The 55,618-nt window shown below is 63.9% G+C and carries 56 protein-coding genes, 2 tRNA genes and 1 rRNA gene (1 of these 59 cut by a window edge); 34 read left to right on the forward strand and 25 right to left on the reverse strand.

The window, feature by feature from the left end:
- A 16S ribosomal RNA gene (locus tag MA07_RS19490) occupies positions 1-847 on the reverse strand; the annotation flags it as partial.
- 608 nt (positions 848-1,455) lie between these two features.
- On the opposite strand from MA07_RS19490, the gene MA07_RS19495 reads away from it, so the two are divergent.
- Positions 1,456-3,489, forward strand: coding sequence for a M23 family metallopeptidase (locus MA07_RS19495; protein ID WP_036355122.1), 2,034 nt, complete (start codon positions 1,456-1,458; stop codon positions 3,487-3,489).
- Between the two features lie 6 nt (positions 3,490-3,495).
- Complete coding sequence (locus MA07_RS19500) at positions 3,496-4,413, forward strand: AEC family transporter (protein ID WP_036355125.1); 918 nt, start codon at positions 3,496-3,498, stop codon at positions 4,411-4,413.
- Positions 4,414-4,416: 3 nt separating this feature from the next.
- Here the strand turns inward: MA07_RS19500 and gluQRS are convergent, their stop codons facing one another.
- On the reverse strand, positions 4,417-5,289 hold the full coding sequence (gene gluQRS, locus MA07_RS19505; protein ID WP_036355128.1) for a tRNA glutamyl-Q(34) synthetase GluQRS: 873 nt from the start codon (positions 5,287-5,289) through the stop codon (positions 4,417-4,419).
- Between the two features lie 34 nt (positions 5,290-5,323).
- Between gluQRS and MA07_RS19510 the strand changes: the two genes are divergently transcribed.
- Positions 5,324-5,968, forward strand: a complete 645-nt coding sequence (locus MA07_RS19510) for a DNA-3-methyladenine glycosylase (RefSeq protein WP_036355131.1) — start codon at positions 5,324-5,326, stop codon at positions 5,966-5,968.
- A gap of 58 nt (positions 5,969-6,026) precedes the next feature.
- A complete protein-coding gene (locus tag MA07_RS19515; protein ID WP_036355135.1) occupies positions 6,027-6,710 on the forward strand; it encodes an alpha/beta fold hydrolase in 684 nt (227 codons plus the stop codon).
- Here MA07_RS19515 and MA07_RS19520 read toward each other — a convergent pair.
- Positions 6,707-7,477 (reverse strand): aldolase/citrate lyase family protein, encoded by a 771-nt coding sequence (locus MA07_RS19520; RefSeq protein WP_036355137.1) that lies wholly within the window; start codon positions 7,475-7,477, stop codon positions 6,707-6,709. The genes MA07_RS19515 and MA07_RS19520 overlap by 4 nt on opposite strands.
- A 61-nt stretch (positions 7,478-7,538) precedes the next feature.
- The gene (locus MA07_RS19525) at positions 7,539-7,862 is read right to left on the reverse strand and encodes a DUF1476 domain-containing protein (RefSeq protein ID WP_036355141.1); all 324 of its coding nucleotides are present in this window, start codon (positions 7,860-7,862) and stop codon (positions 7,539-7,541) included.
- 240 nt (positions 7,863-8,102) lie between these two features.
- Between MA07_RS19525 and purC the strand changes: the two genes are divergently transcribed.
- The 9 genes from purC to MA07_RS19570 all read left to right on the forward strand — a co-directional run bounded on the left by purC (position 8,103) and on the right by MA07_RS19570 (position 15,081).
- Positions 8,103-8,909, forward strand: a complete 807-nt coding sequence (gene purC, locus MA07_RS19530) for a phosphoribosylaminoimidazolesuccinocarboxamide synthase (RefSeq protein WP_036355143.1) — start codon at positions 8,103-8,105, stop codon at positions 8,907-8,909.
- Between the two features lie 103 nt (positions 8,910-9,012).
- A complete protein-coding gene (locus MA07_RS19535) occupies positions 9,013-9,552 on the forward strand; it encodes a hypothetical protein (RefSeq protein WP_036355146.1) in 540 nt (179 codons plus the stop codon).
- A gap of 131 nt (positions 9,553-9,683) precedes the next feature.
- Positions 9,684-9,923, forward strand: coding sequence for a phosphoribosylformylglycinamidine synthase subunit PurS (gene purS, locus MA07_RS19540; protein WP_036355149.1), 240 nt, complete (start codon positions 9,684-9,686; stop codon positions 9,921-9,923).
- Between the two features lie 7 nt (positions 9,924-9,930).
- Entirely contained in the window at positions 9,931-10,629 is a 699-nt protein-coding gene (gene purQ / locus MA07_RS19545; RefSeq protein WP_036355153.1) for a phosphoribosylformylglycinamidine synthase subunit PurQ, read from the forward strand.
- Positions 10,630-10,816: 187 nt separating this feature from the next.
- Positions 10,817-13,027: a phosphoribosylformylglycinamidine synthase subunit PurL gene (gene purL, locus MA07_RS19550; protein WP_036355156.1), complete on the forward strand. Its 2,211-nt coding sequence runs from the start codon at positions 10,817-10,819 to the stop codon at positions 13,025-13,027.
- 26 nt (positions 13,028-13,053) lie between these two features.
- Entirely contained in the window at positions 13,054-13,290 is a 237-nt protein-coding gene (locus MA07_RS19555) for a BolA family transcriptional regulator (RefSeq protein ID WP_036355160.1), read from the forward strand.
- Between the two features lie 44 nt (positions 13,291-13,334).
- A complete protein-coding gene (gene grxD / locus MA07_RS19560; RefSeq protein WP_036355161.1) occupies positions 13,335-13,670 on the forward strand; it encodes a Grx4 family monothiol glutaredoxin in 336 nt (111 codons plus the stop codon).
- Between the two features lie 198 nt (positions 13,671-13,868).
- Entirely contained in the window at positions 13,869-14,183 is a 315-nt protein-coding gene (locus tag MA07_RS19565; protein ID WP_244445300.1) for a hypothetical protein, read from the forward strand.
- Between the two features lie 160 nt (positions 14,184-14,343).
- Complete coding sequence (locus tag MA07_RS19570; protein WP_036355164.1) at positions 14,344-15,081, forward strand: adenylate/guanylate cyclase domain-containing protein; 738 nt, start codon at positions 14,344-14,346, stop codon at positions 15,079-15,081.
- Here MA07_RS19570 and MA07_RS19575 read toward each other — a convergent pair.
- Positions 15,078-15,713, reverse strand: a complete 636-nt coding sequence (locus MA07_RS19575) for a TlpA family protein disulfide reductase (RefSeq protein ID WP_036355902.1) — start codon at positions 15,711-15,713, stop codon at positions 15,078-15,080. The two genes, MA07_RS19570 and MA07_RS19575, sit on opposite strands and share 4 nt — an antisense overlap.
- Positions 15,714-15,894: 181 nt before the next feature.
- Here MA07_RS19575 and MA07_RS19580 point away from each other — a divergent pair, with 181 nt between their 5' ends.
- Both MA07_RS19580 and lysA read left to right on the forward strand, forming a co-directional pair.
- Positions 15,895-16,137: a lipoprotein gene (locus MA07_RS19580; RefSeq protein WP_152568939.1), complete on the forward strand. Its 243-nt coding sequence runs from the start codon at positions 15,895-15,897 to the stop codon at positions 16,135-16,137.
- Positions 16,138-16,146: 9 nt separating this feature from the next.
- Positions 16,147-17,415, forward strand: coding sequence for a diaminopimelate decarboxylase (gene lysA / locus MA07_RS19585; protein WP_036355169.1), 1,269 nt, complete (start codon positions 16,147-16,149; stop codon positions 17,413-17,415).
- 132 nt (positions 17,416-17,547) lie between these two features.
- Here the strand turns inward: lysA and MA07_RS19590 are convergent, their stop codons facing one another.
- Positions 17,548-20,790: a hypothetical protein gene (locus tag MA07_RS19590; RefSeq protein ID WP_036355172.1), complete on the reverse strand. Its 3,243-nt coding sequence runs from the start codon at positions 20,788-20,790 to the stop codon at positions 17,548-17,550.
- Positions 20,791-21,147: 357 nt separating this feature from the next.
- A complete protein-coding gene (locus tag MA07_RS27990; RefSeq protein ID WP_052003345.1) occupies positions 21,148-23,133 on the reverse strand; it encodes an Ig-like domain-containing protein in 1,986 nt (661 codons plus the stop codon).
- A 257-nt stretch (positions 23,134-23,390) separates the two neighbouring features.
- Between MA07_RS27990 and MA07_RS19600 the strand changes: the two genes are divergently transcribed.
- From MA07_RS19600 to MA07_RS19635, 8 genes are all read left to right on the forward strand, one after another.
- Positions 23,391-25,988, forward strand: coding sequence for a TIGR02302 family protein (locus MA07_RS19600; RefSeq protein WP_036355175.1), 2,598 nt, complete (start codon positions 23,391-23,393; stop codon positions 25,986-25,988).
- A 75-nt stretch (positions 25,989-26,063) separates the two neighbouring features.
- Positions 26,064-26,255 (forward strand): twin transmembrane helix small protein, encoded by a 192-nt coding sequence (locus MA07_RS19605; protein ID WP_036355177.1) that lies wholly within the window; start codon positions 26,064-26,066, stop codon positions 26,253-26,255.
- Between the two features lie 319 nt (positions 26,256-26,574).
- The gene (locus tag MA07_RS19610) at positions 26,575-27,048 is read left to right on the forward strand and encodes an acyloxyacyl hydrolase (protein ID WP_244445301.1); all 474 of its coding nucleotides are present in this window, start codon (positions 26,575-26,577) and stop codon (positions 27,046-27,048) included.
- Between the two features lie 25 nt (positions 27,049-27,073).
- Entirely contained in the window at positions 27,074-27,649 is a 576-nt protein-coding gene (locus tag MA07_RS19615) for a cob(I)yrinic acid a,c-diamide adenosyltransferase (protein ID WP_036355179.1), read from the forward strand.
- Positions 27,650-27,663: 14 nt separating this feature from the next.
- On the forward strand, positions 27,664-28,371 hold the full coding sequence (locus MA07_RS19620) for a rhomboid family intramembrane serine protease (RefSeq protein ID WP_036355182.1): 708 nt from the start codon (positions 27,664-27,666) through the stop codon (positions 28,369-28,371).
- Between the two features lie 217 nt (positions 28,372-28,588).
- A complete protein-coding gene (locus MA07_RS19625; RefSeq protein WP_036355185.1) occupies positions 28,589-29,338 on the forward strand; it encodes an electron transfer flavoprotein subunit beta/FixA family protein in 750 nt (249 codons plus the stop codon).
- Between the two features lie 14 nt (positions 29,339-29,352).
- Entirely contained in the window at positions 29,353-30,297 is a 945-nt protein-coding gene (locus MA07_RS19630) for an electron transfer flavoprotein subunit alpha/FixB family protein (protein ID WP_036355188.1), read from the forward strand.
- Positions 30,298-30,370: 73 nt separating this feature from the next.
- Positions 30,371-31,252, forward strand: coding sequence for a 3-hydroxybutyryl-CoA dehydrogenase (locus tag MA07_RS19635; RefSeq protein WP_036355616.1), 882 nt, complete (start codon positions 30,371-30,373; stop codon positions 31,250-31,252).
- A gap of 46 nt (positions 31,253-31,298) precedes the next feature.
- Here MA07_RS19635 and MA07_RS19640 read toward each other — a convergent pair whose 3' ends face one another.
- Positions 31,299-31,817: a DedA family protein gene (locus MA07_RS19640; RefSeq protein ID WP_152568940.1), complete on the reverse strand. Its 519-nt coding sequence runs from the start codon at positions 31,815-31,817 to the stop codon at positions 31,299-31,301.
- 170 nt (positions 31,818-31,987) lie between these two features.
- Here MA07_RS19640 and MA07_RS19645 point away from each other — a divergent pair, with 170 nt between their 5' ends.
- Positions 31,988-32,557, forward strand: coding sequence for an HNH endonuclease (locus MA07_RS19645; RefSeq protein WP_036355619.1), 570 nt, complete (start codon positions 31,988-31,990; stop codon positions 32,555-32,557).
- A gap of 17 nt (positions 32,558-32,574) precedes the next feature.
- Here the strand turns inward: MA07_RS19645 and MA07_RS19650 are convergent, their stop codons facing one another.
- Positions 32,575-33,078, reverse strand: a complete 504-nt coding sequence (locus tag MA07_RS19650; protein ID WP_036355622.1) for a disulfide bond formation protein B — start codon at positions 33,076-33,078, stop codon at positions 32,575-32,577.
- A 58-nt stretch (positions 33,079-33,136) separates the two neighbouring features.
- Positions 33,137-33,718 (reverse strand): YqaA family protein, encoded by a 582-nt coding sequence (locus MA07_RS19655; RefSeq protein WP_036355624.1) that lies wholly within the window; start codon positions 33,716-33,718, stop codon positions 33,137-33,139.
- Positions 33,719-33,869: 151 nt separating this feature from the next.
- Between MA07_RS19655 and MA07_RS19660 the strand changes: the two genes are divergently transcribed.
- A tRNA-Leu gene (locus MA07_RS19660) sits at positions 33,870-33,954 on the forward strand.
- A gap of 269 nt (positions 33,955-34,223) precedes the next feature.
- On the forward strand, positions 34,224-34,418 hold the full coding sequence (locus MA07_RS19665; RefSeq protein ID WP_036355627.1) for a hypothetical protein: 195 nt from the start codon (positions 34,224-34,226) through the stop codon (positions 34,416-34,418).
- Between the two features lie 136 nt (positions 34,419-34,554).
- Here the strand turns inward: MA07_RS19665 and MA07_RS30960 are convergent, their stop codons facing one another.
- On the reverse strand, positions 34,555-34,812 hold the full coding sequence (locus MA07_RS30960; RefSeq protein WP_244445308.1) for a DUF1236 domain-containing protein: 258 nt from the start codon (positions 34,810-34,812) through the stop codon (positions 34,555-34,557).
- Between MA07_RS30960 and MA07_RS30965 the strand changes: the two genes are divergently transcribed.
- Positions 34,712-35,308, forward strand: coding sequence for a hypothetical protein (locus tag MA07_RS30965; RefSeq protein ID WP_244445311.1), 597 nt, complete (start codon positions 34,712-34,714; stop codon positions 35,306-35,308). The genes MA07_RS30960 and MA07_RS30965 overlap by 101 nt on opposite strands.
- A gap of 219 nt (positions 35,309-35,527) precedes the next feature.
- On the opposite strand, the gene MA07_RS19680 is transcribed toward MA07_RS30965, so the two are convergent.
- The 7 genes from MA07_RS19680 to MA07_RS19710 all read right to left on the reverse strand — a co-directional run bounded on the left by MA07_RS19680 (position 35,528) and on the right by MA07_RS19710 (position 41,855).
- Positions 35,528-36,076 (reverse strand): RNA pyrophosphohydrolase, encoded by a 549-nt coding sequence (locus MA07_RS19680; protein WP_036355633.1) that lies wholly within the window; start codon positions 36,074-36,076, stop codon positions 35,528-35,530.
- Between the two features lie 225 nt (positions 36,077-36,301).
- Entirely contained in the window at positions 36,302-37,624 is a 1,323-nt protein-coding gene (locus MA07_RS19685; protein WP_036355636.1) for a S41 family peptidase, read from the reverse strand.
- Positions 37,624-38,967 (reverse strand): peptidoglycan DD-metalloendopeptidase family protein, encoded by a 1,344-nt coding sequence (locus MA07_RS19690; protein ID WP_081929057.1) that lies wholly within the window; start codon positions 38,965-38,967, stop codon positions 37,624-37,626. The genes MA07_RS19685 and MA07_RS19690 overlap by 1 nt, the downstream gene beginning before the upstream one ends.
- Before the next feature lie 4 nt (positions 38,968-38,971).
- A complete protein-coding gene (gene rlmH / locus MA07_RS19695; RefSeq protein WP_036355639.1) occupies positions 38,972-39,466 on the reverse strand; it encodes a 23S rRNA (pseudouridine(1915)-N(3))-methyltransferase RlmH in 495 nt (164 codons plus the stop codon).
- Between the two features lie 15 nt (positions 39,467-39,481).
- Positions 39,482-39,862: a ribosome silencing factor gene (gene rsfS, locus MA07_RS19700; protein WP_081929058.1), complete on the reverse strand. Its 381-nt coding sequence runs from the start codon at positions 39,860-39,862 to the stop codon at positions 39,482-39,484.
- A gap of 98 nt (positions 39,863-39,960) precedes the next feature.
- A complete protein-coding gene (locus tag MA07_RS19705; RefSeq protein ID WP_081929059.1) occupies positions 39,961-40,617 on the reverse strand; it encodes a nicotinate-nucleotide adenylyltransferase in 657 nt (218 codons plus the stop codon).
- Positions 40,614-41,855 carry a glutamate-5-semialdehyde dehydrogenase gene (locus MA07_RS19710; protein ID WP_036355928.1) on the reverse strand — a complete coding sequence of 414 codons (1,242 nt, stop codon included), beginning with the start codon at positions 41,853-41,855 and terminating at the stop codon, positions 40,614-40,616. Before MA07_RS19710 ends, MA07_RS19705 begins: the two co-directional genes overlap by 4 nt.
- A gap of 187 nt (positions 41,856-42,042) precedes the next feature.
- On the opposite strand from MA07_RS19710, the gene MA07_RS19715 reads away from it, so the two are divergent.
- Positions 42,043-42,807, forward strand: a complete 765-nt coding sequence (locus MA07_RS19715; RefSeq protein ID WP_036355931.1) for a DUF72 domain-containing protein — start codon at positions 42,043-42,045, stop codon at positions 42,805-42,807.
- Here MA07_RS19715 and proB read toward each other — a convergent pair.
- The 5 genes from proB to rplU form a co-directional block, all read right to left on the reverse strand.
- Positions 42,777-43,892 carry a glutamate 5-kinase gene (proB, locus tag MA07_RS19720; RefSeq protein ID WP_036355642.1) on the reverse strand — a complete coding sequence of 372 codons (1,116 nt, stop codon included), beginning with the start codon at positions 43,890-43,892 and terminating at the stop codon, positions 42,777-42,779. The genes MA07_RS19715 and proB overlap by 31 nt on opposite strands.
- Positions 43,889-44,923, reverse strand: a complete 1,035-nt coding sequence (gene obgE, locus MA07_RS19725; protein ID WP_036355645.1) for a GTPase ObgE — start codon at positions 44,921-44,923, stop codon at positions 43,889-43,891. Before obgE ends, proB begins: the two co-directional genes overlap by 4 nt.
- A 146-nt stretch (positions 44,924-45,069) precedes the next feature.
- The gene (locus tag MA07_RS19730) at positions 45,070-45,720 is read right to left on the reverse strand and encodes a GNAT family N-acetyltransferase (RefSeq protein WP_036355648.1); all 651 of its coding nucleotides are present in this window, start codon (positions 45,718-45,720) and stop codon (positions 45,070-45,072) included.
- 179 nt (positions 45,721-45,899) lie between these two features.
- Complete coding sequence (gene rpmA, locus MA07_RS19735) at positions 45,900-46,166, reverse strand: 50S ribosomal protein L27 (RefSeq protein ID WP_036355650.1); 267 nt, start codon at positions 46,164-46,166, stop codon at positions 45,900-45,902.
- Between the two features lie 120 nt (positions 46,167-46,286).
- A complete protein-coding gene (rplU, locus tag MA07_RS19740; protein WP_036355934.1) occupies positions 46,287-46,598 on the reverse strand; it encodes a 50S ribosomal protein L21 in 312 nt (103 codons plus the stop codon).
- 263 nt (positions 46,599-46,861) lie between these two features.
- On the opposite strand from rplU, the gene MA07_RS19745 reads away from it, so the two are divergent.
- Both MA07_RS19745 and MA07_RS19755 read left to right on the forward strand, forming a co-directional pair.
- A tRNA-Ser gene (locus MA07_RS19745) sits at positions 46,862-46,951 on the forward strand.
- A 642-nt stretch (positions 46,952-47,593) separates the two neighbouring features.
- A complete protein-coding gene (locus MA07_RS19755; protein ID WP_052003348.1) occupies positions 47,594-47,998 on the forward strand; it encodes a hypothetical protein in 405 nt (134 codons plus the stop codon).
- A gap of 198 nt (positions 47,999-48,196) precedes the next feature.
- On the opposite strand, the gene MA07_RS19760 is transcribed toward MA07_RS19755, so the two are convergent.
- Positions 48,197-48,652: a BLUF domain-containing protein gene (locus tag MA07_RS19760; RefSeq protein WP_036355654.1), complete on the reverse strand. Its 456-nt coding sequence runs from the start codon at positions 48,650-48,652 to the stop codon at positions 48,197-48,199.
- Between the two features lie 167 nt (positions 48,653-48,819).
- Between MA07_RS19760 and MA07_RS19765 the strand changes: the two genes are divergently transcribed.
- The gene (locus MA07_RS19765; RefSeq protein WP_036355937.1) at positions 48,820-49,266 is read left to right on the forward strand and encodes a PAS sensor domain-containing protein; all 447 of its coding nucleotides are present in this window, start codon (positions 48,820-48,822) and stop codon (positions 49,264-49,266) included.
- Between the two features lie 508 nt (positions 49,267-49,774).
- On the opposite strand, the gene MA07_RS29090 is transcribed toward MA07_RS19765, so the two are convergent.
- The gene (locus MA07_RS29090; RefSeq protein WP_244445302.1) at positions 49,775-50,389 is read right to left on the reverse strand and encodes a hypothetical protein; all 615 of its coding nucleotides are present in this window, start codon (positions 50,387-50,389) and stop codon (positions 49,775-49,777) included.
- A gap of 302 nt (positions 50,390-50,691) precedes the next feature.
- Here MA07_RS29090 and MA07_RS29745 point away from each other — a divergent pair, with 302 nt between their 5' ends.
- The 3 genes from MA07_RS29745 to MA07_RS19780 all read left to right on the forward strand — a co-directional run.
- Positions 50,692-50,958, forward strand: a complete 267-nt coding sequence (locus MA07_RS29745; protein ID WP_152568942.1) for a hypothetical protein — start codon at positions 50,692-50,694, stop codon at positions 50,956-50,958.
- Positions 50,959-50,997: 39 nt separating this feature from the next.
- The gene (gene ppc, locus MA07_RS19775; protein WP_036355660.1) at positions 50,998-53,784 is read left to right on the forward strand and encodes a phosphoenolpyruvate carboxylase; all 2,787 of its coding nucleotides are present in this window, start codon (positions 50,998-51,000) and stop codon (positions 53,782-53,784) included.
- A 540-nt stretch (positions 53,785-54,324) separates the two neighbouring features.
- Positions 54,325-55,618: the 5' portion of an alpha-amylase family glycosyl hydrolase gene (locus tag MA07_RS19780; RefSeq protein WP_036355662.1), read on the forward strand. 299 nt of this gene lie beyond the right edge of the window; only the first 1,294 of its 1,593 coding nucleotides appear in the window; it begins with the start codon at positions 54,325-54,327; its stop codon lies beyond the right edge, outside the window.

The following is a 55,618-nucleotide window of genomic DNA, read 5'->3' on the forward strand; positions in this document are numbered from 1 at the left end:
AATCTTGCGACCGTACTCCCCAGGCGGAATGCTTAAAGCGTTAGCTGCGCCACTGAGCAGCAAGCTGCCCAACGGCTGGCATTCATCGTTTACGGCGTGGACTACCAGGGTATCTAATCCTGTTTGCTCCCCACGCTTTCGCGCCTCAGCGTCAGAACCGGACCAGTCAGCCGCCTTCGCCACTGGTGTTCTTGCGAATATCTACGAATTTCACCTCTACACTCGCAGTTCCACTAACCTCTTCCGGTCTCAAGCCATACAGTATCGAAGGCAATTCTGTGGTTGAGCCACAGGCTTTCACCCCCGACTTATAAAGCCGCCTACGCGCCCTTTACGCCCAGTGATTCCGAACAACGCTAGCCCCCTTCGTATTACCGCGGCTGCTGGCACGAAGTTAGCCGGGGCTTCTTCTGCGGGTACCGTCATTATCGTCCCCGCCGAAAGAGCTTTACAACCCTAAGGCCTTCATCACTCACGCGGCATGGCTGGATCAGGCTTGCGCCCATTGTCCAATATTCCCCACTGCTGCCTCCCGTAGGAGTTTGGGCCGTGTCTCAGTCCCAATGTGGCTGATCATCCTCTCAGACCAGCTACTGATCGTCGCCTTGGTGAGCCATTACCTCACCAACTAGCTAATCAGACGCGGGCCGATCCTTCAGCGATAAATCTTTCTGCTCTCGCACGTATCCGGTATTAGCCCAAGTTTCCCTGGGTTATTCCGAACTGAAGGGCACGTTCCCACGCGTTACTCACCCGTCTGCCACTCACCCCGAAGGATGCGTTCGACTTGCATGTGTTAAGCCTGCCGCCAGCGTTCGTTCTGAGCCAGGATCAAACTCTCAAGTTGAAGAATTTGATCTCGACTATAGTCACTACGCAAATTGACAGAGTACCTCCATACTCCAGCGTTTCCACTGAAGCGGTGTACTCACCAAAGCATAGAACTGGTCGATGTATCTTACAGCAGCTCGTAAAAGCTGCCCGCAAGGACACCGCCGCCTACGCTTCTCTTCCCCTCTCAACAATGTCAAAGAGCAAACACCTTGCGGTGCAATCGATAAAAGAGACTTCCGCAGAACAGACCTTGTTCCCGACCGAAGTCGGGCCCAACCAGCCCGGTCTCTGTGGAAGTTCTTGGCGCCAGCCACCAAGTGGCCGCCGTCGATGGGCGGTATATAGGCTGAACCCTTTTGGGCTGTCAACGGGCTTGTGAAAGTTTTTTGACAGTTCGGGAAAGCCACCGATCCGCAGGCCTGCCGCACAGGTTTTTCCAGCCCTTGCCTCACTGCGGACACAGAAAGACAGGAAGCAGAGCCGCGACGGGCCTGACTTCTTTAGGGAGTTGGCGTCCTGTACAAGCTTATCTATTGATCTGTGTGGTTGCCGTCTCTTGTGCTAGTTGACCTTCTAGCGTCTGTGACAGCAACCCACCCGCATCGACACTCGACAGGGATCATGAGCCATCTTCCCCCCGATGACAGCCATGCCAGAGGCGCCCGCAGGAATGCGCCGCATCTGTCGTCCGGCATCGATCTGGGCCATGAGCCGCCCCTGAACAGCAGCGGCAACACCGCCCCCGAGATCGACAAGTGGGAGGTCAATCTGCGCTGGCTTGGCGCCAGTGTTCTGACCGGAGTCACGGGCGCTGCCCTGATCGGTGCTTCCATCTATATCACCTTCGAGGGCGCGGCGATCTCGGCGCTGCCTCCCGAGCGCACAGCCCTCAATGGCCGCACCTCTTCAGCCAGGGATGAGGAGCGGGCGACGAACGTGGCCCGCAAGGCCGACCGGCTGAACATGACGGAGAATACGGTCTCCGCGCGCCAAAGCTTCAAGGCTCCGATGACGATCCGCAACGGCGAGCGCGAGGCCATCAAGGTTCGCCAGTTCGTGCGGGTCGCCACAAACCTGTCGCTCAGCTCCGGCACCTATGCGGCCGATATCCCGCCCTTCAATCCCCTGCGCCTGTTTGCGGAAGAGACGGAGGGACGGGTCGAGCCGGCCCCAGAGGTCGCCGATGCCGATGTCTCGGTTCTCCGGCGCGACCTTGCGCCGGTTGCCATCGAGGCGAGCGCCCCGTCGCTGACCGACAACGACGTCCTCGCAATCCTCGAAGAGGAACGCCGGGTCTTCAATGAGGCAGGCCGCCGAACTTCCGTGCCGATTCCCGCCCAGCAGATGCTGTCGAGGACGCTGCGGCCGCCGGAGGCCTTGGGCGATGCCCTCGGCTATGCACGGGTGATCGATGCACCCTTCAGCACCATCGAGGTTCGGGTTGTGCCGGAGAACGTGACCGACCTCCCGAAGATCGAACAGAAGGCCATGCCTCCTCTCATCGAGGAGCGCGACGTGGTTCTCCGCAAGGGCGAGACCCTCGAGACGGCTCTTCGCAGCTACGGGGGAACTCCGGAGCAGATCGCCGCCATCACCTCTGCCCTCTCGGCTCGGATGCGGGTGGAGGGCATGACCGAAGGCCAGCGGCTGCGCATCCTGATCGCCCCGGGGCCCCGCCTGGGAGACCCGCGGCAGATCGTGCGCGTGATCGCGTTCGGCGAGCGTGGCATCGAAGGAATTGCCGCAACCAACGACCGCGGCGTCTTCGTGTCAGTCACCCCTCCGGGGGATCCTGCGGCTCGCCGGATCGCGGACGTAGCCGGGGAGGAAGGCGAGGAGGACGCCCGCGGTGGCGTGCGCCTATACGAGAGCCTCTATGAGACGGCGCTCAAGAACGATCTTCCCCGGGAAACCGTGGACGAGCTCGTGCGCATCTTCGGCTACGACGTCGATTTCCAGCGCCGCGTCTCGCAAGGCGACTCCTTCGAGGTCTTCTTCGGCTCCGACGATGAGAACGGGGCGCCGGAGGTTCTCTACGCCTCGCTGACGGTGGGCGGGGAGCAACGCCGCGTCTACCGCTATCAGGGCGACGACGGCACCGTCGATTTCTTCGACGAGGCAGGCCGCTCCCTCAAGAAATTCCTTATCCGCAAACCCATCGCGGACGGCATCCTGCGCTCGGGCTTCGGCTCCCGCTTCCACCCGATCCTGGGCTATTCGCGACCCCATACCGGCGTCGACTGGGCCAACAGGGTCGGTACTCCCATCATCGCCGCCGGCAACGGCACCGTGCTCAAGGCGGAATGGGATTCCGGCTATGGCCGCCGGGTCGAGCTCCAGCACACCAACGGCTATGTGACCGCCTATTCGCACATGTCCAGCTTCGCCAAGGGCATTACGCCCGGCAAACGAGTGCAGCAGGGCCAAGTCATCGGTTACGTGGGCAATTCCGGCCTCTCGACGGGCCCGCACCTCCATTATGAAGTGATCATCAACGGCAGCTTCGTCGACCCGCTGAAGATCCGCCTGCCCCGCGGACGCGAGCTCGAGGGACGCGGTCTGGTGGAGTTCAAGCGTCAGCGCGAACAGGTCGACGAGCTGATGTCTCACAGCGTGGCCGCCGTCAGCCTCTCCCAGCGCGCCGAACTTCGATAAGCCCGAATGCTTGACCTGTTCGCGATTGTCCTGCCGGTCTTCGGCCTGATCGGCATCGGCTATGTCGCGCGCCAGACGGGCTTCGTCTCCGAGCGGGTCGGCGAAGGGCTGTCCGAGTTCGTCTTCACCCTCTCCCTCCCCTGCCTGATCTTCCGCACCCTGGTCCGTGCCGAGATCCCGGATGTTCAGCCCTGGGGGTACTGGATCTCGTATTTCGCCGGCGTGGCGGTGGTCTGGCTTCTGGCCACCGCCCTCGGCCGGCACTTCTTCGGCATCAAAGGCGTCGCCGGGGTCGTGGCCGGGTTCTCGGCCGGCCAGGCGAATACCGTGTTCGTCGGCATCCCGATGATCCTCAAGGCCTATGGCGACGAGGGCGCCGTGCCGCTCTTCCTTCTCATCGCCGTGCATCTTCCCGTCACCATGACCCTGGCGACGATCTTGGCCGAGGGACGGCAGGCCTCGCCCCTTCTCATTCTGCGTCGCCTCCTGACCCACCCGATCGTGGTTGGGATCCTGGCGGGATCCGCCTGCCGGCCGATTGCCGCCTATGTGCCGGCTCCCGCCTGGCAGGTGATGGACCTGCTCGCGAGCGCGGCCGTGCCCTGCGCCCTGATCTCCATGGGAATTGCGCTCCGCCGCTATGGCCTGCAAATGGGCTGGAAGCTGCCGACGCTGATCTCCTTCCTGAAACTCGTGGTGCATCCCCTGGTGGTGCTGCTGCTCGCCACGCAGGTTTTTCAGATGCCGCCGGTCTGGGCCGGGGTTGCGGTGCTCTTTGCCTCCTGCCCGTCCGGCATCAACGCCTATCTGTTTGCCGAGCGCTATGGAGAGGGCGTGGCCCTGGCCTCGAGCGCCGTGACGCTCTCGACCTTCCTGGCCCTGGGGAGCACCCTGGTCTGGCTCTACGTGCTGGGGGTTGGCTGAGTCCTAAAAACCTAGACGCTGCCGGATATCCCGGGGCGTGACGCCTGCAGCCCGGAGTTCCGCCAGAGACTGCGACTGGCGGCTCTTCGCCAGCTTGTCGCCCACGGGATCGAGCAGGAGTCCATGGTGGTAATAGAGAGGGGTCGGCAGCCCGAGCAGGACCTGCAGCAGGACGTGAAGATCGGTAGCGGCCTCGAGGTCCTGGCCGCGAACCACATGGGTGATGCCCTGGAGCGCATCGTCCACCACCACGGAGAGGTGATAGCTCGCGGGCGTATCCTTGCGGACGATCACCGCATCGCCCCAGCGCCAGGGGTTTGCCGCCACCCTCTCTTCATGGCCATCGCGGTCGAACCGGCAGTAGCCATGAGGTCCAGGCAGGAATTCCCTCAGAGCCTCCATGTCGAGCCGCCAGGCATGGGGCTCGCCGGCTGCGATGCGCTCTTCGATGTCGCCGGCCGATAGGCCTCGGCAGGTCCCGGGATAGAGCGGAGCGCCGTCCGGATCGCGGCGCCAGGATTGACCGGCCTCCGCTTCCCGGCGGGCAACCGCCTCCGCGATTTCCTTGCGGGAGCAGAAGCACGGATACACCACTCCCCTGCCCTGCAGTGTTCGAAAGGCGGCACGATAATCGTCGAAATGCTCCGACTGCCGCCGGACCGGCTCCTCCCATCGCAGCCCGAGCCAGGCGAGATCCTCATGGATCCCTTGCTCGAACTCGGGACGGCAGCGTGTGGTATCGATATCCTCGATGCGCAGAAGCAGGCGCCCGTCAAAGCGCTGGGCTAAACCGGCATTGAGCAGGGCCGAATAGGCATGGCCCAAGTGAAGCCGCCCGTTGGGGCTGGGTGCGAATCGGAAGACGGGCTTCGTCACGGGAGCCTGCGTGGGAAAGAAGGAGCGCGAAGGAATGGCCACCCTCCTCGAAACGGACCAGGTTCTCAAGAGGGGCCTCACTGCCCTTGCCAAAGTCGATCCGGTCATGGCGCGGCTGACCGCCGAGGGTGTTACGCCGCAGTTGCGCAAACGGCCGCCCGGTTTCGAGGGTCTCGCCTGGATCGTGGTGGGCCAGCAGGTCTCCACCGCGAGCGCCACGGCGATCTGGGGCCGCCTGCGGGCCATTCTCGAACCCGCGACCCCGGAGGTTTTTCTGAAGCTGTCCGACGAGGACTTGCGGGCGGCGGGCCTATCAGCCGGCAAGGTCCGGACCCTCCGGGCCGTGGCGACGGAGATCATCGAAGGGCGGCTACCCCTCGACAAGCTCCATGATGTTCCGGCCGACGAGGCTCATAGCCTCCTCACCCGGGTGAAGGGGATCGGCCCCTGGACCGCCGATGTCTATCTGCTCTTCTGTCTCGGGCATCCGGACGCCTTTCCGAGCGGAGACCTCGCCGTGCAGGAGGCAGCCCGCCTGGCCTATGGGCTGGAGACAAGGCCCGACGCCAAGACGCTTACAGTGATGGCCGAGCGCTGGCGGCCCTGGCGCGGGGTCGCCGCGAAGGTGCTCTGGGCCTATTACCGGGTGGCCAAGGCGCGGGAGGGAGCGCCGGCTTGACGGCCAGGCTTTTCCTCTCTGCAATCGATGCATTGTCCAATGATCGGGGATATGCCTCATGGTCAGCATCGACGGTCCACGCCTTGCCCCCAAATCGGGTGTGGCGAAGCAGCTCGTCGTCTTTCTTCACGGGCTGGGAGCGGACGGGAACGACCTGATCGAGCTTGGAGAACAGTGGCGCGGCTGGCTGCCGGATGCCGCTTTCGTTGCTCCCCATGCGCCCGGTCACTGCAGCAATGTGCCCATGGGCCGGGAGTGGTTCCCTCTCACCCTGACGGATCCGCGGGAGTTCTGGCGCGGCGTGACCTATGCGGGACCGGGTCTGGACGCCTTTCTGGATGAGGAACTGGTCCGCCATGACTTGCCGCCTTCGAAGCTCGCTCTTGTCGGCTTCAGCCAGGGCGCCATGATGGCGCTTCACGTCGGCCTGCGCCGCCCGACCCCTCCGGCTGCCATCGTGGGCTATTCGGGCCTTCTCGTGCTGGAGGATGGCGAAGGGCCGGAGGGCCTCATGCCCCTGGCCAGGACGGCTCCGCCCATCCTGCTGATCCACGGCGACCAGGACGACGTGGTGCCGGTGGAGATGTTCTTCTTCTCGAAGGAGGCGCTGAGTGCCGCGGAGATCCCCTGCCAGTGGCATCTGTCGGCAGGGCTCGCCCATGGGATCGATGGAGAGGGCCTCGGACAGGGAGGCCCTTTCCTTGCGCAATCCTTCGGCCTTCCCTGTCCTGCCGGAACTTAGGCGCGGGCCGCCGCCAGAGCCGCCTGGGCTCCGGCGCGAAGCATGGCCATGTCGCTGCCGATCGCGACCATATGGAAACCCTTGGCGGAGAGTTCGGCCGCCCGCGCGCCCGAGACCGCATAGATGGCCGCGATCTTGCCGGCGGCCTTCACCCGGGCAAGCGCATGGTCCAGGGCCTTGTCCACCTCGGCGCTGGTCGGGTCGACGCCTTTGCCGCCCGAGAGGGCGATCGACAGGTCGGAGGGGCCGATGAAGACTCCGTCGATCCCCGGCACCGCCAGAATATCGTCGATGATGGCAAGCGCCTCCCGGGTCTCCACCATGGCGAACGAAGCGGCAAGACCATTGGCCGTGCGAAGATATTCGCCCGGCTCAAGCCCCGTGAGGGCGAGCGCCCCGTAGGCGCCCCAGCTGCGCTCGCCCACGGGCGGAAATTTCGTGAAGGCGGCGAGGCGCCGGGCATCCTCGACCGTGTTGATCATGGGCGCGATGATGCCAGACGCACCGGCATCGAGATAGCGCGAGGCGGTTGCGAACTCTCCCACGGGAATGCGGACGATCGCCGGCTTTCCCGCTGCCGCAACCAGCGGAATGGCCTGGAGGGACGCGGCGAAATCGATGGAGCCGTGCTGGGTATCGAGCACCACGGCGTCGAAATCCTCCCGGGCCAGGGTCGCGGCGATGGACGCATCCGGCAGGCCGCACCAGGCCGTCAGAAGGGGTGTGCCGCCTTTCAGGCGCTCGGGGAACGATGGTTGGATCGGCATGGCGCCCTTTCGGCTGGTTCTTGGAGATCTTGAGGCGGGGCGGAGCAGGTGAGGAGGGCCATTACCGGCCCACCTTGACCTCCTCGATGGCCCGTCCGGTCAGCTCGTTGAGCTTGGCCTGGAGCTCGGCATCGCCCATCGTGCTGCCGGCGCCGTCGAGGTCCCGGCGCACCTTGCGCAGGACATCCGCGTCGCCAGCCTCCTCGAAATCGGCCAGAACGACGCTCTTGGCATAGGCCTCGGCCTCGTCCCCGCTCTTGCCGAGCCGCTCGGCGACCCAGAGCCCGAACAGCTTGTTGCGGCGGGCGGTCGCCTTGAAGCGCAGGTCCTCGTCATGGGCGAACTGCGTCTCGAAGGCATTCCTGCGGTCGTCGAAAGCGGTCATTCCGTTATTCTCCTTAAGCTTGAGGCCTTCATGCGATATAAGGGCGCACTCGCGCGGATGCCAGACGCTCCCCATCTTAAGATCATCGCTTTCATCGATCTGCCGACCTGCAGTTCTCCCCCGCGTTGTGCTTACCCGAGGGATCGGATAGGTTGCCCCTTCAAGCGGAGCGCCGGTAAAAAGCCGCGCTTAACGCCAGCCGCGGATCTAAAAAATGACTATCCCCAGGAGCCACGGCAAATGGATTTTCTCAAACCTCGGTACACGCCTATGAATCGTCGCCGTCGCATCTATGAGGGCAAGGCGAAGGTCCTCTATGAGGGCCCGGAACCCGGTACGCTCATCCAGCACTTCAAGGATGACGCGACCGCCTTTAATACCACCGCGAACACCAAGAAGCATGAAGTGATCGACGGCAAGGGCGTGCTCAACAACCGGATCTCGGAATACCTGTTCCAGCATCTGAACGACATCGGCATCCCGACCCACTTCATCCGCCGCCTCAACATGCGCGAGCAGCTGATTCGCGAGGTGGAGATCATTCCGCTGCAGGTCGTGGTGCGCAACGTCGCGGCGGGCTCGCTCGCCACCCGCCTCGGCATCGAGGAGGGCACCCAGCTTCCCCGCTCGATCATCGAATTCTATTACAAGAATGAGGCGCTGGGCGACCCCATGGTGTCGGAGGAGCACATCACGGCTTTCGGCTGGGCCTCGCCCCAGGAGATCGACGACATCATGGCGCTCGCCATCCGGGTCAACGACTTCCTGTCCGGCCTCTTTCTCGGCGTCGGCATCCGCCTCGTCGACTTCAAGCTGGAGACGGGCCGTCTCTGGGAGGGCGAGATGATGCGCATCGTCGTCGCCGACGAGATCTCCCCGGATTCCTGCCGTCTCTGGGACATCAAGTCCAAGGACAAGCTCGACAAGGATCGGTTCCGCCGGGACATGGGCGGGCTGGTGGAGGCCTATACGGAGGTCGCCCGCCGGCTCGGCATCCTGTCCGAGAACGACAATCCGGTCACAGGCGGCCCGCGCCTCGTCCAGTGAGCCAGGCGCCCTGCAACGATACGAAAGCCCGGTTCCATGCCGGGCTTTTTCTTTGACCAACGAGGCTATCCCGTCTCGTTGATTTTGCGCATAGACTGGCCTCATGCCCTTCCGCCTGTCGCGTTTCAGCCTCCTGATCCTTGCCCTCGGCCTGTCCCTTGGCAGTTGCGGCTATGTCCCCCGGCAGGTGGCAGGCCTCCGGGTCGATGCGTCCTGGGATGCTCTCCCCTTGCGCAAATGGCTGGCCGAGGATCGATCGGAGCCGGTCGCGCTGGCCTTCTGCGCCCCGCCCGAATGCGGTCCAGGCCTCGCCGTCAGCGTCGTGCGTCTGACGGGAAAGGACGCGGACATCACGGAAGCCGTCCTGAAGGACCCGGAACGCCTGGCCCGCGCCCTGCGCTCGCCGGCGGGCCGCGCCAAGCCGGTCAAGACCCGCATCACGGTCGAGCGCCTGACGGACGGCCGCTATCCGGGCTTTGCCATCGACCTTGCTCCGGCCGATGGCAGCAGGCGTCCAGCCTACGGGGCTGCCTTCGGCAGGCGCGAGGGCGAGGCCCTGTCGGTCGTGCTGGTGATCGGCGAAGTCCAGGATGCTGTGCGTGAAACGGCCAGGCAGGTCGCTGCCCGCGAATTGGGCTCATAAGGTTCGAGGATTGAGCATCGGATCCATCCCAAAAGTGCAGAATCACTTTCGGGTCCGATGCTCTGCCCGTTGTCTCTTGAGCCCAATGCCTTTATGGCGTGGGGCATATCTTGAAACAGCCCGAGGCCTCCATGAAAGCGCGTGTCACCGTGACCCTCAAGAACGGCGTTCTCGACCCCCAGGGCAAGGCCATCGAAGGCGCCCTCAAGTCCCTCGGCGTCGAGGGCATCGACGGCGTGCGCCAGGGCAAGGTCTTCGACATCGAGCTCGGAACCGCCGACAAGGCCCAGGCCGAATCCCAGCTCAAGGCCGCCTGCGAGAAGCTGCTGGCAAACACCGTCATCGAGAATTACCGCGTCGAAATCGCGTGAGGCCGACATGAAATCCGCCGTCATCGTCTTCCCCGGCTCCAATCGCGAAGGCGATGTGTTGCGGGCGCTCAACTCCGCCGGCTCCGACGTTCAGAAGGTCTGGCATGCCGAAACCGAGCTGCCGCAGGGCACGGATCTCGTGGTCCTTCCCGGCGGCTTCTCCTATGGCGACTATCTTCGCTGCGGCGCCATTGCGGGCCGTGCGACCGTAATGGATGCGGTGCGCACGCATGCGGCCCGCGGGGGCCTCGTGCTCGGCATCTGCAACGGCTTCCAGATCCTGTGCGAATCCGGGCTTCTCCCCGGCATCCTGATGCGCAACGCGAACCTCAAGTTCATCTGCCACCGCCAGTTCCTGCGGGTCGAGCGCAACGACACCGCCTTCACCCGGGCCTATGCCAAGGGTCAGGCCATCGATGTCTGCGTCGCCCACGGCGAGGGCAACTACACGGCCGACGAAGAGACCCTGAAGCGGCTCGAAGGCGAGGGCCTCGTGGCCTTCCGCTATGCGGACGCGCAGGGGCACGTCACCCAAGACGCCAACCGCAACGGCTCGATGAACTCCATCGCGGGCATCTATTCGACCAAGCTCAACGTGCTCGGCATGATGCCCCATCCGGAGAACCTGATCGAAGACCTCGTGGGCGGCACCGACGGGCGCGGCCTGTTCGAGAGCCTCGTGTCGAGTTTTCCGCGCGCAGCTTAACCCCTCTCCCGGGTGGGAGAGGGGCAGGGGTGAGGGCATGACGCTGCATGAGAAGGCGCGAAGGTCCTGATCCCTCCTCAAAGCGGTCCCGGTGAGTTTCATCGTTTCCGCTCACAACCCTCACCCCGCTCGCTTGACGCGAGCGACCCTCTCCCGCTCGGGAGAGGGTGAAAGAAGCGAGACCCCGATGATCCGCAACGACGTCGCCATCACCCCGGAGCTGGTCAAGGAGCACGGGCTGAAGCCCGATGAGTACGAGCGCTTCGTGACCCTGATCGGCCGCGAGCCGACCATCACCGAGCTCGGCATCGTGTCGGCCATGTGGAACGAGCACTGCTCGTACAAGTCCTCCCGCATCCATCTGCGCGGCCTGCCGACGAAGGCACCGTGGGTGATCCAGGGTCCGGGCGAGAACGCAGGCGTGATCGATATCGGCGACGGGCTCGCCTGCATCTTCAAGATGGAGAGCCACAACCACCCGTCCTTCATCGAGCCCTATCAGGGCGCGGCGACGGGCGTGGGCGGAATCCTGCGCGACGTGTTCACCATGGGGGCGCGGCCCATTGCGGCGTTGAACTTCCTCCGCTTCGGCGAGCCGGATCACCCGAAGACGCCGCACCTCGTCTCCGGCGTGGTGGCCGGCATCGGCGGCTACGGCAATTCCTTCGGCGTGCCCACCGTCGGCGGCTCCGTGGGCTTCGACAAGCGCTATAACGGCAACATCCTGGTCAACGCCATGGCGGTGGGCCTCGCCCGCACGGACGAGATCTGGTACGCGAAGGCCACTGGGGTCGGGAACCCGATCGTCTATCTCGGATCCAAGACGGGCCGCGACGGCATCCACGGCGCCACCATGGCGTCGGCCGAGTTCGACGACGCGTCCGAGGAGAAGCGCCCCACCGTGCAGGTGGGCGACCCCTTCGCCGAGAAGCTACTGCTGGAAGCCTGCCTCGAGCTCATGAAGTCGGGCGCCGTCATCGCGATCCAGGACATGGGCGCGGCGGGGCTCACCAGCTCGGCCGTCGAGATGGGCGCCAAGGGCAATCTCGGCATCGAGCTCGATCTCGACAAGGTGCCCTGCCGCGAGGAGGGCATGACGGCCTACGAGATGATGCTGTCGGAAAGCCAGGAGCGCATGCTCATGGTCCTGAAGCCCGGCATGGAGCAGGAGGCCGAGGCCATCTTCCACAAATGGGGCCTGGACTTCGCGGTGATCGGCAAGACCACTGATACGCTCCGCTTCGTGATCAAGCACCAGGGTGAGGTGAAGGCCGATTTGCCGATCAAGGAACTCGGCGACGAAGCCCCGCTCTATGACCGCCCGTGGGTGGAAAGCCCCAGGCAGCCGGTGATCGCGCCCGACAGCGTGAAGGCCCCCATGTCCGAGGCTGAGGCGCTCCTGAAGCTCGTGGGCTCGCCGGACCAGTGCTCCAAGCGCTGGGTGTGGGAGCAGTACGACCACCTGATCCTCGGCAACACGGTGCAGACGCCCGGCGGCGACGCGGCAATCGTGCGCGTCGAGGACGGGCCGAAGGGCCTGGCGCTCACCACCGACGTGACGCCGCGCTATTGCGAGGCCGACCCGTTCGAGGGCGGCAAGCAGGCGGTGGCGGAAGCCTGGCGCAACATCACGGCGGTCGGCGGGCTGCCGCTGGCGATCACCGACAACCTGAACTTCGCGAGCCCCGAGCGGCCCGAATCCATGGGCCAGTTCGTCGGCTGCCTGCGGGGCATCGGCGAGGCCTGTAAGGCGCTCGACTTCCCTGTCGTGTCCGGCAACGTCTCGCTCTACAACGAGACCAACGGCCAGGGCATCCTGCCGACGCCTGCCATCGGCGGCGTCGGCCTCCTCGACGACGTGACGGTGAACGCCTCCCTGGCCTTCAGGCGCGAGGGCGAGGCGATCATCCTCATCGGCGCGACGGCAGGATGGCTGGGCCAGTCGATCTATCTGCGCGACGTCTGCGGCCGGGAGGAAGGCGCTCCGCCGCCGGTGGATCTGGCGCAGGAGAAGCGCAACGGCGACTTCGTGCGCCAGCTCATCCGCTCCGGCCAGGCGAAGACCGTGCATGACGTCTCGGACGGCGGCATCGCTTTGGCGCTGGCCGAAATGGCCATGGCGGGCGGCGTGGGCGCCGAGATCACGGCTTTCCCCGAGGGCCTGCCCCTCCACGCCTTCCTGTTCGGCGAGGACCAGGCCCGCTACCTCATCGCGGTCGACGAGGACGTGGCGGCCGACATCCTCTACGAGGCGGGTGCCATCGGCCTTCCGGCCGTGACCTTGGGCCTGACCGGGGGCGATGCGTTGATTCTGCCCGGCCAGCAGGCCATATCCGTGAAGCAATTGAAGGCGGCCCACGAAGCCTGGCTGCCGAACTACATGACCGGCAAATCGTGACCGGAAGGTCCTAAGGAGTTTGATCCATGCCAATGAATGCCCATGAGATCGAGAGCATGATCAGGGCCGCCCTGCCGGATGCGGTCGTGGAGATCAAGGATCTGGCAGGCGACGGCGACCACTATGCCGCCACCGTCACGTCCTCGGCCTTCAAGGGCAAGTCGCGGGTTCAGCAGCACCAGATGGTCTATGCCGCGCTGCAGGGCCACATGGGCGGCACCCTCCATGCCCTTGCATTGACGACGCTGGCACCCGACAATTGAGATACGAACCCGGCGCCTTGACCGCTGCGGAACAGGAGAACCCCATGGCTGACGCCAACCAGATCATCGACAACGAAGTGAAGTCCAACGACGTCGTGCTCTTCATGAAGGGCACGCCGCAATTCCCCATGTGCGGGTTCTCGGGCCAAGTGGTCCAGATCCTCAACTACCTCGGCGTGCCCTACAAGGGCGTCAACGTGCTCGAGGACGAGACCGTCCGCCAGGGCATCAAGGATTATTCCAACTGGCCGACCATTCCCCAGCTCTACGTGAAGGGCGAGTTCGTCGGCGGCTGCGACATCACCCGCGAAATGTTCCAGGCCGGCGAGCTGCAGCAGCTCTTCGCCGAAAAGGGCATCCAGGTTCAGCAGAGCGCCTGATCGGCGCGCACTGCGAGATCCATCGAGGCGGGGCCGATGCCCCGCCTTTTCTTTTTCTGACATGCCCCTCCGGAACACGGGGCGTCTTATGTCGCATTCCGCAAACGGCTCAGTTTCCGGCACAATGGCTGTTCTGACTGAATCGAAGCCGCTGCTCACAACAAACAGAATGCAGCGGCTCGCATTGGGGGCTTTTTCATGCTGGAACCGGAGACGAACGTCGTCGCCTTCAAGCCGCGCGCGGCCGTGGTGCATCACCCTAAGAGCCTGATGGAGCGGGTCTATGCCTCAGGCTCCTTGTCCTTGAGGGCCGACGACCGGGCCACCAAGGCAGCGGCCGCGATGCTGCAGGCCCTAGGCTTTCTGGTGATCGAGGAGATCACAGCCGACGGGACACCGCGCCGGCTCCAGCGCGGAGAGGCCAAGGGAGCTATGGACCGGCCCTGGCGGCTCTCCAAGCCGGCCTTTTCGGGCACCGTTGGCGTGCCCGACGGCGGGGCCGTTCCGACCTAGCATTCTACCCCAGATGCCCTCCGATCGTTCTGTTGGTCCATGGCTAACCTAGGTGTAGCCTGTCCCGAACGCGTCTGTACTCGGCGTTGAGCGATGCCGGGTGGTTCAGGTCCGCTGCCCGTCGATCTGAACGCCATACGATCTGGAAGGGGACTTGAGAATGTCGCCCGCCCAAGCGCTGATCTGCAAAGGCTGCTGGCAGCAATTGCGGATTCCCGTGCCGCTGCATGGCCCGGCCTCCGTGCCGTTTCGCATGTTCGGCATCCGCCCGAGCCGGATGAATCCTAACACCTGCACGGTGTGCGAGCTTATGTTCACGCGCATCATGAAGGCCCGCAAGATCCCGGTCGATGTCTCGATCCTGTTTGCCGACCTCAGGGGCTACACGGCCCTGTCGCAGACGCTTCCGCCGGACGCCCTCTCGTCCCTGCTCGATGCCTTCTATGACGAATGCGCGGAAGCGATCTGGGAGTACGACGGCCTCCTCAACAAGACGATCGGCGATTCCGTCATGGCCATCTTCGGTTTCCCGATCCAGCAGCCCAACCACGCCGAGCAGGCCGTGCGGGCGGCACGCGAAATCCAGCGCCGCTGCGAGGCCCGCCGCAGGACCCTCCTGGCTGAGAACAGGGGCCTTGAAGGCAATGAACTCGGTGTCGGGATCGGCATCGACTCAGGCACCGCCAGCTTCGGGGAGTTCGGCCGGGCGCATCGCGACCTCACGGCCATCGGCCCCGTGGTCAACACGGCTGCGCGGGCACAGACCGCGGCGGGAACGGATGAGATCCTGGTGACCCGGGCCGTTTACGAACGGGCCGGGCGCGACCTGGTCCGAGGCGAAGGACGGGACTACCAGCTCAAGGGCTTCGAGGCTCCAGTCCAGCTCTTCGCCGCTTAAGGCCGGTTCAGCGCGGCTTTCATGAACGCGACGGCATCCGGCGAGGCCCACTCGGCGGGCCCTTTCAGCAGCGCGATCTCGCAGCCTGAAGCATCGACCACGAAGGTGGTCGGCAGGCCGACCACATGGCCGGACTTCTGCAGCACCTGCAGGATCTTGCCCTCGGGATCGGCGTGATAGGCGAGGTTCGTGATCCCGTTCTCCTTGAGCCAGGCCTTCGGCTTCTCGCGGTTGCGGGTGTCCACGTTGATGGCCACGACCTGGAAGTCATGGCCGCCCAGCTCCGCCTGCAGCTTGTCGAGGGCGGGCATCTCCTCTCGGCACGGCACGCACCACGTCGCCCAGAGGTTGACCAGGACGGTCTTGCCCTTGAAATCGGCAAGGCTCATCGGCTTCTCTTCGGGACCCGTGAAGGCGATCACCGGCGGGGGCTTGGGAGTGCTGCTCACCCCGACAGCCGCCACCTCGCCCTTGGCGAGCGGCTTCAGGCGCTCGGCCGTCTCCCTGGAGGCACGGCACTCGGCAACGCCCGCAGCCTGGGGATCGCGGGGCGCAAGACCGTACCAGGCCGCACCGGCTCCAACGAGGACGAGAGCGGCAAGGCCCATAAGCCAGGTTTTGCTGGATTTCACTGCGTTCGACATAGCCCGTGATGTGGCGCCTTTCGGCTCAGGCCTCAAGCCCCGAGCGGGAAAACGGCCCCGGTTGGCAGGTCACAATCCTGTGGCGATGACGGCTGTCATCTTCCACACCTTGCCTCTCGCATCTCGATTCGCTTCCCGCTATGGTGCGGCCACGTTTCGGAGCCTCCTGATGTCGTCCAGCCTGTCTCTCACCCGCATGGTCCTGGTTGCGGGCCTTGCTGTTTTAAGTCTTTCGGCCTGCGGCCGCCGCGGCGCACTCGAGCCGCCGCCGAGCGCCTCGGCGCAGGCGGCGCAGCCGGAGAGCACGGTCAGCGACACGGCCCTGCCCTCCCCGGTCGGGACGCCGCGCTCCACCCCCCGCCAGGGCTACACGATCCCCAACAAGCCTTTCATTCTCGATCCGCTGCTTTAGGCCTTTTCGATGCACCACTTTGCCTATCGCGACGGCGTCCTCCACGCGGAGGGCGTCGATCTGCACCGTGTCGCCAACGAGATCGGCACGCCGTTCTATTGCTATTCCAGCGCAACCCTGGAGCGGCACTACCGGGTCTTCGCCGAGGCCTTCGCCGATACAGACGCCCTCGTCTGCTATGCCATGAAGGCGAATTCAAACCAGGCGGTGCTCAGGACCTTGAGCCGCCTGGGCGCCGGCATGGATATCGTGTCCGAGGGCGAGCTGCGCCGGGCGCTTGCTGCCGGCACGCCGGGCGAACGCATCGTGTTCTCCGGTGTCGGCAAGACCAAGCCTGAGATGGCCTTCGCGCTCGACAGCGGGATCCTGTGCTTCAACGTGGAATCGGAGCCCGAGCTAGAAGCGCTATCCGAGGTCGCCATGTCCAAGGGCATGCGTGCGCCGATCTCGATCCGCATCAATCCGGACGTGGACGCCAAGACCCACGCCAAGATTTCCACCGGCAAGTCCGAGAACAAGTTCGGCATCCCGATTTCCCGCGCCCGCGAGGTCTATGCGCGGGCGGCGTCCCTGAAGGGCATCACGGTCACCGGCGTCGACATGCATATCGGCAGCCAGATCACGAGCTTAAGCCCCTTCGATAACGCCACCGCCCTGCTGGCCGAACTCGCCCGCGACCTGATGGCCGACGGACACAAGCTGCATCACATCGATCTCGGCGGCGGCCTCGGGGTGCCCTATCGCGAGAACAACGAGCCGCCTCCCGATCCGCAGGCCTATGCCGCCATCATCAAGCGCCACACGAAGGATCTCGGCCTCAAGCTCGTGTTCGAGATGGGCCGCCTGATCGCCGGCAATGCGGGCGTGCTCATCGCCCGGGTGATCTACGTCAAGCAGGGCGCCGACAAGCCTTTCGTGATCGTCGATGCGGCCATGAACGACCTCATCCGCCCAACCCTCTATGAGGCGCATCACGACATCAAGCCGGTGAGGGAAGCCTCGGCGGACACGCCGCGCATCGTCGCCGACGTGGTCGGCCCCGTCTGCGAGACAGGCGATTACCTGGCGCTGTCGCGCGACATGCCCGAGGTGAAAGCCGGCGACCTCATCGCCATCATGACCGCCGGCGCCTACGGGGCCGTTCAGGCCAACACCTACAACACCCGCCTGCTGGTGCCCGAGGTGCTGGTGCGCGGCGACGACCACGCCGTGGTGCGGCCCCGTCCATCCTACGAGGACCTGATCGGTCTCGATCGGGTTCCCGGCTGGCTGGACTGACGGCATCGCCTCTTCATCGAAACCAAAATCCCGGCGCTGCGCACGCCGGGATTTTTGTTGGCGCCCTCTCCGTTCAGATCACGAAGAAGTCTTTCTCGGTGAGGGATAGGCCCTTGTTCAGGGTGGCGATCTTCACCTGCGCCGCGCGGCCCGTGCCGTCCATATCGTAATACAGGGCACCCGCGTTCTTGTCGTAGATGATCCGGTCGGATGCATCGTGCGCCGCCTTGCCGGCCCAGAACATGGCCTTGCCAGCTTGCCGGGATTCATCTCGCTGCCCTTGCCGATCTTGGTGAACACCGCATTGTCGAGCCAGATCGAGTCGTCCTTGACCGAAAAATCGGCGATCTTGTCGACATTGGTCTTTGAGTTCGCCTTCGTGTCGAAGACGAAGACGTCCTTGCCTTCGTTACCGGTGAGCACATCGTTGCCGAGACCGCCCCAGAGCCGGTCGTCGCCGACGCCGCCGCCCAGGTTGTCCCGCCCGGCGCCGCCCTTGATCACGTCGCTGGCGGACGAGCCTGTGGTGCGCTCCGGGTTCACGTCGTTCACCGTGATGGTGACGACGCGATCGTTCGAGAGCCCACCGGCAGAAGCGCGGATGGTGAAGGTATAGGCCTTTGTCTGCTCGTAATCGAGAGCGACGCCGTTCTTCACCCGCAGCTCGCTGCCGACGATCTCGAAAGGCGCATCGCCTATGCCGACGAGCGAGTACGTGACGGCCTGGCCGTTCCCGTCCTGCGCGGCGAGCGTGCCGATCGTTGTCCCGTCTTTCGCCAGCTCGTCGACCTTGTCGTTCGACAACGTCGGCTGTGACGGCGGCCGGTCGGCGATCACGGCATTGACCCTGACCACCGTGCTTGTGCTCGGACCTGCATCCGCGACTATGACCGTGAAGGCGGTTTCCTCGCCTTGGCCGACCGGCCCGCTCCGGGCTCTGGGGTCGAACTGAAGGCTTTTTAGAACCTGCGTGACATAAGGTGCAGAGCCTTCGATCATGTAGACGTCGGCCTGAGGATCGTAGCTGACACCGGCCTGCGGGATGAGCCTCCCCTTCTCCTTGTCGAACGACACCGTGACGGTGAGACGATCGCCGTCGGGGTCGTGCAGGACCATGCTGGCAAAGGGCGAGATCAATCCGGTATCGGCAACCCGCACCGTGTCGGTTGGCGTCCCGTCGATCGTGGGTGCCCGGTTTCCTACCCCTCCTGTCGGGAGCGCGATGTCCACCTGCACGTCATGGGTGCTTTGCGCGCCGCCCGCATCGGTGAGCGTCACCGCGATGTTGCGCTGCTTGGCGACGAAGCTGTCCGACGCCGTGTTCATGTAGGACAGGGCCCGCACGATGCTTGAGACCATGGCCTCCGTGGCGCCGGCCGAGAAGGCGATCAGGAGCCCGCCTGCGCCCGACCCGTCTCTTTGGAGTGTGCCGGCAAGCGTTCCGTTCACGAGGACCTGGCTTCCGGCAATCGTCACGCCGTCTTGTTCGATGAGGGTGAGACGGTCCTCGCCGGCCACCCGGTTCGTGATCTGCACCTCGAGGGACCGGAAGCGACCCAGGTCGTCCGTGACGCTGGCGACGGCACCGGTGTCGAGCCGGGCCACGCCGCCGACCAGGGCCCTGGTCTGGTCGCCGTTGAAGCCCGCGATCTGCGGAAGAGCATTGATGTGCCGGCCGTTCCCGTCGACGACGACGTCCACGCCCTGGCTGAAGAGCTGGATCAGATCGTCCCGGCTAAAGGTGAGATTGTTCTCGAGCTGGACCGTGTCGCCGGAGCTCGCGCTGCCGTCGGTGAGGAGCGCGGTGGCGACGCTGCCGACCGTCACGTCGTAGTTGACGTAGTCCGACAGGAGGATCTTCTCGATCCCGGTGATCGTCTTGCCCAGCAGGCTGTAGTCGCCGCCGGTGAAGAGTTCCAGAACGTCGTTGCCGGCGGCACCGTTGATAGTTGCGAACTGCATGATCCGGCTCGCATCCGTCACGATGCGATCGTTGCCGCCCGTTCCGATCAGGGCCTCGAAGCGGAGAAGTTCGCTGGGGAGCGTCAGGTCGATGGTTCCCGTCCAGGTCATCTGCAGGGTGTCGATGCCGCCGCCGCCGTCGAGGATGTCGCCCAGGGACAGGCCGTTCTGCTCAACCTGCAGGGTCTCATCTTCACCGGTGCCGGTCACGTATTCCGCAACATCCGTCACTGCTTCCACGGCGACCGGGGTGAAGATCCGCTGGGCAATGCCGCTCCCTGGAAGTTCATCCTGGTTCACGTTCTGCCAGACAACGACCCAGCGCCCGTCCGGGAGGGTCACGACCTGTGGATGCGAATTGGCCGAACTGCCGAGCCAAGCGGGCACGACGGCGTCGGGACCGGATGTGTTGCCGTGGGCGTCGTAGCGGCGCTGGTGGACGTCGGCGCCGGACTGCCAGGTGATCACCCAGCTTCCATCGTCATGCACGGCAATGTGAGGATCTATCTGGGATCCCTTGGTCGTCGCATTGACGACCTCCGTCTCGCTCGCGCCATTCGCATCGTAGCGCTTGAGGAAGATATCGTTCGACCCATCGGCGCCGATGCCGTACCACACCACCAGCCATCCGCCGCCGGGCAAAGCCGCCACCTGCGGCTGTGTCTGCATGCCGCGGGCATTGGTCACCACCTCGACCTCCGACGCGGTTCCATTCGCATTGTAGCGACGCATGTGGATGTTGGCCGTCGGGTCGAACGGGTCCCCGTCGACCCAGGTGACCAGCCACCCACCATCCGCGAGAGTGACGACATCGGCGTAGCGCTGTGACCCAGCCGTATCGACATTCACCCGCTGATTGGCTGCCGCGATCAGGGGAGTTCCGTTGGCGCTGAAACGCTGCTGATAGACTCCGTAGCCCGCTCCGTCGGCGGCCTGCCAAGTCACGAGCCACTCGCCGTTGGCCAGGGCGGTCATTTCGATGTTTTCGGCTTCGTCCGCCGGGAAGCCCGGATTCACGACAATCGGGTCGACCGACTGCGCCACCCCTTGAGCATTGTAGCGCTGCTGGTGAATCACGCCGCGGGCATCGGTGCTCATGTCGATCCAGCTGACCACCCAGCCGCCGTCGGAGAGGCCGGTGACCGACGCCCAGATCTGGTTGCCGTCGGTGGTCGTGTTGACGAGCCGGTCGGCCGCGACGCCGCCGGATTTGAACTGCGGCTCCCCGGCGGCATTGTAGCGCTGCATGTAGATGCCGGCCTCATTCGCATCGTAGCCGGTCCAGGTGACCACCCAACCGCCATCACTGCCGTCCGGGTTTCGAAGCCGGGCAATCGTCGGGTGGGACTGATTGTTTTTCGTCAGCGTGTTGACCTGCTGCTCGTCACCGCTGCGCATCACCGTAAATGCCATGGTTCCCCCTGCTCAGAAGCCGCCTGCTTGCCTTGTTCGGAGCCCTTCCGGACGGCGCCGTCCGGCAGCTCTTCAGGCTACTTTACGGGATCTTTATAACGTATCAACAGCAGCTTTAGGAATATGTACGCCCCTTCCACGCTCGGGAGAAAATCGCAACAATAATACATTAGCAGGTGAGGCCAGCTTTTCTGTACAGAGAGAACGTGGCTGGTCTCGCCCCAAAGTCCGGATACGGACACACCAAGTTTTGACGATCAGAGACGCACGCAATGGCGCTGGAGGCTCGTCGAAACGCAACAGGGGAGTCAGACGGCTCCCCTGCTCAGGGAATGCGCAGACAGCAGCTCCCTCGCCTCAGACCACGAAAAAGTCCTTGTGGGTCATCGCCAGCTTCTTGGAGAGCGTCGCGATCTCCACGGCGGCCTTGGAGCCCGAGCCGTCGACGTCGAAAGACAGCTTCCCGGTCTTCTTGCTGTAGATCAGGTAGTCATCCCCGTCCTTGGCCTTGTCGCCGATGACGAAGAAGGACTTCTTGAGCTGGGCGGGAGCCGTCTCGGAGCCTTTCTTGCCGAGCTTGGCGAAGATCTTGTTCTCCAGCCAGATCGAGTCGTCCGCCACGCTGAAATCGGCGACCTTGTCGAGATTGGTCTTCTTGTTCGGCTTGGAATCGAACACGAACACATCCTGCCCGCCGCCGCCGTTCAGAACGTCCTTGCCCGCGCCGCCGTAAAGGGTGTCATTGCCTGTGTTTCCGACAAGGCTGTCGCTGCCCGCCAAGCCCTTGATGATGTCGCGGCCGGCTGTTCCCGCAAGAGCATCGGCTTTCGTCGTGCCGGTGATCACATCGACTTCGTCGGTGAGATGGACCATGAGGTCCATGGGGAGCGTGTTGTCCTCATCGGACACGATCAACTTGACGACGCGATGAGACGCATTCTCGTAGTCGAGGCTCACGCCTTTGCGGACGACAACATCGTAATTGCCGTTTCCACGATCAACGACGTCGAACAAAGCGTCGCTCTCGGGAGACAACATGCAGTCGACATAGTCACTATCGGAATCCGTTACCTTGAAACTGGCCACCACTATGTTGCCTCCGGCGCCCTCCTTCACGCTGATCGGAGGAGCATAAGCCACCTTCGGAGCATAGCTTCTAAATACTATTTCGAAGCTCTCTTCGAACGATTTGAACCCGTCGGTGACCGTCACGGTGAAGCCGTGTTGCGCGTCATCCGTGTAATCCAAGGTAACGCCCTGCTTGACGAAGACACTGAACGTGCCGTTCGCGTTCTTCACGAGAGTGAACAGATCATCGCTCTCGCCAACAAGCTTGTAGCCAACGGCTTCTCCCTCTGGATCGTATCCTACGAGCGTGCCGACAAGAGTGCCGGCCGGCGTGTTCTTCTCGACTTCAACGAACTCGAAAGTAGCCTCCGGCTCCAGATTCTCGTTGATGTTGAGAAAGACCGTTTCCGTTGTTGTGTTGTTGTCACTGTCTGATACTTCAATCACGAAGCTCTGAAAGGCAGCCCTGTCCGAACGCAGGGTGACGCCCTGCTTCACCACGACGTTCCAGGTGCCGTCATTGTTGTTGACGAGATCGAACCACTGAGCGCTGGCTGCAGACAGTTTGTACGTTAGAACACTGCCCTCGGGATCTTCGGCACTGACCACAGCAACGATTGTCCCTCCCTTCGATCCATCGAGCACCTCCACTGGTTCGGCACTCACCTCCGGCGCTTCATTCACGGGCGTCACGGTGAGCGTGACCTGCTTCACATAGGAAAGGCCTTTGGTATCCGTGACTTTGACATAGACCGACATAGGCTGAACTGAGGCATCGCTGAGGTCGTGCTTGACGACAATCTCGTTGCCGAGAATCCCGAAATAGGGATGGTCGTATTCGGCTGTGCCGGCCTCATTCTCGACGATCGTGTAGGTGAGCAGGTCGCGCCGGTCGGGGTCCTGCCCCGCCAATGTGGCGACGGTCGCGCCGATAATCGCGTTGTCCCCGATGGTGCCCCCCGTCATCAAGATATCCGTCGGGGCTTCGTTCACGTTGGTGACGTCGATCGCCACCCTTGAGCCCTCCACCACCGTGTTATGGGTCCCGACCACCTGGATATCGAACTCGAACAGCTTCTGGGGGCCTTCGAAGTCGAAGCCGCCGGATTTCACGACAAGCTGGTTTCCATTGATGATCTCGAAGCGGTCGTGGTTCAGGGTGAACGTGAACGTCTCGCCGGCCGCAATGTCACCAGCAACGCTGAGAATGCCGACGAGACCGCCTTGCTGAGCATTTTCAGCAACCGTATTGGATGAAAGAACAAGCGTAGCCATAGACTGTCCCAAAGGTAAATTGTAATTTCGTTATGATGTGTCATGTACCGTTATGACGTTCAATGCGTCAAGAAATTTCCCTCTTTCGGGCCCGTTTGGCCAAGCATGAACAAGGCTGATCCAGTTGCGCTTCATGAAAGTCCCGGTCACCTCTTCTTGAACCTCTGTGCCCATTTGACCGCTGGTCATGCGGGTCGGCCGTGCTAGCTTTCTTACGGGGGCGTCTGCACATCCGGTGCAGCGGAGACTTGGTTGCCATGAGCGAAGGCCCGAACCCGACATCTGGGCAGAGCCGCCTGAACCAGCGGTTCGGCCGGCTTGTGACTCATGCGCGCTGGTCGCTCTGGTGGGAGGAGGCCTGGCCCCGCCTCTGGCTGCCGCTCGCCATCGTCCTTTTGTTCCTCACCCTGTCCTGGCTCGGCCTCTGGCTCGATCTGCCCGTCCTGTGGCGGACGATCGGGCTCAGCCTGTTCACGGCGGCCTTCCTCCTGTCGCTTTGGCCCATCGTGCGCCTGAGGATGCCGAACCGGAGCCGAGCCCTCGACCGGCTCGACCGGGAGACCGGCCTCACCACCGGCCCGGCCCGGGCCCTCGACGACTCCCTTGCACTGGGCTCTGCCGATCCGGGCACCCGGGCGCTGTGGGCCCTTCATCGCAAGCGCGCGGAAGAGGCCGTCGGCCGGATGCGGGTGGGCCTGCCGCGGCCGGACATGCCCCGGCGCGACCGCTACGCCCTGAGGGCTGCGGGCCTGCTCGCCCTGGTGACCAGCGCCTTCGTGGCCGGTCCCGAGATCGGCTTGCGCCTTGCCGCGGCCTTCGACTGGCGGGATCCGCAAACGGCAACCGCCTCCTTCCGCATCGACGGCTGGATCGACCCGCCCCTCTACACCCGCACCCCGCCGCTGATGATCGATCTCGCCCGCGGGCAGAACTTGCGGGCGCCGGCCCATTCGACGGTGGTGATCCGCATTGCCGGCGAAGGCAGCGCGGAGGTCAAGCCGGGCAAGGGCCTCACCCCCCTGCCCTCGAAGGCCGGCCAGCGTGCTGACATGCGCGAGGAGCGCTACACCCTCGAAGGCTCCAGCGAGCTGACGGTCAGCACGGGCTTTGCCCAGAGCGTGACGCTGACCATCGAGGCCATTCCCGACCGGATGCCGGAGATCGCCTTCACCACCCCGCCGGAGGTGAATGCGCGTGGCACCTTCACCCTCTCCTACAAGGGCCGGGACGATTACGGCATTGCCGCCCTGGAGGGCGTCGTGGAGAAGGCCGACAACAGCCGGGGCCGGTCCCTCGTGCCGGCACCGCAGCTGACCCTGGCGCTCCCGAGCCACGAGGAGAATGCCCCGGACACCAAGTCGCCCGTCGACCTCACCAACCATGCCTGGGCCGGCGCGCCGGTGACGATCCGGCTCAAGGCCAAGGACGAGGCGGGACAGGAAGCCACAAGCGAAAAGATCACCTTTACCCTGCCGCAACGCCCCTTCACCAACCCGCTCGCTAAGGCCCTGGTGGAGCAGCGGCGCAACCTCGTGCTTGCCCCCGACGACCGCAAGCGCGTGCAGGTGGCCCTCGATGCCCTGCTGATCGCGCCTGATCAGTACACCCCGCAATGGGGCGTGTTCATGGGGCTGCGCACGGGAACGGAGCGCCTGCGGGTCGCCAGGACCGACCAGGATCTGCTCGATGTGGCCGACTGGCTCTGGACCATGGCATTGCAGATCGAGGATGGCGGGCTTTCCGACGCGGAGCGGGAGTTGCGCGCCGCCCAGGACCGCCTGAAGGAGGCCATGGAACGGGGCGCGACGGACGAGGAGATGCGCCGCCTGACCGAGGAGCTGCGCCAGGCCATGGACAAGTTCCTGCGGGAATTCGCCCAGCGCATGCAGCAGAACCAGCAGCAGTCGCAAAACCAGAACCAGCGCGCACCGGACCGGACAATCTCGCAGGACGATCTCAACCGCATGCTGCGCCAGATGGAGGAGGCCATGCGCCGCGGCGACGTGGCCGAGGCCCAGCGCCTGCTCGAGCAGTTGCGCAACATCCTCGAAAACCTGCAGACCGCCCAGCCCAACAGCCGCATGACCGACCCTCTCGGCCGCGAGATGAACCAGGCCATGCAGGACATGGAGGACATGGCGCGCGAGCAGCAGAACCTACGCGACGAGACTTTTCGCGATGGGCAGAACCGGCGCATGCAGCAGGGCGACCGCAACGGCCAGCGCCAGCAGGGTCAGCGGCAGCGCCAGCAAGGACAGCGCCAGCCCGGCCAGCAGGGCGAGCAAGGGGAGCAGGGCGAGGGCCAGGAGCAGGCCGAGGACGGCCAAGGCGCTCGGGACCAGGATCCCTTAGGCCTCAAGCAGCGGCAGCAGGCTCTGAGGGAAAGGCTGGAGGAGCTTCAGCGCCGCATGCAGGGCATGGGCATGCAGGGCGAGCAGGGGCTGGGCGAGGCCGAGCAGGCCATGCGCGATGCCGAGGGTGCTCTCGGTCAGGGTCAGGACGGCCCAGCCGTCGACGCTCAGGGCCGGGCTTTGGAGAGCCTCCGGCGCGGCATGCAGGGCATGGCCCAGCAGATGCAGCAGGGCGAGGGTGAAGGAAACGAGCAGGCCGGCGACCAGCCGGGCCAGGGCAATCCGCAGGGCAACCAGCAGGCGGGCCAGCGCGACACCGATCCTCTGGGACGTCCGACACGGAACCGGGATTACTCCGACGGCCGCGTCGAGGTGCCCAGTGCCGGCGCGTCACCCGCACAGCGCGCCCAGCAGATCCTGGAAGAGCTGCGACGCAAGCTGGGCGACCCCTCGCGGGCGCAGGAAGAACTCGAGTATTTCGAGCGACTGCTGCGCAGAAACTGATGTCAGGGTAAACGCAGCCCTTGTCTCTTCGATAGGTTCGGGCCACGGTCGCCCGGACCCTTTCATGGAATCACGATGTCCGGTTTTGTCGATCTGCTTGTGCCGATAGCGGTTGTCGCTGTCGCTCTCGTCCTGCTTCTCGGCCTTTTCAACATGCTGCGCGGCGGCAATGCCAATCGGTCGCAGCATCTCATGCGCCTACGCGTGCTGCTGCAGTTCATTGCCATCATCGTCATCATGGGCGTGATCTGGTGGAGAGCCGCCTGAGTATTTCCCATGTGTAAGATCCCGCAATGCAAGTCGCCGGATTGTTCATAAGCGTGGACAACCGGCATCACCTGCCCGGTTAACTCTCCGGGCTTCTCCGTATTGACACGTTTTCGCCACGGTTTGTATTAAGAGATCGTTAGCCATAACGGCGTAGCCTGTTGGCCTTGATTTTTATTGAGTTATGGACCTTTTAATGCGCACCAGCCCGGCCCTAGGCCTGAGTCTTCTGGTCCTGTTCATGGGATCGGCAGGCGCTTTGGGCTCCGATTTCAAGCGACAGGCCGATACTTCCCAAACGTCATCTCAAGCGAGCATCTTGTCGGAATTCCGGTTCGGATTGTCCGCTCAGGATCCCTGGGGTCGAGAAGGAGCCGACGGATCCGCCAACCTGACCGGCGAAATCCTGTTCGACAAGCCTTTCACCGCATCGGACCTTTTCACCAGCTATTTCATTCCCCGGCCGCATATCGGCGGCAGCCTGAATTTCGACGACCGCACAAGCTTCGCCTATGCGGGCTTGTCCTGGACGATCGACGTCACGCCGAACATCTTCGTGGAAGGCAGCCTCGGCGGCGCCATCCATAACGGCAAGGATTCCTCGCATCCGCTCTCCGACCGTCAGGCGGTGGGTTGCTCGCCCCTCTTCCGTGAATCCGGTTCGGTGGGCGTGCGGCTCTCCGCCAACTGGAGCGTGATGGCGACCATCGAGCGCCTGTCCGACGGCGGAACCTGCTCGGACGAGAATAGAGGCTTGACGAATGTCGGCGCGCGGGTTGGGTATTCGTTCTAGCGAATCCTAACCTGTCGGGCCTTTCATGGTCGTTCTCAACCGCATCTACACCCGCACCGGCGACAAGGGCACGACGGCGCTCGCCGCCGGCGGTCGCCGGCCCAAGCACGATCTGCGCATCGAGGCCTATGGCACGGTCGACGAGACCAACGCCTGCATCGGCATGGTCCGCCTTCACACGGCCGGGCACGAGATCGACCCGATGCTGAGCCGCATCCAGAACGACCTGTTCGATCTCGGCGCCGACCTCGCGACGGTGGAGACGGACAAGCCCCTCCCCTACGAGCCCCTGCGCATCACGCAATCTCAGGTGGATCGTCTCGAGCAGGAGATCGATCGCCTGAATGGCGAATTGTCCGTGCTCCGCTCCTTCGTGCTCCCGGGCGGCACGCCCGCCGCCGCCGCGCTGCATCTGGCCCGCACGATCTGCCGCCGCGCAGAGCGTCATGTGGTCGAGCTCACGGAGAAACCGGACGAGAAGGTCTCTCCGGAAGCGGTGAAATACCTGAACCGCCTGTCCGATTTTCTGTTCGTCGCATCGCGTTATGTCAACGACAAGGGTGCGCTCGACGTTCTCTGGGTGCCGGGACAGAACCGGTAGGAAGCAACAGCGCCATGTTTCTCCCGCTTCACGACGGCGTCCCGCTCAAGAACATGAAGACGCCGCTCGCGACGCGGTTCCTGATCGGCCTGTGCATCGTCGCCTACCTCGTCACCTTCTATGCACCGCCGGGTCCCGATGCGATGGTGGGCGGCCTGGGCTTCATCCCCTCGGTCCTGTTCGGCACCGAGGCGCTACCCGAGGGCTATCCTTTCGTGCCGGTGGAGCTGACGCTGGCCACGAACATCTTCCTGCACGGATCCCTGTTCCACCTCATCGGCAACATGCTGTTCCTGTGGGTGTTCGGCGACAACGTGGAGGATGCCATGGGGCACCTGCGTTTCATCGCGTTCTTCCTGCTCTGCGGCACGGCCGCGAGCTTGGCCCATGCCTATATCACCCCGGAGCCGCACCGCCCCCTGATCGGGGCCTCAGGCGGCGTTTCGGGGGTGGTGGCGGCCTATCTGATCCTGTACCCGCGGGTGAAGATCTGGGGCCTCTTTCTCAAAGGCATTCCGCTGCACCTGCCGGCCTACTGGACCATCGGTTTCTGGTTCGCGCTCCAGTTCGCCTCGGCCTTCCTCGGCGGAGACGACAGCGTCGGCTGGTTTGCCCATCTTGGCGGATTCCTTGTCGGCGCTATTCTCATCCCCCTCATGCGCCGTCGCTACGACCCCGTGCTCGCCCGCGTCCAGGCGCAGGAACTGCAAGCGCCGCGTTGACAATCGGATGGTGACCGCCGGCGCATCGTGCGGAAAAGTGGATCCGGTTTTCCGCGCCCAACGATGCGCCAGCCTAGAAATGAGCATCGGATCGATCCCAAAAGTGCATTCCACTTTTGGGTCCGATGCTCTACGGTCCCATCCGCCTTTTTCCTATATGTCCGGAGGGCCGGGTTTCGGCCATATCCGGGGATCTGCCATTGGTGAGGACGTTCGAATGAAGCTTCTTGTCTGTGTGAAGCGGGTTGTGGACTACAACGTGAAGATCCGGGTGAAGCCGGACGGCTCGGGCGTGGAACTCGCCAACATCAAGATGTCCATGAACCCCTTCGACGAGATCGCCGTCGAGGAAGCCGTGCGCCTCAAGGAGCAGGGCAAGGCCACCGAGATCGTCGCCGTGTCCATCGGGCCGCAGCAGGCCGGCGAGACCATCCGCACCGCACTGGCCATGGGCGCCGACCGGGGCATCCTGGTCAAGACCGACGCCACCGTGGAGCCGCTGGCCGTCGCCAAGATCCTGGCCAAGGTGGTCGAGCAGGAAAAGCCCGACCTCATCATCATGGGCAAGCAGGCCATCGATGACGATGCCAACCAGACCGGCCAGATGCTCGCCGCTCTCCTGGGCTGGCCCCAGGGCACCTTCGCGTTCAAGGTCAATGTGGGCGAGGGCTCCATCGACGTCACCCGCGAGGTCGACGGGGGCCTGCAGACGGTCGGCCTGAAGCTGCCGGCCATCGTCACCACGGACCTGCGCCTCAACGAGCCGCGCTATGCCTCCCTGCCCAACATCATGAAAGCCAAGAAGAAGCCGCTGGACGAGACCTCGCCTGAGACCCTGGGCGTCGACGTGGCGCCGCGCCTGAAGGTGGTGAAGACCGCCGAGCCCGGCGGCCGCAAGGCCGGCGTAAAGGTCGGGTCTGTCGCCGAACTGGTCCAGAAACTCAAAGTCGAAGCCGGCGTGCTCTGAGAGGATTGAAGACAATGACCACTTTGCTGTTTGCCGAGCACGACAACGCCCAGCTGAAGGACGCCACCCACAAGGCGCTCTCCGCCGCCAAGGCCCTGGGCGCGCCCGTGCATGTGCTGGTCGCCGGCTCCAACGCCCGTGCCGCCGCCGAGGCTGCTTCCAAGCTCGAAGGCGTGGAGAAGGTGCTGCTGGCCGACGCCGCTCCTTACGAGCACCAGCTCGCCGAGCCGACCGCCGCGCTCATCGTGTCGCTCGCAGGCTCCTACGATGCCCTGGTGGCGCCCGCCACCAGCAAGGGCAAGAACGTCATGCCGCGCGTGGCAGCGCTGCTCGACGTGATGCAGGTCTCCGACATCATCAAGGTGGTGTCGCCCGACACCTTCGAGCGGCCGATCTATGCCGGCAACGCCATCCAGACCGTGCAGGCCACCGACGCCAAGAAGGTGATCACCGTGCGCACCGCCGCCTTCCCGGCGGCCGGCGAGGGGGGCTCTGCCGCCATCGAGACGGTGAACGCAGCCGAGGATGCGGGGCTGTCGAGCTTCAAGGGCGAGGAGATCGCCCAGAACGACCGGCCGGAGCTGACCTCGGCGCGCATCATCATCTCGGGCGGCCGCTCGCTCGGCTCTTCCGAGAACTTCACCAAATACATCGAGCCGATTGCCGACTCGCTCGGGGCTGCCATGGGCGCTTCCCGCGCCGCAGTCGATGCAGGCTATGCCCCCAATGACTGGCAGGTGGGCCAGACCGGCAAGGTGGTGGCGCCCGACCTCTATATCGCGGTGGGCATTTCAGGCGCCATTCAGCACCTAGCCGGCATGAAGGACTCCAAGGTGATCGTGGCGATCAACAAGGACGAGGAGGCGCCGATCTTCCAGGTGGCCGATTACGGCCTCGTCGGAGACCTCTTCACCATCCTCCCTGAACTGAAGGAGGAGTTGACCAAAGCCGGTCAATAAGGTCAGGAATAATGACGGACCGGGCGGAACCTCCGCCCGGCCGCTGTGACGGTTGGATGCAGGCAGCAGATCGATGGGCATTGAGATCAAGACGGTTGGCGTGATCGGCGCAGGACAGATGGGGAGCGGCATCGCCCATGTCTGTTCGGTCGCGGGGTTCAACGTCCGGCTCAACGATCTCTCCGAGGACCGGATCAATGCCGGTCTGGCCACGATCAACGGCAACATGGCCCGCCAGGTCTCCAAGGGAGCCATCGCGGAGACCGACCGGCAGGCGGCGCTCGAGCGGATCAAGGCGGCCCGTTCGTATGATGACCTGGGCGCCTGCGACATCGTCATCGAGGCGGCGACCGAAAACGAGGAGGTGAAGCGCAAGATCTTCACCAATCTCTGCCCGTCGCTCCGGCCCGACGCCATGGTGGCCACCAACACCTCGTCGATCTCCATCACGAGGCTCGCGGCCGCCACGGATCGCCCTGAGAAGTTCATCGGCATTCATTTCATGAACCCGGTGCCGGTGATGCAGCTTGTGGAACTGATCCGCGGCATTGCCACCGACGACGCGACCTACGAGTCCTCCAAGGAATTCATCCACAAGCTCGGCAAGACCTCGACGGCCGCCGAGGACTTCCCGGCCTTCATCGTCAACCGCATCCTGCTGCCGATGATCAACGAGGCGATCTACACCCTCTACGAGGGCGTCGGCTCCGTGGAGGCCATCGACACGGCCATGCGGCTGGGCGCCAACCATCCCATGGGCCCGCTCCAGCTCGCCGACTTCATCGGCCTCGACACCTGCCTGTCGATCATGCAGGTGCTGCACGAGGGCTTGGCCGATTCCAAATACCGCCCCTGCCCGCTTCTGGTGAAATACGTCGAGGCAGGCTGGCTCGGCCGCAAGACCAAGCGCGGCTTCTACGATTATCGGGGCGAGAAGCCGGTTCCGACCCGCTGAGCCGGATCCGGCCGGCGAGGCCTGCCCAAGCCCCGCCGGTGCGGGGTCAGATCAGCCGCCGGAACGTGTCGGTAAAGAAGTATACGCCGAAGCTCCACAGGCCTGCCCACAGCGCCGCCCCAAGAGCGTTCGCCACCACGAAACGGCTCCAGGGCATTCCGACAGATCCGGCGATCAGGCCATTGAGCTGCCGCAGGACCACGATGAAACGCGCCGTGAGCACCATGAGGAAGCCCCTCGTCTGCGCCATGGTCTCAAGGCGCGTCAGGCGCTCAGGGGTGAGCTTCATGGCGGGGCCGAAGCGCCTCAGCAGGCGGCGGCCGCCGAACCGGCCGATCAGGTAGCCCGTGCTGTCGCCGAGCACGGCGCCCGTCCAGGCGGCCAGGAACACGTGCTCGATCTCGAGATCGCCCCGCGTGGCCAGCAGCGCGGCAGCGATCAGGGCACTCTCGCCCGGCAAGGGAACCCCGAAGGACTCGAAATAGAGGACGATCAACAGCCCCCAGGCCCCATAGGCGACGATCGCCGGTTCGATCCAGGCCAGGCCATGCTGCAACAGGGTCATCGAGGCACCGGAGCAAGGGTGCGCCCGAAGGTCATGGGGTCGATCATGGCCCACGCTTCCTGTGGGTGCGTCACAGACGTTCCTGCCTTAGATCTTCACAACAGCGTCACACTGCCTATAGTCTAATCAGACGGGATAACAGTCTTCTCTTTTTCCCAAGAGGAGGTGAGGTGACGATACACGTCCAACCTGTTGTGCGACCGGAGGCCTGCCCGGCCCTCGTCCTCAATGCCGACTACCGGCCGTTGAGTTATTACCCCCTGTCCATCTGGTGCTGGCAGGATGCGATCAAGGCGGTCTTCCTCGACCGGGTCAACATCGTGTCGGAATACGACAAGGTCGTGCGAAGTCCGACCTTCGAATTCCGCCTCCCCTCGGTCATCTCCTTAAAAACCTACGTCAAGCCGTCCCGGCACCCGGCCTTCACCCGCTTCAACGTCTTCCTGCGCGACCGCTTCAGCTGCCAGTATTGCGGCATTCGCGAGGACCTCACCTTCGACCACGTCATCCCCCGCTCCAAGGGCGGGCAGACCACCTGGGAAAACGTCGTCGCCGCCTGCGCGCCCTGCAACCTCAAGAAGGGGGACAAGCTGCCCCGCGAGGTGGAGATGTGGCCGAGGCAGAGCCCCTTCGCCCCCACGATCCACGACCTCCATTCCAACGGCCGTCTCTTCCCGCCGAACTATCTCCACGACAGCTGGATGGACTATCTGTACTGGGACAGCGAGCTGGAGCCGTAAGGCCTTGCGCCTTCGGCTTATCGGCGACCAAGGAAGAACCCCTTGTCGCCCGCTGCCCTGGCCGCGAAGGCTGCAAGCGCGAGCGAGATCAGCACGTTCCACCCTGCCAGGGACAGGCCCAGGAAGCGCCATGCGGCTTCCGTGCAGCTGACCACGCGGGTGTTCTGGAGCTGGTTCAGGAAATCGCCCACATTCCCCGCGCCCTGGCCCGCTCCGCCGCCGCAATCGCTCGGCCCCGCGAAGAGGCCCCACTCGACCCCCGAATGATAGGCGCCGAGCCCTGCGCTCACGATGAAGATCAGAGCGAGGAGCCACAGGCCCGCCCGCGACCAGCGCGGCGGCAGGAGGGCGGCCACGATCCCCAGCGGAATGGCGATGTAATAGGGGGTGCGCTGGATCAGGCAGAGCTTGCAGGGCACGTAGCCGAAGACATGCTCGAAGACGAGCGCGCCACCGATTGTGGCCGCCGCCGCCAGGGCGATGGCAAGAGCGACGTGCTTGACGTTGAGCTGCAGCCGCATCCGGAACTCCGATACCGTCTCGCCTGAAGGTGGGGGCCAACCCTTTCCGGGCAAAGACCTAGAACAGGAATTTCACAGCAGCGAAGCCGCCGATGAACAGGGCCACGCTCAAGGCGGCGATCAGGTTGAAATGGCGGTCGATCAGCGCCTTGATGGAGGGTCCGAACCGGCTCATCAACAGGGCGATGAAGTAGAAGCGCGCGCCACGCGCCAGGAACGAGAGCAGGATAAACCAGAGCAGATTGTAGCTGGCAAGTCCGGACATGATCGTGACGAGCTTGTAGGGAAGCGGCGTCAGGCCGCCGAGCACGATCACCCAGGACCCGTACTGCTCATACCAGGTCCGAAAGAGCTCCACCTTGTCGCTCAGGCCATAGAGGTCGATCAGCCAGAGGCCGACCGTGTCGTACATCAGGAGGCCGATCATGTAGCCGAAGACGCCGCCCAAGACCGACGTGACGGTGCAGATGGTGCCATAGAGCCAAGCCCTGTCCGGACGGGCGAGCATCATGGGCAGGAGCATCACGTCCGGCGGCACGGGAAAGAAGGAGCTTTCCGAGAAGGAGACGGCAGCCAGCGCATAGGGGGCCGAAGGCCGGGCCGCAAGGGACAGGGTCCAGTCGTAGAGGCGTCTCAGCATGATGTTCCGCAGAGGTGTGGCGGCGAACGGGTCCGTTCGCCGCACCCCTTTGGCACAAGCTGGTCGGAATAGCGAGAGGTTGACCTGCGGCTTCCCTTCACATCTGGCGCATTGACCAGTCTTCATGCCTCATGGTACGTCGCAGGTCCTTGCCCCTGTGGCGGAATTGGTAGACGCGCTCGACTCAAAATCGAGTTCCGCAAGGAGTGCTGGTTCGATCCCGGCCAGGGGCACCACTGACCCTTCAGTGGTACGGCGAGAAGCCGACGCAGATCCGAAAATGCAAAGTCGCTGAGCCCCGCCGATCTTGGGGCTGCGCTGCGCATGGCTGCCGCCTTGCTCATCTCAATGGATTATTGCTTTCGGGCTACCTCATCTTCCACGTTGCAGAGGCGGCTATGTTTGGAACAAATGCCCGGGCTGGGGATGACGGATGCGAATGGAGCCTTGGAGGCGACCAAGCCGCATCAAGAAAGCAGTCAATCCAAGCCGGGAGGGGCATGTCATGGAATATGAAATCGAAGCAGTCGCGCGCGCGTTGTATTCTGTCGAAGACGACGCTCAGGTGTGGGAGCGTGAGCCGGAGATCCTCAAGGAAGAATTCCGTGAGCATGCCCGGACTGCCCTGGCGTTGCTTGCGCAGCACCGCAGGCAGGAGCGATATGACAGTCAGGCCGTCGCCTTTCCTTATGCCGCGTAGGCTCTGGCGCCATTCCGCTTAGTTTTTCTAGAAATCCGGGACCTGCAAAGGTCGTCATAGCCTCATGACGAGAACGCCCGCGGCTCGACTGAGCTGCGGACGCCTTGGTTGAGACGTGCCGTCGCTGTGCTGCCGATCAGCCGCGACGCTCGATCACCGTCACGATGCGACGGGTGCGGGGCTCGAGGATCACGACCTGATCGCGCACGACGATGTATTTGCACTCCGGCAGGCCGGTCAGAATGCGCTGAACATTGTCCGGGCAATCGTAAAGGGTGGTCACCGAGGTCGGAATGGTCGAGCCGACGCTGACGCTGAACTCCACATTGGTGAGCGGCTGGACATTCACGCTGGTGAACGACCGCGAGATCTGCGTCCGCTGCTCCGAGGTCACGCTGATATTCGTGGAGCTGGACGAGTTCGTGCTGCCGGTGGTGTTGGTATTGGCGGCGCCGCCCGTCGTATTGGATGCATTGCCCGTGGTGTTCGAGCTGCCGCTCGTGCCGCTGGAGGCGGTGCCGGACGTCGTGCCCTGCGTCGTCCCCTGTGCCGTGCCGGAGGTGCCGGAAGTACCCGACGTGCCGGACTGGGCGCTATCGGTCGAGCTGCCGCCCGTGGTGGAGGTGCCGGACGAGCCGCCGGTGCTGCTGGAAGCGGACCCCGAGGTCGTTCCGCTCGACGAGCCGGATGCGCCGCCCGTGGTCGAGCCCGAGGTGCCACCGGACGAACCGCCGGGCGCCATGATGGTGGAGCCGCCCGAGGAACCGCCCGAAGTGCCGCCGGAGCTGCCGCCGCTCGAGCTGCCGCTGCTCGTCTGCGCCATGGCAGCCACGCTCAGGGAAAGGGTTGCTGCTGCTACGCCGGCCAGTAAAGTAACACGCATTGGATGAGACCTCCCTATGATGGAGGGCCGACAATGACCCTCTGTAATGCCTATCAACGGGGGTTTTCAGCTAGGGTTCCGTTCCCATCCATAAGTGCTGGCGGCGTACATCTGCGGTTCATGAACATGAACAAAAACCCTGAAAAACCGGGCTTTTTCTGTTTGAAATTCATTCTCTGAGGGCAAGCGCGGAAGGCGCTGTGCGGAGCCCGATCATGCAGGCTCGTCAGGGATGAGCCGTGCTGTGCAGATGGGTAGACACGAGCGGCGCGAAAGCCGTCACGACATTCTCGTAAACAGGTCGTTTGAACGGGATGATCAGTTCCGGCAGGCGACGCATCTCTTCCCAGCGCCACTCGTCGAATTCGGGCCTGTGGCCGCCGCCGCCCGGGTGATGGATGTTGATCTCGCTGTCATCGCCCTCGAACCGGAAGGCGAACCATTTCTGGTTCTGCCCGCGGTAGCGCCCGCGCCAGGCGCGCCCCGCGACCATGGTGGGCAGGTCGTAGGCATACCATTCGGGCGCCTCGGCCAGCAGGCTCACGGAGCGGACGCTGGTTTCCTCATAGAGTTCGCGCAAGGCCGCCTGATAGGGCTCCTCGCCAGGATCGATCCCGCCCTGGGGCATCTGCCAGGAATAGCCGTCGGAGGCCGCGTCGGCCTCGGAACGGCGCCGGCCGATGAAGACCAGGTCATCCTTGTTGATCAGCATCACGCCGACGCAGGAGCGGTAGGGCAGATCCTTTCTGGCCTGTGATCCTCTTGCGCTCCTCATCGGACACTCACTCCCTTCAATCACGAAACCCGAATGCGGCCGGTTCTTATTAGTGCCGATGCTTGGTCATGGTTCCGAAGCAGGAAGAGAGAGTGCCGCTTCACCGGCGCTCGCACAAGCTTTTCCGCGGGGCTGTGGATGCCGCAACAGAAACGGGCCCGGCGGATATTCATCCCGCCGGGCCCGTTTGCATCAGTGTTTCTCGAACGAAAGGACGACCCGTCCTTAGTTCGGATTCGGTGCCGTGGTCGTGTTGGCCGCGCCCTTGCGGACGCCGTGCAACAGGTCATAGGCGGCGATCAGCTGCTTGTCCTTGCTTGCATCCGTCGGGATGTAAGCGGAGGAACCGCCGCGCTCTTCCTTGTCGCCGCCATTGCTCAGGTGGCCGCGCAGGCCGGCCTCGCCCTTGGTCTCGTCCTTGCCCTTCAGCTCTTCGGGGATGTCCTGCAGCACCTCGACGTCAGGATCGATGCCCTTGGCCTGGATCGAACGTCCGGACGGCGTGTAGTAGCGGGCCGTCGTCAGGCGCACGGCCCCGTTGCCGCCGAGCGGGATGATGGTCTGCACAGAGCCCTTGCCGAACGAGCGCGTTCCGAGAACCGTCGCGCGCTTGTGGTCCTGCAGGGCGCCGGCCACGATCTCGGAAGCCGAGGCCGAGCCGCCGTTGACGAGCACCACCAGGGGCTTGCCCTTGGTCAGGTCGCCGGCCTTGGCGCTGAAGCGCTGGGTGTCCTCGGCATTCCGGCTGCGGGTCGAGACGATCTCGCCGCGGTCGAGGAAGGCATCGGAGACCATGATGGCCTGGTCGAGCAGGCCGCCCGGGTTGTTGCGCAGGTCGATCACGAAGCCCGCCACCTTGTCGGCGCCGATGTCGCTGGTGAGCTTGTCGATGCCGGCGCGCAGGTTCTCGTAGGTCTGCTCGTTGAACTGGGTCACGCGCAGCACGCCGATGTCGCCCTCGACGCGGGCCCGGACCGGGCGCACCTTGATGGTCTCGCGGGTCAGCTTCACCACCACCGGATCCTTGGCTTCCTTGCGCTGGATCTTGAGGGTGACGGAGGAATTGACCGGGCCGCGCATCTTGTCGACCGCCTGGTTCAGGTTGAGGCCCTGGACCGGCTCGTCGTTGATGTGGGTGATGATGTCGTTGGCCATGACGCCGGCCCGGGAGGCTGGGGTCTCGTCGATCGGGGTCACGACCTTGACGAGGCCTTCCTCCATGGTGACCTCGATGCCGAGACCGCCGAACTCGCCGCGGGTCTGCACCTGCATGTCGCGGAAGCTCTTGGCGTCCATGAAGCTGGAATGCGGGTCGAGGGAGGTGAGCATGCCGTTGATGGCAGCCTCGACCAGCTTGGCCTCTTCCGGCTTTTCAACGTAATCCGTGCGGACCTTCTCGAAGACGTCTCCGAAAAGGCTCAGCTGCCGGTACGTGTCGGCCGAGGCGGCAACCGCGCTCATGCCGGACAGAAGGCTGGTCTGCGACACCATGGTCGCGCTGCCCGCACCGATGGCCGCACCGAGAATCAAGAGGGATAGTTTGCGCATTATCCGCGAACCTTTTCGCTTTGCGATTTTGCCCACCAGGGACTTGGGTCAATCGAACCGCCGTCTTTCCTGAACTCAACATAGAGGACGGGATTGTTCTTTTCTATGGCGGCGCCGATCAAACTCATGAGAGGAGCCTCCCCCATGGTCGCAACGGGCTCGCCGGCGAGCACGAACTGCCCGACATCGACATTGATTTGGTCCATACCGGCCAGAAGAACATAGTATCCCCCACCGGCATTGATGATCAAGAGTCGACCATAGGAGCGGAAGGGGCCTGCAAAGGCCACCCACCCATCCGCGGGTGATACCACGGTTGCATTCTGCCGCGTCGTGATCGAAATGCCACGCGTCGTTCCGCCATACCCGTCCGAGGCGCCGAACTCCAGGGTCGTCTCGCCGCTGACCGGGCGCGGCAGCAGGCCCCTGGCTTCCGCGAACGGGATTTTCGGGGCCAGTCGCGCCGGATCCCGGAAGGCCAACTGGGCAAACTTCTCACGGGTCTGACGCTCCTGGGCCTCGGCGGCCTTGCGGGCCTCCTCGGAGGCCCTCTGCGCGCCTGCGATCTCCGCTTCGATGCGGTCGATGAGCTCCTTGAGGGTTCCGGCCTGCCGGGCCAGCTCTTCGGCTTTCGAGCGCTCGGCACCGGCATCGCGCTCCACCTCGGCGATGCGGCCCTGGCGCGCCTCCATGAGGGCGGCGACGCGCTCCTGCTCGCGGGTGAGGGCCGTCAGCTCCCCGTTCAGGGTCGCGCGGTCGGCGGTGATCGCCTCCTTCAGGCGCACGAGTTCGGTCAGGTCCGTGGCCAGGATCTCGGCCTCGACGCGCAGTTCGGGAAGAACGGCCCCCAGCATGATCGAGGCGCGCACCGCCTCGAGCATGTCCTCGGGGCGCACCAGCACGGCCGGCGGCGGGCGGCGGCCCATGCGCTGCAGGGCCGCGAACACCTCGATGATGACGCCTCGGCGGCTCTGCAGGGAGCGGCGAATGGCCGCCTCGCTGGAGGTCAGGGTCTGAAGCCGCTGCTCCAGGCCCCGGATGCGGTCCTCGGTGCCGCGCACCCGCTCGGCGGTTCCGATCAGAGCCGCATTGAGCTTGGCCCGGTCCGCCTTGATGGATTCGATCTCGGCCTCCAGGCGCCGGCGGGCCTCGGCATTGGCCGTGATCGCCTCCTCCAGCACCTTGAGATCCTGCTCCCGGCGCGCCTTCTCCTCGGCCGTTTCGACCGGGGCTGCCGGGGGCGCAGGCGCGGGCTGCTGGGCCCCGACGGGGCTCAGGCTGGCGACTGTCAGCAGGGCGGCAAGGCCGAAAACCTTGCAGGAAAAGGATTTGAAACGGAGCATCCGGTCAGGAATCATCGTGGCCGGCGCGATGATAAGGGTGACCGGCTATGATTGTCAGGGCCCTATAGAGCTGTTCGGCCACGAGCGCCCGCACAATCTGGTGCGGCATGGTGAGCGCCCCGAAGGATACCACGAGCTCGGCGCGCTGGCGCAGCTTGGGATCGAGGCCGTCGGGCCCGCCGATGACGCAGGCGATCCCGGCGCGGCCCTCGTCGCGCCATTGCCTGATCTTCTCCGCGAAAGCTTCGCTGGAGGGGCTCTTGCCGCGCTCGTCGAACACGATCAGCACGGAGGAGCCGGCCTTCTCGAGCAAAGCCGCAGCCTCTTCCGCGCGCCGGTCATCGTCCCGTCGCGCGCGGCTCTCCGGCAGCTCGACCATGTCGAGCCCGGCCAGACCCAAGGCCCGGCCCATGCCCTCGACCCGTTGCCTGTATCGCTCGACCAGCTCCCGCTCGGGGCCGCTTTTCAGACGGCCCACGGCCAGCAAGCTCAATCGCACGATAGATGCCTTATGCTAGCTGGCGCGGTCCTGCGGACGGTCGGCGCCCCACATCTTCTCAAGGTTGTAGAAGCCACGAACCTCGGGACGGAAAACGTGGATCAGCACGTCGCCGGCATCGATGAGCACCCAATCGCAGGCCGGCAGGCCTTCGACGCGCGCGTTTCCGAACCCCTTGTCCTTGAGGTCCTTGATCACGCGCTCGGCGATCGCGCCGACATGGCGGTCGGAGCGGCCCGAGGTGACGATCATGGTGTCGGCAAGCGAGGTTTTTCCGGCCAGGTCGATCTCGACCGTGTTCTCGGCCTTCATATCCTCGAGGGAGGCCAGGGCAGCGGCCCGGATATCCTCTACTGCAGGAGCATCCGCTCCAGAGGGAGGAGGAAGCGGGTTCATGTCCGCTTCGACGGAAGATAGTCGGTTCAGGTTCAGGCCCTTTCTCAGCAGCACTCTAAGGTGCCGACCCTTAAGATAATGCGGGAAGGCCCCATTTTTCAACGTCCTCCAATGGGAGAAGTTCGTCGCAACTGCCGCAGCTGTGTGGACGAGAGGTGGGACCGGGGTCCGTGCAGGAAGACCCAGGCAGGCGGCTGCAGGCCCGGCAGGGCCAGGGCGTCGGCCTCGTCGATCCGCCCCTTGGCCAGGGCCGTGGCGCTGCGGGAGCGAACGGCCTTCAGGGTCCAGCCGGGCCGGTCGATGATGGCGATCGGCATCATCCGGGCGATGCGCCGCCAGCCCCGCCAGCGGTGGAAGCCCGCCAGATTGTCCGCCCCCATGATCCACACGAATCGGACGTTCGGATAGCGCCCCTTGAGGTAGGACAGGGTGTCGACCGTGTAGCGGGCCCCTATCTCCTCCTCGAAGGCGGTCACGTCGATGCGGGGGTGATCGGCCACAGCCCGAGCTTCCTCCACCCGCATGGCCGTGGTGGCGAGCTCCCCGGTGTCCTTGAGGGGATTGCCCGGGGTGACGATCCACCAGACCCGGTCGAGCCCGAGCCGCTTCAGGGCCATCTGGCTGACATGGCGGTGCCCGGCATGGGCCGGGTTGAAGGATCCGCCATAGAGGCCGATCCGCATGCCGGGGGCAGCCCGCGGCAGGCGGGTCAAGCCCGAGGGCCTGATGCGGAAGCGGGAGGTCGAAGGCTTCACGGACGCGTCTGGCCCGAACCACGGATGCGGTATTTGAACGAGGTCAGCTGCTCGACTCCGACGGGCCCCCGGGCATGCATGCGCCCGGTGGCGATGCCGATCTCGGCCCCGAAACCGAACTCGCCGCCATCGGCGAACTGGGTCGAAGCGTTGTGGAGCACGATGGCGGAATCCACCTCGGCCAGGAAGCGCTCGGCAGCGGCCTCGTCGTCCGTGACGATGGAATCCGTGTGGTGGGAGCCGTAAGCCTCGATATGGGCAATGGCCTCATCGAGCCTGTCGACCACCCGGACGGAGATGATGGCGTCGAGATATTCGGTGCGCCAATCCTCCTCGGTCGCCGGTGTGACCCGAGGATCAACGGCCTGAACCGTCTCGTCGCCGCGCACGGCGCAACCGGCCTCGAGCAGCATGGCGACCAGCGGCTCGAGATGGGTCGCGGCGGCGGCACGGTCCACCAGCAGCGTCTCGGCCGAGCCGCAGACGCCGGTGCGGCGCAGCTTGGCGTTGAGCACGATCCGCTTCGCCATCTCCAGCTCGGCTCTGGCATGCACGAAGACGTGGCAGATGCCCTCCAGATGCGCGAAGACCGGCACCCGGGCCTCCTCCTGCACCCGCGCCACGAGGCTTTTTCCCCCGCGCGGCACGATCACGTCGATGTTGCCGTCGAGCCCGGCCAGCATGGCGCCCACAGCGGCCCGGTCGCGGGTCGGCACGAGGCGGATGGCATCGGCCGGGAGACCCGCCTGCTCCAGCCCCTCCCCCATCGCCTGGGCGATAGCGAGCGACGTGCGGAAGCTCTCCGACCCCGTGCGCAGGATCGCGGCATTGCCGGCCTTGAGGCACAGCGCCCCCGCATCCGCCGTCACGTTGGGACGGCTCTCGAAGATCACTCCGACGACGCCGAGCGGCGTCGCCACCCGGTCGATCTGCAGGCCGTTCGGGCGCTCGAAACGCGCCAGCACGCGCCCGACCGGATCGGGCAGGTCGGCGATGCTCTCGACCGCAATCGCGACGGCCTCCAGCCGCTCGGGGTTCAGCATGAGCCGGTCGATGAAGGAGGCAGGCTGTCCCTTGGCCTTCGCCTGGGCGAGATCCTGTTCATTGGCGGCGAGGATCGCACCGGCCTGCGCCCGGATGCGGGCGGCCATGGCACGCAATGCGGCGTTCTTGTCCTCAGGGCTGGCGAGCGCCACCTGCCTGGCGGCCACCCGCGCACGGCGGCCGATTTCGCGCATGAGAGCAGGCACGTCCGGCTCTCCGACCGAAGCCGCACCTGGTGCGTTGAGATAGTCAGCGAGCACTTCAGAAATCAAGGCGCGAATGTCGTCCATGTCCAAGTCCCAGCCCCTGAACACCTCAGGGGAAATGCCTCATTCGGAACCCATAGCACGGCAGGCAGCCCTGGAGCCAAGCCGCTCCACCCTGCCTGAGATCCGCATCGGAACCTCGGGCTGGCACTATCGATCCTGGCATGGACCTTTCTACCCGGCGCGTCTGAAGATCAAGGACTTCCTGTCCTACTACGTCCAGCGCTTCGACACGGCGGAGATCAACAACTCCTTTTACCGCCTCCCTACAGAGCGGGCCGTACAGGCCTGGCACGATTCCACGCCGAAGCGGTTCCTGTTCGCCTGGAAGGCTTCACGCTTCATCACCCACATGAAACGGCTGAAAGGAATCGAGGAGAGCATCGACCTCGTCTTCGGCCGCATGAGCAGCTTAAGCGACAAGTTCGGCCCGGTCCTGTTCCAGCTGCCGCCCACCTTCAAAGCCGATGCGGAGACGCGGGAGCGGGTGGCGCGCTGCCTGTCGCTGGTGCCGCAAGGACGCCGCTGCGCCTTCGAGTTCCGGCACCCGAGCTGGTACGAGGAGAGCGCTTTCCGGATCCTGCGGGATCACAACACGGCCCTGTGCATCTCCGACCATGCGGATGCGCCTGCGCCCTGGGAGGCGACCGCCGATTTCGTCTATGTGCGCGCGCACGGCACCAATGGACGCTATGCGGGCAGCTACTCGGCCGAAACGCTGCAGGACTGGACTCACCGCATTGCCGATTGGCGAAAGGACGAGCGCAGCGTCTACGTGTATTTCGACAACGACATCAAGAGTGCCGCCCCCGGCGATGCGCAGACCTTGCTGAGGCTCGTGGACGAGGATCAGTCGCTCAGCGCCATGTCGTCCCGGTGAACCATCTCGGTGCGGCCGGGATAGCCGAGGATGCCTTCGATCTCGCGGCTCGGCCGGCCGATGATGCGCGCCGCATCTTCCGCGTCATAGGCCACAAGGCCGCGGCCGAGGGTGCGGGCTTCGCTGCGGATCGTCACCGCATCGCCGCGATGGAACGAGCCTTCGATCCGACGCACGCCCACCGGCAGCAGGCTCGCGCCGCTCTGGAGCGCACGGGCCGCGCCCTCGTCCACAATGAGCGTGCCGCGCGGCTCGAGGGCGCCGGCAATCCAGGTCTTGCGGGCAGTGGCCGGATTGGACGGCGTGAGGAACCACGTGCAGCGCCCGCCCTCGGCCACGCGTTTCAACGGATTCTTCGTGCGGCCATCCGCGATGATCATGTGCGTGCCGCCGGCCGTGGCGATCTTGCCGGCTTCGATCTTGGTGCGCATGCCGCCGCGCGACAGCTCGGAGGCCGCGCCCCCCGCCATGGCCTCGATGGCCGGCGTGATGCGCTCGACCACCGGGATATGCTCGGCATTGGGATCGGATGCAGGCGGGGCCGTGTAGAGGCCGTCGATGTCGGAGAACAGCACCAGGAGATCGGCGCCGATCATGGTAGCGACGCGGGCGGCCAGCCGGTCGTTGTCGCCGTAACGGATCTCGGAGGTCGCCACTGTGTCGTTCTCGTTGATCACCGGAACGGCGCGCATCTCCAGAAGCTTCAGGGTGGTGGCGCGGGCGTTCAGGTAACGCCGCCGCTGCTCCGTGTCGGAGAGCGTCACCAGGATCTGACCGGCCGTGATGCCGTGATGGGCCAGAACCTCCGACCAGGTGCGGGCGAGCGCGATCTGCCCGACAGCCGCGGCCGCCTGGCTCTCCTCGAGCCGCAACGGACCGGAGGGCAGCCCCAGCACCGTGCGCCCCATGGCGATGGCCCCGGAGGAGACTACGAGAACGTCGGCGCCCTTGGCGTGAAGATCGGCAATGTCTTCGGCCAACGCCGCAAGCCAGGCATGGTTCAGCCGTCCGCGCGCCCGATCCACAAGCAGGGCGGAGCCGACTTTCAGGACAACGCGGCGGAACTGGCTGAGGCTTGGGCTCACGGATGCCACTCTTCCTGAGGCTGGGCGGGCTCTTCCTCGACCTTGGCCTGATCGATCACGGTGAGGAGCGCCTGCAGCACCTCCTGGACGCCCTGACCTGAGGCCGAGGAGATCACGTAGGGCGTGCGCTTGCTGGCTTTCTTTAGCTTCTTCAGCTGCTCCTTTAGGGTGTCCTCGTCCAGGGCATCCGCCTTGGACAGGGCCACGACTTCCGGCTTCTCATCCAGGCCATGGCCATAGGCCTCGATCTCGTGACGGACGGTCTTGTAGGCCTCGCCTGCATCCTCGCTCGTGCCCTCCACCAGATGCAGCAGCACCCGGCAGCGCTCCACGTGGCTCAGGAAGCGGTCGCCGAGGCCCACGCCTTCCGACGCGCCCTCGATCAGGCCCGGAATATCGGCCAGCACGAACTCGCGGTTATAGGCCCGCACCACCCCGAGGCCTGGATGAAGCGTGGTGAAGGGGTAATCGGCGATCTTCGGCTTGGCGGCCGTGGTCGTCGCCAGGAAGGTGGACTTGCCGGCATTGGGCAGCCCGACAAGGCCCGCATCCGCGATCAGCTTGAGGCGCAGGATCAGGGTGCGCTCGATGCCCTCCTGGCCGGGATTGGCCCGGCGCGGGGCGCGGTTGGTCGAGGTGGTGAAATAGGCATTGCCGAAGCCGCCATTGCCGCCTTTGGCCAGCAGCACCCGCTGGCCCACATGGGTCATGTCGGCGATGACGGTTTCGCCATCCTCCTCCAGGATCTCCGTGCCGGCCGGGACTTTCAGCACCGCATCGGTGCCCTTGGCGCCATGCCGGTTCTTGCCCATGCCGTGGCCGCCGGTCTTGGCCTTGAAATGCTGCTGGTAGCGGTAGTCGATGAGGGTGTTGAGCCCCTCCACGCATTCCGCCCACACGTCGCCGCCGCGGCCGCCGTCGCCGCCATCCGGGCCGCCGAACTCGATGAACTTTTCACGGCGAAAGGAGATGGCGCCGCCACCGCCGTTGCCGGAGCGAATATAGATCTTGGCTTGGTCGAGAAATTTCATAACCCGCATCCTTTACGGGACTGGAGCCCTTTTCGCAAAAGCGGATCTGCTCTCGCGGTTAAAATGCGCCATCCACGTCCAACGTGCGGGAGCAACGCGGACAAAAGAGAAGCGCTCCCGGAAAGTTCTCCGGAAGCGCCTTTGTGTTAGCTCGCGAGAGAGATCTCCCGCTCCACCTCGACCTCGAGGGAGAGCGGCTCGCGCACGAAGCCGGTGTGGCCCCAGGCCTTCAGGCTCTCCCAGGTGCGCCGGTCGAGCCGGAAGTGATCCACCGGATAGAGGCCGCACCGGGCCGGCAGCTCGGAGAGCCCCGCGCCCTGATAGGCGAAGCCGCACTTTTCCAGCACCCGCCGGGATCCTGGGTTGATCACCCGGGCGCAGGCCGTGACCTCGTCCTCCTGGCCATAGGCGAAGAAGGCGTCGATCAGGGCCCGGACCGCCTCCGTGGCATAGCCCTTGCCCCAGTAGGGGGTGCCGAGCCAGTAGCCCAGGTTCGGCTTGCCCGTGTCCGGATCAGGCCCGATTCCCACCATGCCGATGAGGCTGTTGGGCTTGCCCTTCGGCGTGATGGCGAGCTGCAGGCCCTGGCCGTCCGCATTGGACCGCCTGGACTGGAAGATAAATCGCTCGGCGGCGTCCGGATTGTACGGATGCGGAATTCGCGCCGTCATCTCCGCGACCGCTTTCTCCCCGGCGAGGCGTACGATGGCTTGAGCATCCGCAAGACGGGCCCAGCGCAGCCACAGGCGGCGGGTCTCGAGGCGGAAAACATCGTCACGGGTGAGGTCGGGAAACATCGTCTTGCTCCGATCCGTTGGGCCCTCCCTGGGCCCGGAAAACACGAAGGGGAGGTGGACATCCCACCTCCCCTGTCGATCTCGGATTGGAGCTTGGCCTTTAGGGGGCCTGTCTGGAGCTCTTCATCCGCCGGGTCGGTGTGATGCCGGCGGGAGCTCCTTCGTTTCGCTCTCGCCGTTTACTCTGCGGCCTCTTGGGCCGGTACGACCGATACGAATGCTCGGCCTTGACGCGTCAGGAATCGGACTCGGCCATTGGCCGTGGCAAAGAGGGTGTGGTCTTTGCCCATGCCGACATTCGCGCCGGCATGCCATTTGGTGCCGCGCTGACGAATAATGATGTTGCCGGCGACAACCTGCTGATCGCCGAAGCGCTTCACGCCCAGACGACGGCCTGCCGAGTCGCGACCGTTGCGAGACGAACCGCCTGCTTTCTTATGAGCCATGGGTAACTCCCGTGTTCCTTAAACTGAGCCCTGCCTTTCGGCGGAGCCGGCGCAGCCTCTTCGGCCGCTGCCTCGTGTTCTAACCTGACCTAAAGCCGCTGACCGGCTCTCGCCCTGACCTTACGCGCGGATCTCGGTGATCCGCACCACGGTGTAGTCCTGGCGATGCCCGCGCTTGCGGCGCGAATTCTGGCGACGGCGCTTCTTGAAGGAGATGACCTTCTCGCCGCGGGTGTGTTCCACCACTTCGCCTGCCACGGTCACGCCCTGCATGAGGGGGGCGCCCACCTGGGTCTTGCCGTCGTTCGTGACCATGAGAACCTGGTCGAAGGTAACGGCGGTGCCCGGCTCGCCTGCGAGCGTGGCGACGGTGATGACGTCGTTGGCGGCAACGCGATACTGCTTGCCGCCGGTCTTGATCACTGCGAACATCTTGATCCTCGTGTTCAAACCCAAGTCTCAGCGGGGACAACCCCGCCGGATTGGCTTTTTGGCAGTTTCCGGCTTCGGTTCACGGCAGCCTCAGGCCACCGCATGGATATGCGCAGGCACTCGTGCCCGCCCATAGAGGACGCCTATCTACGGGCACCCCCGGTCTTTGTCAATCAAAAACCTTGCTTTTGGCGCTTGAAGCGCCGCCAAGCCCATGATATCCACCCCGCCTCAACCAGCGGGCTTACACGCCTTCGCACCCCGGAGAGGTGGCAGAGTGGTTGAATGCACCGCACTCGAAATGCGGCATACGGGCAACCGTATCGGGAGTTCGAATCTCCCCCTCTCCGCCATTCCTGCCCAAAACCGAGCGTTCACCTTAAATCCAGGCTCCACATAGGTTTCATGCCGCCCGAGTGGCACACATGATCCTTGCAATGGCACGTCCCTGGAAGCATCCCGAGACCGGCGTCTACTGCTTCCGCGGGCGGGCTCCCACCCGCCTCCTCACGTCTGTAGGCAAGCGCGAGGGAAAAGCGCAGCCTCCGGACCAAAGACTGGTCTGAGGCTGAGGCCCGATACGGGGACGTAGCCCAGGAGATTTGGGCGCAGGAATCGGTGTGGGCCCGTTTTGCCCCATCCGGGAGAGCACGTCCTCGGGATCGCTTCTTGGGCCGAGCCCGCTGGCGCGGCCTTGTCGACGGAATTCGGGCCGAGCATGGGATTATGCCCGATCCGGCATCCCTGCGCCGATTGATGCATGCAGCCTTGGATGCTGTTCGTCAGCCTAACGAGCGTCTTGAGCGCGCCGCTAGCGGGAATTACCGCCCAGATCCGATGGCAGACCGCTTCCCAACATGGACGCCAGCGCTCCAAACGCCGATCCGCGCGCCCGCCCCTACCCTGCCCTTCGAGCATTGGTGGGGCGTCTACCAGGAGCGAGCCAAGCTCGCGCCCAGGAGCGCGTCAAGCGATAGTCCGGCACCCTTCGCCGCATGGTGAGCCATGTGGGAAGCGGTGATCTTGCGAACATCACCCGTGAGCAACTGATAGAATGGAAGAATGCCCTTCTTGATGAGGGTCTCAACCCGCTGAGCGTTCGGGATGCCTGTCTTGCCTCGGCCAAGGCCTTGTTCTCCTTCCTCGTCAGTGAAGGAAAGCTCGATGGGAATCCGGCATTGGGGATCGAGGTTGCCGTGTCGATGAGGGCAAAGTTGCGGGACCCCGAGTTCACGGATACCGAGGCTGAAACCATCCTATCCGCGACACTGGCTCCATTCAGCAACCTCATCTCACCTGAACATGCTGCGGCCCGGCGTTGGGTGCCATGGCTCTGTGCCTATCTTGGCGCACGCGTCAATGAGTTGACCCAGCTGCGCCCTGAGGATGTTAAGGAGTGAACAGGAACCCGTAGGCTGCCCGACCGGCGCAGTGAGCCATTTTCCTGCTGGGTCCTCAGGATCATGCCCGAGGCCGTCAGCGTGAAGACCCACTGCACCGGCGGGTGGAGATCAGTGTTGAGAGCACCTAGGCCGTTGGCTTTTCTCTACGAACAGGCCGAAACCTTTGCATGATAGTGTCTGGGTCGGAAGTGATGTTCAGCTCGCCTGCTTATGAGCCGATCTGCGAGTGCGTTCGAACTCATTGAGGTCAAGTGCCAGGGCGAACAGCTTTTCCCATTTCACCTTGGTCGGATCGATAGGTCCGCCGAAACCATGGCTCAGATAGACTTCCTGGACATCGATAGACCGCATGGCGCCGCCCATGGTCCACTCCGGGAAGGAGCGCTCTGCGACGTCACGCGTGTTCATGACGGTCGACATTCCATGACGGGTATCACGGGCAATCCTAGTGTAGGTCTCTGAGACTTTCGCGCGATCACCCTCCAGGATCTGGACAAACCAGGACTTGTCGAAGATCAGGTACCCGGTGATGCCATCGCGGCCATTGTTGCGCTGAGACGCCGATAGAATCTCGCGCAGGTTGATGAGCTGAGTTCTGTCGTCCCCCGGCGTCTTGTTGCGGCTGTAATAGATGAGTTGGTGAACGGTCATCGGGCAATCTCCACTGCGAGCTTCCTCCCCGCTGGCGCTATTCAGCCTCAAAACATTCTAATGAACCGCTAATTTGAGGGCTGGCACACCCGAGCTCATGAATGGCAAAGGAAAATCTTCATTAACACAATCTGAATTAAAGCTGGTTGCTCACCCAAGGTACTATTATGGATGTAACGGCTCTTATCCCCATTCTTGCGGATCGATTTCCGATCCCGGTCGTAATCACAGGGTCAGTTCTTGCTCACCCGGGGCCGGTTATCAGTTACGTGAATCCAGCCTTTGAGCAGATGGCGGGTTACTCGAAGGGCGAGTTGATCGGTCAGTCCCCGAGAGTCCTTCAAGGTCCGCGCACGTCACCACACACCAAGCGAGTCATGATGCGCACGCTCTTGCGCGGCCAGCGCTTTCATGGGTTCCTCACCAACTACCGCAAAGGGGGAGAGGAGTATCAGTGCGAGGTCGATGTCCGTCCGCTTCACGACACCGCAGGACAGGTGGGTGCATTCATTGCCTTTGAGCGAGAGGTTGTAAGACGTCGGGGCAGGCCCTCAAGCCATAGCAGGTTCATAGCCCTCGACAACGTGGAGATCACCGGCCTCTTTGCGATCTAGCTATCCAGTCTCGTCGTTAAATAGACCGGGTCAAAGAAACATTTGGTCTTCCTGATCTAGGTTGTGCAGATGAACTCGTATGGGTGAGGCCCTTCACGGTCTTGGGTCATCGGGCGAAGTATAGACGCCTGCGAAGACAGCCAGATGCTGCTGGAGGTGGTCATGTGGATGCGGCGAAGTAAGCCCCGATTTGAACCTACGGAACAGTGTGCCGAGCAGTTCGGACAACGCCCGGAATGGAGATCGCGGCCGGGAACTGCTCCTCCAGTTCCTCGGATATCGGTCCGATGGAATGCGAGATTGTCGGAGGCCTAAGATTCGGCTGTGGGTCAATGAGTAACGATCAGCAGACGAAATGAAGGTCCGCTCACCGCGACATGAGCAGACCAAAGCGTTTCTTCCGGGATGGGCCATCACCGGACATTCTGAAGCGCTGAGGATCTTGGGGAAGCCTCCACATCGGCGAGCACCTAGCCTATCTTCCGGCGGGGGCACATGCCTCATTCGCTCAAGACACCGGACGATCAATTGCTTGACACCGCTCCACGATAAACGTGCAGCTTGCTGTCATCGTATTATCCGGCGCCAATATGCGAAGTCCATGAAACTCCAGGTCTGGAGGCAGGTTGTGCGCATCAACAGCATGGCTAACAGGCTCGAAGCAGAAGAAGCCTGCGTCCTCCGAAGGAGAGTAAAGAATGAAATGGGCAAGCTCGGAACTTGCACGACACCGCAGCGTAAGGTTTCTGCTTGGCCACGTGACCGTTGCTTCACCGGCCCAGTCATCAAACCATCGTGAGATGAACCCGCTTGGCAACCTTGCACCACCCTCGAAGTTCCACTCAGGATGCATCGAAACGGGTACATTCTCCTTCGGCAGCATCGCCTCGTCAGATAACCACATCGAAACTGCCGATGCCTTTAGCAACGTATCAGGCGTGCGGGGCATCCAGGGGTGGAACCCAAGACCGTATGGGAGAGGAAAGCGGCTGAGATTGGTCACGCTGACATCCATCCGCATGGCAGAGTGCGTGAGCGTGTAAGTCAACCGCGCGTGATAGTGAAAGGGTCCGGGGCCAAACGACGTCATGGTCAGCACGACGGATGTCTTCGTTGCCTCCAAGACTGACCATCTCGACGAGAATGCGTTGCCATGAACGGCGCAGGGCTGATTTGGAACATTCGGCTTGGGTACCAGTCTTTATAGCCCCGGGATGACGCCTACGGAGGTTGCCGAACGCGCAAAGGCGACGCTTCGTTCGTACGATGTTGCGATGAAAAGTGTTACATCAAAAGATCAGATCCAAATGGCCGAACCCTGAGTGCTTCAGGCGTAAGGACAGCGGAGTAAGGCAAAATATGAGTTTGGAACGGTCTGACGCCTTCAACGAAACTCCGTTGCCTGGGGGCATCTCAGGAGAGCAGATGCTGTACTTCTTTCATGTTCAGCTGAAGGAGGACGTCGTATGCGACACCTCGGGTGTAGAACTTCCGGACATTGAGTCTGCACGGTCAATAGCCTTGCAAAGTGCCAGGGAGTTGGTGGCAGAAGCCGTCAGGTTGGGCCGGGATACCGACTTCGAGGCCATTCTTGTTGCAGATGTTCATGGCTCGCCTATCATCCATGTCGCTGCAGGAGATGTAGTTCCTAATAGCCTGCGGCATCAAACGCGCTCTCCAGCATTGCTCTAGGGGTTCGATGATCAAGATCACTGCAGCGGGATTCATGCCATGTCCCTGATCAACCCCGATGTTACGCCCGAGAAAGACTTCCCGCTCCGCGATGACATTCGCCTCTTGGGGCGCCTGCTGGGCGACACAATCCGCGAGCAGGAGGGGGAGGCGGCCTTCGAGATTGTGGAGCGCATCCGCCAGACTTCGATCCGCTTTCATCGCGACGAGGACGAGGTGGCTCGCCGCGAGCTTGAGACGATCCTGAACAGCCTCTCGCGCGGGCGTACGAATCAGATCATCCGCGCCTACAGCTACTTCTCGCATCTAGCGAATATCGCCGAGGACCAGCACCACGTACGGCGCTCGCGCGCTCATGCGATGGCGGGTGCCCATGCCATGACGGCGCCGGCTCCGCGGGAGGGCACGCTGGCGCGGGCTCTGAAGCTCGTGCAGGAGACCGGCATCAGCCAAGCGGCCTTGCAAGCCTTCTTCTCGTCAGCCCTGGTCTGTCCCGTTCTAACGGCCCATCCGACGGAGGTGCGCCGCAAGAGCACCATCGACCGGGAGATGGAGATCTCGCAGATCCTGGCGCAGAGGGATCGTCAGGACCTGACGCCCGAAGAGGAGGTCGCCTGCCAGGAGAGCCTGCGCCGTGCGATCCTGACTCTGTGGCAGACGAGCATCCTGCGTCGCAACCGGCTGAAGGTGATCGACGAGGTCAATAACGGCCTGTCATATTACGACTACACCTTTTTCAAGGAGTTGCCGCGAGTTTACGCCTCATTGGAGGATCAGCTTGCAGCAATCGATCCTGTTTGGGAAACCACTGAACTTCCCTCCTTCCTGCGGATGGGCAGCTGGATCGGCGGTGACCGGGATGGCAACCCCTTTGTAACAGCGGATGCTCTGCGTCAGGCTCTTCTGCTTCAGAGCAAGCATGCGCTCGCCTTTTACCTGGAGGAACTGCATTGCCTCGGGGCCGAGCTGTCCCTCGACGGCCGCTACGTGAATGTGTCCGATGAGGTGCAGGAGCTCGCCAAGGCATCACCCGATTCATCGCCTCATCGCCAGGACGAGCCCTATCGCCGCGCGATTACGGGCATGTATGCACGCCTTGCCGCCACGGCTGCCGCGCTCGGCCATGGCGATATCGCTCGTCATGCCGTGGGCGATGCACCCGCCTATTCAAGTGTCGAGGAATTCGCAGGCAATCTGTCGGTTCTTCATCGCTCTCTGCTGTCGAACGGATCGGGATCGCTGTCGCGCGGGCGTCTGCGCAAGCTGCGCCGCGCTGTCGATGTGTTCGGCCTCCATCTCGCAAGCCTCGATATGCGCCAGAACTCCGACGTGCATCAGCGCGTCGTGGCGGAGCTGTTCGAGAAGGCGATGCCGGGCACGGGCTATGAGGCTCTGTCGGAGGAGAAGCGTGTAGCATTGCTCCTGGAAGAGCTCAGGACGCCAAGGCCTTTGACCTCACCCTATCTCGACTATTCGGCTGAGACGTCATCGGAACTCGCCATCGTTCACGAAGCCGCCGAGGCCCATCGGCGCTACGGCCGCGCAGCTGTGCCAAATTACGTGATCTCGAAGGCCAGCGACCCGTCCGATATACTGGAGGTGGCCCTGCTCCTCAAGGAGGCAGGCCTGCTGCGCCCGCGCGAAGGCGAGATTTATGTCAACATCATCCCGTTGTTTGAAACCATCGCTGACCTTCGCCACTGCAGCCATGTCATGGATGCACTTTTTGCCTTGCCTGACTACATGCGATTGCTGCGCAGTCGTGGGCAGGCGCAGGAGGTGATGCTCGGCTATTCCGACAGCAACAAGGATGGCGGATTCCTCACCTCCGGCTGGGAACTCTACAAGGCCGAGATCGAGTTGGTCGATGTCTTCAAGCGTCATGGCGTGGCCCTTCGCCTCTTCCATGGCCGCGGCGGATCGGTCGGTCGCGGCGGCGGACCAAGCTATCAAGCGATCCTCGCACAGCCAGGCGGTGCCGTGCAGGGCGCCATCCGCATCACGGAACAGGGAGAGGTGATCGCCGGCAAGTACTCGAACCCCGACCTTGGGCGTCGCAACCTGGAGATCCTAGCCGCTGCCACGCTCGAAGCCTCCCTGCTGCATTCCGGCCAGCCTGCGCCGCGTGAGGAATATCTGCAGGCCATGGAGGAACTCTCCAACAGCGCCTTCACGGCCTATCGTGCCCTCGTCTACGAGACGGAAGGCTTCGAACGCTATTTCTGGGAATCCACCGTCATTGGCGAGATCGCCAATCTCAACATCGGCAGCCGCCCCGCCTCGCGCACGAACTCCCGGCGCATTGAGGATCTGCGGGCCATTCCGTGGGTGTTCGGCTGGGCGCAATGTCGCCTGATGCTGCCCGGGTGGTACGGGTTCGGTTCGGCCGTGAATGCCTGGTTGGAGAAAAGACCCGAGACTGGCCTTGCCCTGCTGCAGGAAATGTACCGGGAATGGCCGTTCTTCCAGGCGTTGCTCTCGAACATGGACATGGTGCTGGCCAAGAGTAACATCGCCATCGCGTCCCGCTATGCGAACCTTGTGGAGGACGAGGCCCTGCGCAACGCCATCTTCCCGCGCCTGCGGCACGAGTGGGAGGATTCAATCAAGCAACTGCTCGCCATCATGCAGCAGCAATCGCTGCTCGACGGAAATCCGCTTCTCGCCCGCTCGATCCGTAACCGCTTCCCCTACCTGGATCCGCTGAACCATCTGCAGATCGAGCTTCTGAAGCGCCACCGCTCCGGCGATGCCGACGAGCAGGTGGTGCAAGGGATTCACCTGTCCATCAACGGCATCGCGGCAGGCCTGCGCAACAGCGGCTAGGAGGAGTCCAAAACGGGCGTTCTGCCCCTCCCGTAGATCGAACTGTCAGGTTCGCGGTAGTTCCGGGTCCATGACGGGCTCCCAGGCATGAACATGATGTCCGTATTGCGGCTTCCGTCTCCCAACCGCTCGTCCCTATCCTGACCGGGAACTGGTTCAACCTAAATCCACCGCTTACCGAGCCAGTCCAGGACGACCTGTCCCCGTCCGGTGCCAGCAGCAGACATTCCAACGCAATGGTGCAGTTCTGCGCCGGAATTCCTCCTATAACTCGCGCCATCGATGGTGACGGGTTTGAAATGCCCCCTGCGCCCGATCGCTTCCCCGTGTTCAGCACCGGCGGGATGGCGCCTCCGATCGCCAGGACGGGCCCGGATCCTGAGCTGCGCGGCCTGCCTCGTGGCCTGCCGAGGAGAATGACCGGACCGGTCAAGGGAGGCTTTGCTCCATTCTGCTCGACGCGGAGGAACCCATCGACGGTTACTGGATTCGTCTCTCGTTGCCCTCCAGCCAATTCTTTCCAGCAGCGGAGCGATCATCATGCCTGAGACCACATGGTGGAAGCGCGGCATCGTCTACCAGATCTATCCTCGCTCATTCCAGGACAGCAACGGCGACGGCATCGGCGACCTGAATGGCATCCGCCAGCGCCTCGACTATCTCGCCTGGCTCGGCGCGGACGCGATCTGGATCTCGCCGATCTACCCCTCACCCATGGCGGATTTTGGTTATGACGTAGCCGATTACTGCGGCATCGACCCGATCTTCGGCACCTTGGAAGACTTCGACCGCCTGATTGAGGAGGCTCACGCCAGGGGGCTCAAGCTCATCCTGGACTTCGTGCCCAACCACACCTCGGACCAGCATCCGTGGTTCCAGGAGAGCCGCTCCTCGCGCACAAATCCGAAGCGCGACTGGTATATCTGGCGCGATGCCAAGCTGGACGGATCTCCCCCCAACAACTGGATCAGCAATTTCGGCGGGTCTGCCTGGGAATGGGACGAGGCTACGGCGCAGTACTACTACCACGCCTTCCTGAAGGAGCAGCCTGATCTCAACTGGCGCAACGCGGAGGTGCGCAGGGCCATGTACGATGCCTTGCGCTTCTGGCTCGATCGAGGCGTCGACGGCTTTAGGGTCGATGTGATCTGGCACCTGATCAAGGATGCCGAGTTCCGGGACAACCCGCCAAACCCCGCGTTTCAGGCCAGCCAGGCAGAGATCAACCGTTTTATCCAGGTGTATTCCGCCGACCAGCCCGAGGTGCATGAGGTGGTCGGCGAAATGCGCGGCGTGCTGGAGGAGTATCGGGAGCGGGTGCTCATCGGAGAGATCTATCTGCCGCTGGAGCGTCTCGTCACTTACTACGGCAAGGACCTGTCCGGCGCCCATCTGCCGTTCAATTTTCAGCTCATTCAAACAGCCTGGAACGCTCAAAAGATCGCAGCGCTTATCAACGAATACGAGGCTGCACTTCCCGAAGGCGGATGGCCCAACTGGGTGCTCGGCAACCACGACCAGCCGCGCATCGGCGCCCGAATCGGCCCACAGCAAGCACGGGTAGCCGCCATGCTGCTTCTGACCCTCAGGGGCACGCCCACCATGTATTACGGCGACGAGATCGGAATCGGCAAAGTCGAAATCCCGCCGGAGGCGGCTCAGGACCCCTGGGAGAGGAACGAGCCGGGCCTTGGACTGGGGCGGGACCCTGAGCGCACCCCCATGCACTGGGACGGTTCCGCCCAGGGCGGGTTCACGAGCGGCAAGCCCTGGCTGCCCCTCGACCCGCATTTCCGATCTCGCCATGCGGAAGGATTGCGGAACGATACGGGGT

Source organism: Microvirga sp. BSC39, from assembly GCF_000739015.1.
Taxonomy (GTDB): domain Bacteria; phylum Pseudomonadota; class Alphaproteobacteria; order Rhizobiales; family Beijerinckiaceae; genus Microvirga.

Excerpts from the sequence above, each read along its gene's own strand:
- MA07_RS19685 (WP_036355636.1), bottom strand. The coding sequence starts at position 37,624 with ATGCGCAAACTATCCCTCTTGATTCTCGGTGCGGCCATCGGTGCGGGC.
- grxD (WP_036355161.1), top strand. The coding sequence starts at position 13,335 with ATGGCTGACGCCAACCAGATCATCGACAACGAAGTGAAGTCCAACGAC.
- MA07_RS19510 (WP_036355131.1), top strand. The coding sequence starts at position 5,324 with ATGGCCACCCTCCTCGAAACGGACCAGGTTCTCAAGAGGGGCCTCACT.
- MA07_RS27990 (WP_052003345.1), bottom strand. The coding sequence starts at position 23,133 with ATGGCTACGCTTGTTCTTTCATCCAATACGGTTGCTGAAAATGCTCAG.
- MA07_RS19730 (WP_036355648.1), bottom strand. The coding sequence starts at position 45,720 with ATGTTTCCCGACCTCACCCGTGACGATGTTTTCCGCCTCGAGACCCGC.
- MA07_RS19605 (WP_036355177.1), top strand. The coding sequence starts at position 26,064 with ATGTCCGGTTTTGTCGATCTGCTTGTGCCGATAGCGGTTGTCGCTGTC.
- obgE (WP_036355645.1), bottom strand. The coding sequence starts at position 44,923 with ATGAAATTTCTCGACCAAGCCAAGATCTATATTCGCTCCGGCAACGGC.
- MA07_RS19520 (WP_036355137.1), bottom strand. The coding sequence starts at position 7,477 with ATGCCGATCCAACCATCGTTCCCCGAGCGCCTGAAAGGCGGCACACCC.
- MA07_RS19765 (WP_036355937.1), top strand. The coding sequence starts at position 48,820 with ATGGATGTAACGGCTCTTATCCCCATTCTTGCGGATCGATTTCCGATC.
- MA07_RS19690 (WP_081929057.1), bottom strand. The coding sequence starts at position 38,967 with ATGCTCCGTTTCAAATCCTTTTCCTGCAAGGTTTTCGGCCTTGCCGCC.
- MA07_RS19625 (WP_036355185.1), top strand. The coding sequence starts at position 28,589 with ATGAAGCTTCTTGTCTGTGTGAAGCGGGTTGTGGACTACAACGTGAAG.
- purQ (WP_036355153.1), top strand. The coding sequence starts at position 9,931 with ATGAAATCCGCCGTCATCGTCTTCCCCGGCTCCAATCGCGAAGGCGAT.
- MA07_RS19535 (WP_036355146.1), top strand. The coding sequence starts at position 9,013 with ATGCCCTTCCGCCTGTCGCGTTTCAGCCTCCTGATCCTTGCCCTCGGC.
- MA07_RS19650 (WP_036355622.1), bottom strand. The coding sequence starts at position 33,078 with ATGCGGCTGCAGCTCAACGTCAAGCACGTCGCTCTTGCCATCGCCCTG.
- MA07_RS19590 (WP_036355172.1), bottom strand. The coding sequence starts at position 20,790 with ATGGCATTTACGGTGATGCGCAGCGGTGACGAGCAGCAGGTCAACACG.
- MA07_RS19665 (WP_036355627.1), top strand. The coding sequence starts at position 34,224 with ATGGAATATGAAATCGAAGCAGTCGCGCGCGCGTTGTATTCTGTCGAA.
- MA07_RS19680 (WP_036355633.1), bottom strand. The coding sequence starts at position 36,076 with ATGAGGAGCGCAAGAGGATCACAGGCCAGAAAGGATCTGCCCTACCGC.
- rplU (WP_036355934.1), bottom strand. The coding sequence starts at position 46,598 with ATGTTCGCAGTGATCAAGACCGGCGGCAAGCAGTATCGCGTTGCCGCC.
- MA07_RS19635 (WP_036355616.1), top strand. The coding sequence starts at position 30,371 with ATGGGCATTGAGATCAAGACGGTTGGCGTGATCGGCGCAGGACAGATG.
- MA07_RS19580 (WP_152568939.1), top strand. The coding sequence starts at position 15,895 with ATGTCGTCCAGCCTGTCTCTCACCCGCATGGTCCTGGTTGCGGGCCTT.
- MA07_RS19555 (WP_036355160.1), top strand. The coding sequence starts at position 13,054 with ATGCCAATGAATGCCCATGAGATCGAGAGCATGATCAGGGCCGCCCTG.
- MA07_RS19615 (WP_036355179.1), top strand. The coding sequence starts at position 27,074 with ATGGTCGTTCTCAACCGCATCTACACCCGCACCGGCGACAAGGGCACG.
- MA07_RS19710 (WP_036355928.1), bottom strand. The coding sequence starts at position 41,855 with ATGCGCGAAATCGGCCGCCGTGCGCGGGTGGCCGCCAGGCAGGTGGCG.
- MA07_RS19620 (WP_036355182.1), top strand. The coding sequence starts at position 27,664 with ATGTTTCTCCCGCTTCACGACGGCGTCCCGCTCAAGAACATGAAGACG.
- MA07_RS19500 (WP_036355125.1), top strand. The coding sequence starts at position 3,496 with ATGCTTGACCTGTTCGCGATTGTCCTGCCGGTCTTCGGCCTGATCGGC.
- MA07_RS19760 (WP_036355654.1), bottom strand. The coding sequence starts at position 48,652 with ATGACCGTTCACCAACTCATCTATTACAGCCGCAACAAGACGCCGGGG.
- MA07_RS19600 (WP_036355175.1), top strand. The coding sequence starts at position 23,391 with ATGAGCGAAGGCCCGAACCCGACATCTGGGCAGAGCCGCCTGAACCAG.
- MA07_RS19755 (WP_052003348.1), top strand. The coding sequence starts at position 47,594 with ATGGTGAGCCATGTGGGAAGCGGTGATCTTGCGAACATCACCCGTGAG.
- rsfS (WP_081929058.1), bottom strand. The coding sequence starts at position 39,862 with ATGAACCCGCTTCCTCCTCCCTCTGGAGCGGATGCTCCTGCAGTAGAG.
- purL (WP_036355156.1), top strand. The coding sequence starts at position 10,817 with ATGATCCGCAACGACGTCGCCATCACCCCGGAGCTGGTCAAGGAGCAC.
- MA07_RS19655 (WP_036355624.1), bottom strand. The coding sequence starts at position 33,718 with ATGCTGAGACGCCTCTACGACTGGACCCTGTCCCTTGCGGCCCGGCCT.
- rpmA (WP_036355650.1), bottom strand. The coding sequence starts at position 46,166 with ATGGCTCATAAGAAAGCAGGCGGTTCGTCTCGCAACGGTCGCGACTCG.
- ppc (WP_036355660.1), top strand. The coding sequence starts at position 50,998 with ATGTCCCTGATCAACCCCGATGTTACGCCCGAGAAAGACTTCCCGCTC.
- MA07_RS19570 (WP_036355164.1), top strand. The coding sequence starts at position 14,344 with ATGTCGCCCGCCCAAGCGCTGATCTGCAAAGGCTGCTGGCAGCAATTG.
- MA07_RS19495 (WP_036355122.1), top strand. The coding sequence starts at position 1,456 with ATGAGCCATCTTCCCCCCGATGACAGCCATGCCAGAGGCGCCCGCAGG.
- purC (WP_036355143.1), top strand. The coding sequence starts at position 8,103 with ATGGATTTTCTCAAACCTCGGTACACGCCTATGAATCGTCGCCGTCGC.
- MA07_RS19640 (WP_152568940.1), bottom strand. The coding sequence starts at position 31,817 with ATGACCCTGTTGCAGCATGGCCTGGCCTGGATCGAACCGGCGATCGTC.
- MA07_RS19515 (WP_036355135.1), top strand. The coding sequence starts at position 6,027 with ATGGTCAGCATCGACGGTCCACGCCTTGCCCCCAAATCGGGTGTGGCG.
- lysA (WP_036355169.1), top strand. The coding sequence starts at position 16,147 with ATGCACCACTTTGCCTATCGCGACGGCGTCCTCCACGCGGAGGGCGTC.
- MA07_RS30965 (WP_244445311.1), top strand. The coding sequence starts at position 34,712 with ATGGTCGAGCCGACGCTGACGCTGAACTCCACATTGGTGAGCGGCTGG.
- MA07_RS29745 (WP_152568942.1), top strand. The coding sequence starts at position 50,692 with ATGCTGTACTTCTTTCATGTTCAGCTGAAGGAGGACGTCGTATGCGAC.
- MA07_RS19565 (WP_244445300.1), top strand. The coding sequence starts at position 13,869 with ATGCTGGAACCGGAGACGAACGTCGTCGCCTTCAAGCCGCGCGCGGCC.
- MA07_RS19630 (WP_036355188.1), top strand. The coding sequence starts at position 29,353 with ATGACCACTTTGCTGTTTGCCGAGCACGACAACGCCCAGCTGAAGGAC.
- purS (WP_036355149.1), top strand. The coding sequence starts at position 9,684 with ATGAAAGCGCGTGTCACCGTGACCCTCAAGAACGGCGTTCTCGACCCC.
- MA07_RS19525 (WP_036355141.1), bottom strand. The coding sequence starts at position 7,862 with ATGACCGCTTTCGACGACCGCAGGAATGCCTTCGAGACGCAGTTCGCC.